50 protein-coding genes, 1 tRNA gene and 1 pseudogene are annotated in these 56,953 nt (G+C 64.2%); 28 read left to right on the top strand and 24 right to left on the bottom strand.

The window, feature by feature from the left end:
- Window positions 1-79: 79 nt before the first annotated feature.
- The 9 genes from serA to ACFFDA_RS17385 all read left to right on the top strand — a co-directional run bounded on the left by serA (window position 80) and on the right by ACFFDA_RS17385 (window position 10,501).
- Window positions 80-1,663: a phosphoglycerate dehydrogenase gene (gene serA / locus ACFFDA_RS17425; protein WP_404482051.1), complete on the top strand. Its 1,584-nt coding sequence runs from the start codon at window positions 80-82 to the stop codon at window positions 1,661-1,663.
- A gap of 155 nt (window positions 1,664-1,818) precedes the next feature.
- Window positions 1,819-2,943, top strand: a complete 1,125-nt coding sequence (locus ACFFDA_RS17420) for an ATP phosphoribosyltransferase regulatory subunit (RefSeq protein WP_404482050.1) — start codon at window positions 1,819-1,821, stop codon at window positions 2,941-2,943.
- 312 nt (window positions 2,944-3,255) lie between these two features.
- The gene (locus ACFFDA_RS17415; RefSeq protein WP_404482049.1) at window positions 3,256-4,545 is read left to right on the top strand and encodes an adenylosuccinate synthase; all 1,290 of its coding nucleotides are present in this window, start codon (window positions 3,256-3,258) and stop codon (window positions 4,543-4,545) included.
- Window positions 4,546-4,549: 4 nt separating this feature from the next.
- Window positions 4,550-5,050, top strand: coding sequence for a murein L,D-transpeptidase family protein (locus ACFFDA_RS17410; protein WP_404482048.1), 501 nt, complete (start codon window positions 4,550-4,552; stop codon window positions 5,048-5,050).
- A 355-nt stretch (window positions 5,051-5,405) separates the two neighbouring features.
- Window positions 5,406-5,858: a MarR family winged helix-turn-helix transcriptional regulator gene (locus ACFFDA_RS17405; protein WP_404482047.1), complete on the top strand. Its 453-nt coding sequence runs from the start codon at window positions 5,406-5,408 to the stop codon at window positions 5,856-5,858.
- Entirely contained in the window at window positions 5,855-7,909 is a 2,055-nt protein-coding gene (locus ACFFDA_RS17400) for an FUSC family protein (RefSeq protein ID WP_404482046.1), read from the top strand. The genes ACFFDA_RS17405 and ACFFDA_RS17400 overlap by 4 nt, the downstream gene beginning before the upstream one ends.
- On the top strand, window positions 7,906-8,121 hold the full coding sequence (locus ACFFDA_RS17395; protein ID WP_404482045.1) for a DUF1656 domain-containing protein: 216 nt from the start codon (window positions 7,906-7,908) through the stop codon (window positions 8,119-8,121). Before ACFFDA_RS17400 ends, ACFFDA_RS17395 begins: the two co-directional genes overlap by 4 nt.
- A complete protein-coding gene (locus ACFFDA_RS17390; protein WP_404482044.1) occupies window positions 8,118-9,062 on the top strand; it encodes an efflux RND transporter periplasmic adaptor subunit in 945 nt (314 codons plus the stop codon). Before ACFFDA_RS17395 ends, ACFFDA_RS17390 begins: the two co-directional genes overlap by 4 nt.
- Complete coding sequence (locus tag ACFFDA_RS17385) at window positions 9,062-10,501, top strand: efflux transporter outer membrane subunit (protein WP_404482043.1); 1,440 nt, start codon at window positions 9,062-9,064, stop codon at window positions 10,499-10,501. Before ACFFDA_RS17390 ends, ACFFDA_RS17385 begins: the two co-directional genes overlap by 1 nt.
- A gap of 51 nt (window positions 10,502-10,552) precedes the next feature.
- Here the strand turns inward: ACFFDA_RS17385 and ACFFDA_RS17380 are convergent, their stop codons facing one another.
- Window positions 10,553-10,723: a DUF1674 domain-containing protein gene (locus ACFFDA_RS17380; protein WP_404482777.1), complete on the bottom strand. Its 171-nt coding sequence runs from the start codon at window positions 10,721-10,723 to the stop codon at window positions 10,553-10,555.
- A gap of 54 nt (window positions 10,724-10,777) precedes the next feature.
- On the opposite strand from ACFFDA_RS17380, the gene ACFFDA_RS17375 reads away from it, so the two are divergent.
- Window positions 10,778-12,010 (top strand): RsmB/NOP family class I SAM-dependent RNA methyltransferase, encoded by a 1,233-nt coding sequence (locus tag ACFFDA_RS17375; RefSeq protein ID WP_404482042.1) that lies wholly within the window; start codon window positions 10,778-10,780, stop codon window positions 12,008-12,010.
- Between the two features lie 49 nt (window positions 12,011-12,059).
- On the opposite strand, the gene ACFFDA_RS17370 is transcribed toward ACFFDA_RS17375, so the two are convergent.
- Together ACFFDA_RS17370 and msrA are read right to left on the bottom strand one after the other, a co-directional pair.
- Window positions 12,060-13,142 carry a choice-of-anchor A family protein gene (locus ACFFDA_RS17370; protein ID WP_404482041.1) on the bottom strand — a complete coding sequence of 361 codons (1,083 nt, stop codon included), beginning with the start codon at window positions 13,140-13,142 and terminating at the stop codon, window positions 12,060-12,062.
- A 196-nt stretch (window positions 13,143-13,338) separates the two neighbouring features.
- Window positions 13,339-13,869 (bottom strand): peptide-methionine (S)-S-oxide reductase MsrA, encoded by a 531-nt coding sequence (msrA, locus tag ACFFDA_RS17365; protein ID WP_404482040.1) that lies wholly within the window; start codon window positions 13,867-13,869, stop codon window positions 13,339-13,341.
- Between the two features lie 129 nt (window positions 13,870-13,998).
- Here msrA and ACFFDA_RS17360 point away from each other — a divergent pair, with 129 nt between their 5' ends.
- The 8 genes and pseudogenes from ACFFDA_RS17360 to ACFFDA_RS17325 all read left to right on the top strand — a co-directional run bounded on the left by ACFFDA_RS17360 (window position 13,999) and on the right by ACFFDA_RS17325 (window position 20,672).
- A complete protein-coding gene (locus ACFFDA_RS17360) occupies window positions 13,999-14,859 on the top strand; it encodes a class I SAM-dependent methyltransferase (RefSeq protein WP_404482039.1) in 861 nt (286 codons plus the stop codon).
- A 205-nt stretch (window positions 14,860-15,064) separates the two neighbouring features.
- The gene (gene aguB, locus ACFFDA_RS17355) at window positions 15,065-15,928 is read left to right on the top strand and encodes an N-carbamoylputrescine amidase (RefSeq protein ID WP_404482038.1); all 864 of its coding nucleotides are present in this window, start codon (window positions 15,065-15,067) and stop codon (window positions 15,926-15,928) included.
- A gap of 2 nt (window positions 15,929-15,930) precedes the next feature.
- A complete protein-coding gene (folK, locus tag ACFFDA_RS17350; RefSeq protein WP_404482037.1) occupies window positions 15,931-16,440 on the top strand; it encodes a 2-amino-4-hydroxy-6-hydroxymethyldihydropteridine diphosphokinase in 510 nt (169 codons plus the stop codon).
- Window positions 16,441-16,468: 28 nt separating this feature from the next.
- Window positions 16,469-16,544, top strand: a tRNA-Lys gene (locus ACFFDA_RS17345).
- Window positions 16,544-16,888 (top strand): annotated as a pseudogene (locus ACFFDA_RS17340) (DUF6538 domain-containing protein); the annotation flags it as partial. The gene ACFFDA_RS17345 and the pseudogene ACFFDA_RS17340, both read left to right, overlap by 1 nt.
- 15 nt (window positions 16,889-16,903) lie before the next feature.
- Window positions 16,904-18,124, top strand: a complete 1,221-nt coding sequence (locus ACFFDA_RS17335) for a site-specific integrase (protein ID WP_404482036.1) — start codon at window positions 16,904-16,906, stop codon at window positions 18,122-18,124.
- 425 nt (window positions 18,125-18,549) lie between these two features.
- Entirely contained in the window at window positions 18,550-19,590 is a 1,041-nt protein-coding gene (locus ACFFDA_RS17330; RefSeq protein ID WP_404482035.1) for a DUF4917 family protein, read from the top strand.
- Window positions 19,591-20,408: 818 nt separating this feature from the next.
- Window positions 20,409-20,672, top strand: coding sequence for a hypothetical protein (locus tag ACFFDA_RS17325; RefSeq protein ID WP_404482034.1), 264 nt, complete (start codon window positions 20,409-20,411; stop codon window positions 20,670-20,672).
- A 3-nt stretch (window positions 20,673-20,675) separates the two neighbouring features.
- Here ACFFDA_RS17325 and ACFFDA_RS17320 read toward each other — a convergent pair whose 3' ends face one another.
- Complete coding sequence (locus ACFFDA_RS17320) at window positions 20,676-20,945, bottom strand: hypothetical protein (protein WP_404482033.1); 270 nt, start codon at window positions 20,943-20,945, stop codon at window positions 20,676-20,678.
- 32 nt (window positions 20,946-20,977) lie between these two features.
- Window positions 20,978-21,520, bottom strand: a complete 543-nt coding sequence (locus ACFFDA_RS17315; RefSeq protein ID WP_404482032.1) for a recombinase family protein — start codon at window positions 21,518-21,520, stop codon at window positions 20,978-20,980.
- 789 nt (window positions 21,521-22,309) lie between these two features.
- On the opposite strand from ACFFDA_RS17315, the gene ACFFDA_RS17310 reads away from it, so the two are divergent.
- Window positions 22,310-25,048 (top strand): hypothetical protein, encoded by a 2,739-nt coding sequence (locus ACFFDA_RS17310; RefSeq protein WP_404482031.1) that lies wholly within the window; start codon window positions 22,310-22,312, stop codon window positions 25,046-25,048.
- Window positions 25,049-25,904: 856 nt separating this feature from the next.
- The gene (locus ACFFDA_RS17305; RefSeq protein WP_404482030.1) at window positions 25,905-26,744 is read left to right on the top strand and encodes a hypothetical protein; all 840 of its coding nucleotides are present in this window, start codon (window positions 25,905-25,907) and stop codon (window positions 26,742-26,744) included.
- Window positions 26,745-26,878: 134 nt separating this feature from the next.
- Here the strand turns inward: ACFFDA_RS17305 and ACFFDA_RS17300 are convergent, their stop codons facing one another.
- From ACFFDA_RS17300 to ACFFDA_RS17280, 5 genes are all read right to left on the bottom strand, one after another.
- Window positions 26,879-28,072: a GIY-YIG nuclease family protein gene (locus tag ACFFDA_RS17300; protein ID WP_404482029.1), complete on the bottom strand. Its 1,194-nt coding sequence runs from the start codon at window positions 28,070-28,072 to the stop codon at window positions 26,879-26,881.
- The gene (locus tag ACFFDA_RS17295; RefSeq protein ID WP_404482027.1) at window positions 28,065-30,137 is read right to left on the bottom strand and encodes a pseudomurein-binding repeat-containing protein; all 2,073 of its coding nucleotides are present in this window, start codon (window positions 30,135-30,137) and stop codon (window positions 28,065-28,067) included. The genes ACFFDA_RS17300 and ACFFDA_RS17295 overlap by 8 nt, the downstream gene beginning before the upstream one ends.
- Window positions 30,134-31,315, bottom strand: a complete 1,182-nt coding sequence (locus ACFFDA_RS17290) for a hypothetical protein (RefSeq protein WP_404482026.1) — start codon at window positions 31,313-31,315, stop codon at window positions 30,134-30,136. The genes ACFFDA_RS17295 and ACFFDA_RS17290 overlap by 4 nt, the downstream gene beginning before the upstream one ends.
- Window positions 31,316-31,524: 209 nt before the next feature.
- Window positions 31,525-33,015, bottom strand: a complete 1,491-nt coding sequence (locus tag ACFFDA_RS17285; RefSeq protein WP_404482025.1) for an ATP-binding protein — start codon at window positions 33,013-33,015, stop codon at window positions 31,525-31,527.
- Window positions 33,012-35,741: a class I SAM-dependent DNA methyltransferase gene (locus ACFFDA_RS17280; protein WP_404482776.1), complete on the bottom strand. Its 2,730-nt coding sequence runs from the start codon at window positions 35,739-35,741 to the stop codon at window positions 33,012-33,014. Before ACFFDA_RS17280 ends, ACFFDA_RS17285 begins: the two co-directional genes overlap by 4 nt.
- A gap of 107 nt (window positions 35,742-35,848) precedes the next feature.
- Here ACFFDA_RS17280 and ACFFDA_RS17275 point away from each other — a divergent pair, with 107 nt between their 5' ends.
- Window positions 35,849-37,630: an AAA domain-containing protein gene (locus ACFFDA_RS17275; RefSeq protein ID WP_404482024.1), complete on the top strand. Its 1,782-nt coding sequence runs from the start codon at window positions 35,849-35,851 to the stop codon at window positions 37,628-37,630.
- A 286-nt stretch (window positions 37,631-37,916) separates the two neighbouring features.
- Window positions 37,917-38,789, top strand: a complete 873-nt coding sequence (locus ACFFDA_RS17270; protein ID WP_404482023.1) for an HNH endonuclease — start codon at window positions 37,917-37,919, stop codon at window positions 38,787-38,789.
- On the opposite strand, the gene ACFFDA_RS17265 is transcribed toward ACFFDA_RS17270, so the two are convergent.
- Window positions 38,727-39,098 (bottom strand): hypothetical protein, encoded by a 372-nt coding sequence (locus ACFFDA_RS17265; RefSeq protein WP_404482022.1) that lies wholly within the window; start codon window positions 39,096-39,098, stop codon window positions 38,727-38,729. The two genes, ACFFDA_RS17270 and ACFFDA_RS17265, sit on opposite strands and share 63 nt — an antisense overlap.
- 789 nt (window positions 39,099-39,887) lie before the next feature.
- On the opposite strand from ACFFDA_RS17265, the gene ACFFDA_RS17260 reads away from it, so the two are divergent.
- Window positions 39,888-40,430 (top strand): recombinase family protein, encoded by a 543-nt coding sequence (locus ACFFDA_RS17260; RefSeq protein ID WP_404482021.1) that lies wholly within the window; start codon window positions 39,888-39,890, stop codon window positions 40,428-40,430.
- A 33-nt stretch (window positions 40,431-40,463) separates the two neighbouring features.
- On the top strand, window positions 40,464-40,736 hold the full coding sequence (locus ACFFDA_RS17255; protein ID WP_404482020.1) for a hypothetical protein: 273 nt from the start codon (window positions 40,464-40,466) through the stop codon (window positions 40,734-40,736).
- A 3-nt stretch (window positions 40,737-40,739) separates the two neighbouring features.
- Here ACFFDA_RS17255 and ACFFDA_RS17250 read toward each other — a convergent pair whose 3' ends face one another.
- Window positions 40,740-41,003, bottom strand: coding sequence for a hypothetical protein (locus tag ACFFDA_RS17250; protein ID WP_404482019.1), 264 nt, complete (start codon window positions 41,001-41,003; stop codon window positions 40,740-40,742).
- Between the two features lie 116 nt (window positions 41,004-41,119).
- On the opposite strand from ACFFDA_RS17250, the gene ACFFDA_RS17245 reads away from it, so the two are divergent.
- Window positions 41,120-41,398, top strand: coding sequence for a hypothetical protein (locus ACFFDA_RS17245; RefSeq protein WP_404482018.1), 279 nt, complete (start codon window positions 41,120-41,122; stop codon window positions 41,396-41,398).
- A 70-nt stretch (window positions 41,399-41,468) separates the two neighbouring features.
- Here the strand turns inward: ACFFDA_RS17245 and ACFFDA_RS17240 are convergent, their stop codons facing one another.
- The 4 genes from ACFFDA_RS17240 to ACFFDA_RS17225 form a co-directional block, all read right to left on the bottom strand.
- A complete protein-coding gene (locus ACFFDA_RS17240) occupies window positions 41,469-41,648 on the bottom strand; it encodes a hypothetical protein (RefSeq protein ID WP_404482017.1) in 180 nt (59 codons plus the stop codon).
- A 418-nt stretch (window positions 41,649-42,066) separates the two neighbouring features.
- A complete protein-coding gene (locus ACFFDA_RS17235) occupies window positions 42,067-42,228 on the bottom strand; it encodes a hypothetical protein (protein WP_404482016.1) in 162 nt (53 codons plus the stop codon).
- 144 nt (window positions 42,229-42,372) lie between these two features.
- Complete coding sequence (locus ACFFDA_RS17230) at window positions 42,373-43,806, bottom strand: SRPBCC family protein (RefSeq protein ID WP_404482015.1); 1,434 nt, start codon at window positions 43,804-43,806, stop codon at window positions 42,373-42,375.
- A gap of 172 nt (window positions 43,807-43,978) precedes the next feature.
- Window positions 43,979-46,279, bottom strand: coding sequence for an ATP-dependent helicase (locus ACFFDA_RS17225; protein ID WP_404482014.1), 2,301 nt, complete (start codon window positions 46,277-46,279; stop codon window positions 43,979-43,981).
- A gap of 117 nt (window positions 46,280-46,396) precedes the next feature.
- Here ACFFDA_RS17225 and ACFFDA_RS17220 point away from each other — a divergent pair, with 117 nt between their 5' ends.
- Window positions 46,397-47,026 (top strand): hypothetical protein, encoded by a 630-nt coding sequence (locus ACFFDA_RS17220; RefSeq protein WP_404482013.1) that lies wholly within the window; start codon window positions 46,397-46,399, stop codon window positions 47,024-47,026.
- Between the two features lie 106 nt (window positions 47,027-47,132).
- Here the strand turns inward: ACFFDA_RS17220 and rsmD are convergent, their stop codons facing one another.
- Both rsmD and ACFFDA_RS17210 read right to left on the bottom strand, forming a co-directional pair.
- Window positions 47,133-47,693 (bottom strand): 16S rRNA (guanine(966)-N(2))-methyltransferase RsmD, encoded by a 561-nt coding sequence (rsmD, locus tag ACFFDA_RS17215; RefSeq protein WP_404482012.1) that lies wholly within the window; start codon window positions 47,691-47,693, stop codon window positions 47,133-47,135.
- A complete protein-coding gene (locus ACFFDA_RS17210; RefSeq protein WP_404482011.1) occupies window positions 47,690-49,279 on the bottom strand; it encodes a pseudouridine synthase in 1,590 nt (529 codons plus the stop codon). The genes rsmD and ACFFDA_RS17210 overlap by 4 nt, the downstream gene beginning before the upstream one ends.
- 127 nt (window positions 49,280-49,406) lie before the next feature.
- On the opposite strand from ACFFDA_RS17210, the gene ACFFDA_RS17205 reads away from it, so the two are divergent.
- The gene (locus ACFFDA_RS17205; protein WP_404482010.1) at window positions 49,407-50,744 is read left to right on the top strand and encodes an AmpG family muropeptide MFS transporter; all 1,338 of its coding nucleotides are present in this window, start codon (window positions 49,407-49,409) and stop codon (window positions 50,742-50,744) included.
- A gap of 3 nt (window positions 50,745-50,747) precedes the next feature.
- On the opposite strand, the gene ACFFDA_RS17200 is transcribed toward ACFFDA_RS17205, so the two are convergent.
- The 4 genes from ACFFDA_RS17200 to trpB form a co-directional block, all read right to left on the bottom strand.
- Window positions 50,748-52,064, bottom strand: a complete 1,317-nt coding sequence (locus ACFFDA_RS17200; RefSeq protein ID WP_404482009.1) for a bifunctional folylpolyglutamate synthase/dihydrofolate synthase — start codon at window positions 52,062-52,064, stop codon at window positions 50,748-50,750.
- 136 nt (window positions 52,065-52,200) lie between these two features.
- Complete coding sequence (gene trpA / locus ACFFDA_RS17195) at window positions 52,201-52,986, bottom strand: tryptophan synthase subunit alpha (RefSeq protein ID WP_404482008.1); 786 nt, start codon at window positions 52,984-52,986, stop codon at window positions 52,201-52,203.
- Entirely contained in the window at window positions 52,986-53,237 is a 252-nt protein-coding gene (locus ACFFDA_RS17190) for a hypothetical protein (RefSeq protein WP_404482007.1), read from the bottom strand. The genes trpA and ACFFDA_RS17190 overlap by 1 nt, the downstream gene beginning before the upstream one ends.
- Window positions 53,234-54,475 (bottom strand): tryptophan synthase subunit beta, encoded by a 1,242-nt coding sequence (gene trpB / locus ACFFDA_RS17185; RefSeq protein WP_404482006.1) that lies wholly within the window; start codon window positions 54,473-54,475, stop codon window positions 53,234-53,236. Before trpB ends, ACFFDA_RS17190 begins: the two co-directional genes overlap by 4 nt.
- Window positions 54,476-54,743: 268 nt before the next feature.
- On the opposite strand from trpB, the gene ACFFDA_RS17180 reads away from it, so the two are divergent.
- The gene (locus ACFFDA_RS17180) at window positions 54,744-55,211 is read left to right on the top strand and encodes an outer membrane beta-barrel protein (RefSeq protein WP_404482005.1); all 468 of its coding nucleotides are present in this window, start codon (window positions 54,744-54,746) and stop codon (window positions 55,209-55,211) included.
- Window positions 55,212-55,351: 140 nt separating this feature from the next.
- On the opposite strand, the gene ACFFDA_RS17175 is transcribed toward ACFFDA_RS17180, so the two are convergent.
- Window positions 55,352-55,996 carry a phosphoribosylanthranilate isomerase gene (locus ACFFDA_RS17175; protein ID WP_404482004.1) on the bottom strand — a complete coding sequence of 215 codons (645 nt, stop codon included), beginning with the start codon at window positions 55,994-55,996 and terminating at the stop codon, window positions 55,352-55,354.
- Between the two features lie 127 nt (window positions 55,997-56,123).
- Entirely contained in the window at window positions 56,124-56,876 is a 753-nt protein-coding gene (locus tag ACFFDA_RS17170; protein WP_404482003.1) for an SIMPL domain-containing protein, read from the bottom strand.
- Window positions 56,877-56,953 lie beyond the last annotated feature (77 nt).

Here is a 56,953-nt window from a genome sequence, read left to right as displayed (position 1 = left end):
ACGCCTCGCCGAACAGCCCGCGCCTGAAGACTGCCCACGGTCCCGGATCGAGTCCGGGACGACGTGAAGGAACATTCCCATGACCAAGCCCAAAGTCCTCATTTCCGACAAGATGGACCCCAATGCCGCCCGTATCTTCGCCGAAATGGGCTGCGACGTCGACGTCATCACCGGCGAGACGCCGGAGCAACTGATCGCCCGCATCGGTGAATACGATGGCCTCGCCATCCGCTCGTCGACCAAGGTGACCAAGGAAATCCTCGCCGCCGCACCGAACCTCAAGGTCGTCGGCCGCGCCGGCATCGGCGTCGACAACGTCGACATCCCGGCGGCCTCGGCCCAGGGCGTCGTCGTGATGAACACGCCGTTCGGCAACTCGATCACCACTGCCGAGCACGCCATCGCGCTGATCTTCGCGCTCGCCCGCCAGCTTCCGGAAGCCAACGCGCAGACCCAGCAGGGCCTGTGGCCGAAGAACGGCTTCATGGGCGTTGAAGTCACCGGCAAGACGCTGGGCCTGATCGGCGCCGGCAACATCGGCTCGATCGTCGCCAGCCGCGCGCTGGGCCTGCGCATGAAGGTCGTCGCCTTCGACCCGTTCCTGACGCCTGAACGTGCCGTGGAAATGGGCGTCGAGAAGGCGGACCTGGAAACCCTGCTCGCCCGTGCCGACTTCATCACCCTGCACACGCCGCTCACCGACCAGACCCGCAACATCCTCTCGGCCGAGAACCTGGCCAAGACCAAGAAGGGCGTGCGCATCGTCAACTGCGCGCGCGGCGGCCTGATCGACGAGGCGGCGCTGAAGGCCGGTCTCGACTCCGGCCACATCGCCGGCGCCGCGCTCGACGTGTTCCAGACCGAGCCTGCCAAGGATTCGCCGCTGTTCGGCACGCCGAACTTCATCTGCACCCCGCACCTGGGCGCATCGACCACCGAAGCGCAAGTCAACGTCGCGCTCCAGGTCGCCGAGCAGATGGCCGACTTCCTGGTCAACGGCGGCGTCACCAACGCGCTCAACATGCCTTCGCTGAGCGCCGAGGAAGCCCCCAAGCTCAAGCCCTACATGAAGCTCGCGGAAATGCTGGGCTCGATGGTCGGCCAGCTGACCGTCGATTCGGTGCCGCGCATCTCGATCCACGTCGAGGGCGCCGCCGCCGAACTCAACCAGAAGCCGATCACCGCGGCGGTTCTCGCCGGATTCATGCGCGTCCAGTCGGACACCGTGAACATGGTCAACGCTCCCTATCTCGCCAAGGAGCGCGGCCTGGAAGTGCGCGAAGTGAAGACCGAGCGCGAGGGTGATTACCACACGCTGGTGCGCGTCTCGGTGAAGACCGATGCGGGCGAGCGTTCGGTGGCGGGCACGCTGTTCAACAACGTCGAGCCGCGCCTGGTCGAGATGTTCGGCATCAAGGTCGAGGCCGAGTTGGAAGGCCCGATGATGTACATCGTCAACGAGGACGCCCCCGGATTCATCGGGCGTATCGGTACCCTGCTGGGCGAGAAGGGCATCAACATCGGCACCTTCAACCTCGGCCGCCGCGCGGCCGGCGGCGAGGCGGTGCTGCTGCTCTCGGTCGACAGCCCGGTTGCCGGCGACGTGCTGGAACAGGCCCGCGCGCTGCCCGGCGTGAAGACGGTCAAGGCGCTTTCGTTCTGACCTGACCTGATTACGGTCTCCCAACGGAAGAGGGGTCGGTGCGCAAGCGCCGGCCCCTTTTTCGTGCAGATGGTCCTCTCCGCGTGCCGGGGAGGATGGCGGCCCCAATCCCCCACTCGCCAAACCCCGCCCGTCCCGCTAAGGGCGCGCACACTATGCACGAAAACGACCGCGATCTTCTGCCCGAGGGACTGGGCGACCGTCTGCCGCAACAGGCATGGGCTTCCCAGACCGTGCGCCGCGCCGCGCACGACGTCCTGGCGAGCCACGGCTACGCGCGCGTCGAGACCCCCGTGCTCGAATTCGAGAAGGCGCTGGCCAGCCGCATGGCAGGCGTGCGCGTGCGGCGCATGTTCCGGTTCATGGACCCGGCCTCGCTGCGGCTGCTGGCGCTGCGTTCGGACATCACCGCCCAGGTCGCGCGCATCGCCGCCACCGGCCTCGCACAGGAGCCGCGCCCGCTGCGGCTGTCCTATTCGGGCCAGGTGGTGACGGTGAAGGGCGATGGTCTCGATCCGGCACGCGAGCGGCTGCAGGTCGGGGCCGAACTGGTCGGTGCCGATTCGACCGAGGCAGTGGCCGAGATCGTCGAACTGGCGATCGAGACCCTGCGCGCCGCCGGCGCCACCGGCGTCTCGGTGGACTTCACGCTGCCCGACCTCGTCGACACGCTGAGCGCCGGCGCGCTGCCGCTGCCGGCCTCGGGCATCGAGGCGGTGCGCCGGATGCTCGATTCCAAGGACGCGGGCGGACTGGTCGACGCGGGCGGCGCGGCCTACCTGCCACTGCTCTATGCGGTCGGCCCGTTCGACGATGCGATCGAGCGGCTGGCGGCCTTCGACGTCGGCGGCGTACTTGCCAGCCGGATCGGCGCCTTGCGGGCGATCGCCGCGCGGGTCGGCGGCAAGGCCCGGCTGACGCTCGATCCCTCGGAGCGGCACGGGTTCGAGTACCAGTCGTGGTTCGGCTTCACCATCTATGCCGACGGCATTCCCGGCAGCATGGGGCGCGGCGGTACTTATGCGATTCTCGGCCAGACCGGGCGCAACCCGGAAGCGGCGACCGGCTTCTCGCTCTATCCCGATCCGCTGATCGACGTGCTCGCTGCCGGCACTGCCGAGGAACGCCGCCTGTTCCTCCCCCTCGGCCACGACCGCGAGATCGCCGCGCGGCAGCGGGCGATCGGCTGGATCACCGTCGCGGCACTGGGCGAGGCGGACGACGCCCTCGCGCTCGGCTGCTCGCACCGGCTGGAAGGCGACGAGGCGGTGGCGGTCTGATTTGGCGAGGATTGGACCACGCGGAGGCCCGCAGGGGCGGATGATTTAAGGGAAGGGTTCGCGCAAAGGCGCGAAGGTGTGGCGCTTGCGGCGAAGGCACTTTGCCGATCGACGTTGCGACCCGCGCGATGGTTCGGCGAAGAACGCGCCTGCGGCTGGAACCCGCCCCTTTGCGCCTTTGCGCCGCCGCGTGAGCCTACCTTCCATCCCCCCGTAACCAAACCGCCACATATCGCCCCACGGCGCTTGCCCTTCGCCGCCGCTTCCCCTAGGGCGCGGCGGTATTTCAAACAGCAGTGAAAGCGTGAAACGTTGGCCAACGTAACCGTGATCGGCGCCCAGTGGGGCGATGAGGGCAAGGGCAAGATCGTCGACTGGCTGGCAAGCCGGGCGGATGCCGTGGTGCGCTTCCAGGGCGGCCACAATGCCGGCCATACGCTCGTGGTGGGTGAGCAGGTCTACAAGCTCAGCCTGCTGCCTTCGGGCATCGTCACCGGCACGCTGTCGATCATCGGCAACGGCGTGGTCCTCGATCCTTGGGCGCTCAAGGCCGAAGTCGAGAAGCTGACCGGGCAGGGCGTCGAGATCAATCCCGGCAACTTCGCGATCGCCGACAACTGCCCGCTGATCCTGCCGGTCCACCGCGAGCTGGACGGGTTGCGCGAAGCGGCAGCCGGTGCCGGCAAGATCGGCACCACCGGCCGTGGCATCGGCCCGGCCTACGAGGACAAGGTCGGCCGCCGCGCGATCCGCGTGTGCGATCTTGCCCACCTCGATGCGCTGGAGCCGCAGCTCGATCGCCTCTGCGCCCACCACGACGCGCTGCGCGCCGGCTTCGGCCAGCCGCCGATCGACCGCGAGGCGCTGCTGAACGAACTGCGCGAGATCGCGCCATACGTGCTGCAGTTCGCCGAGCCGGTGTGGCGCCGCCTCAACAAGGTCAAGAAGGCCGGCGCGCGCATCCTGTTCGAAGGCGCGCAGGGCGTGCTGCTCGACGTCGACCACGGGACGTATCCCTTCGTCACCAGCTCGAACACGGTTTCGGGCACGGCGGCGAGCGGTTCGGGCCTCGGCCCTTCGGCGACCGGCTTCGTGCTGGGCATCGTCAAGGCCTACACCACCCGCGTCGGCTCGGGTCCGTTCCCGACCGAGCTGGAAGACGAGACCGGCCAGAAGCTGGGCGAGCGCGGCCACGAATTCGGCACCGTCACCGGCCGCAAGCGCCGCTGCGGCTGGTTCGACGCAGTGCTCGTCCGCCAGTCCTGCGCGATCTCGGGCGTCACCGGCATCGCGCTCACCAAGCTCGACGTGCTCGACGGGTTCGAGAAGGTGAAGATCTGCACCGGCTACCGCCTGAACGGAAAGGTGCTGGACTATTTCCCCAGCCATGCCGCGGACCAGGCCGGCGTCGAGCCGATCTACGAGGAAATGGACGGCTGGGAAGGCACCACCGCCGGCGCCCGTTCCTGGGCGGACCTGCCCGCTCAGGCGATCAAGTACATCCAGCGCGTGCAGGAACTGATCGAAACGCCGGTCGCGCTGGTCTCCACCAGCCCCGAGCGCGAGGACACCATCCTCGTGCGCGATCCCTTCGCGGACTGAGGCCATGCGGGGCGTTCTCCGGTTCGCCCCGCTGCTGCTGCTCCTCGGCGTCGAAACCGCGTCCGCCGAGGCGCCGCTCGTCCTCCCCGAAATCGACCTGATCCGCGTGCGCAAGGTGCAGCGGATCATGGAACTCTACTCCGGCGACCGCCTCGTCCACGTCATCCAGCACATCCAGCTCGGCGACGAGCCGGTCGGCCCCAAGCGCTTCGCGGGCGACGAGCGGACCCCCGAGGGCCGCTACGCGATCGACTGGGGCAACCCGAACAGCGCCTACCACCTCTCGCTCCACATCTCCTATCCCGATGCCGCCGACCGCGCCTTCGCTGCCCGACAGGGCCGCTCGGCGGGCGGCATGATCATGATTCACGGCCAGCCCAACGGATGGCCGGCAGGCCGCGTCCCCGGCGACTGGACCGACGGCTGCATCGCCGTCTCCGACCAGGAGATCGAGGCCTTGTGGGAAGCGGTGCCCGACGGGACCGCGATCGAGATCGTGCCCTGAGGCGTCGTTGGCGGGGAAGGGCAGGCAGGCTCGGCAGCTCGCAGCGTAGATGCGCAAGGTGATCGTTCTGGTTTGTATCCTCGGCGTTCCCGCGCCAGCCGCGGTCGAATGGCGGTGAGGGGTTTCTTCACCCCCAGCTCCGCAGGGCGCCGCCGCAATCGCTCCCGGTTGCTTCGCTAAGCTCGCGACGACCGGGTTGGTGAATAAGCGTGCAGTCACCCGCAGCCCCATCCTGGAGAGATCTGCGCCCCCGTCTCCACCTTGCGCGAATTGCAATTTACGGCATTGCTGTATCGTGAAACGCAAACTGCCGCAGGTTGCCGATGAATAGTTAGGAGCCTAACTAACCGTTCTCATGACCGACCGAATCGCCCTGGCCCATCAACTCGCCACGCAGCTGAGCCCCGTCTCGCGCGCGTGGTGGCAGCTTGCCGACCGCATCCTCGGCTCGCTGGCGATCTCCAACTCCGCCGGCTGGGCGCTGGTCCATCTCGAACGGCTGGGCAAGGGAGCCCGACAGGGCGATCTCGCCCGCGCCATCGGCATCACCGAGGCCTCGCTGGTGCGCACCGTGCAACAGTTGGAGCGCGCCGGCCTCGTCATGCGCCAGGCCGACGAGGAGGACCGCCGCGCCAACCGCCTCCACCTCACCACCGAGGGCAGGGCGCTCGCGCGCAAGGCCGACCAGCGCCTGATCGACTTGCGTATCGAGCTGCTGGAAGGAGTGTCCGACGCCGACCTCGAAGTGGCCGTCCGGCTACTCGATCTCGTCGCCGCCCGCGCTGCCGACATGCGGGGGCGGACGTGAACAGCCCGGCACTGGCGCGCTGGGGCGTCCCGGCGGCACTGTTTTCGCTCAAGGCCCTCGCGGCGGCCCTGCTGGCGACCTACATCTCGTTCTCGATCGGGCTGGAGCGGCCGTACTGGGCCTTCCTCACCTCCTATATCATTGCCGCGCCGCTGGCCGGCGCAGTGGTGTCCAAGGCGCTGTTCCGCGTGATCGGCACGTTCATCGGCGCGACGGCGGCGGTGGTCATGGTGCCGCCGCTTTCGCACAGTCCCGAACTGCTGACGCTGGCGATCGCCTCGTGGCTGGCGCTGTGCGTCTTCGTCTCGCTGCTGGAGCGCACGCCGCGCGGCTATGCCTTCGTGCTGGCGGGCTATACCGCCGTGCTGATCGTGCTGCCCGCCGTCAACACTCCCGGCGAGATCTTCACCGACGCCTCGCTGCGGGTGCAGGAGATCACCATCGGCATCCTGTGCTCCAGCCTCGTGCACGGCGTGGTGTTCCCCAATTCGGTGTCCACTTTCCTCCTCGGCCGCGTCGCTATGATGCTGCGCGACGCCGAGCGCTGGAGCCGCGACTCGCTCGAACTGGAACCCGACGCCGCCGTCGAGGCGGAGCGCCGCCGCCTCGCCCAGGACGTGACCGAGCTGCACAACCTGTCGATCCACCTGCCCTACGAGACCAGCCGCGCCGCGCCGCGCGTGCGCACCGTGCGCGCCCTGCAGGACCAGCTTTCGCTGCTGATGCCGCTGGGCGCCGCCGTCGCCGACCGCGTCGCGGCGCTGCGCGAGCGCGATGCGCTGGGCGAGCCGGCGGCACGGCTTCTTGCCGACACGCGCGAGTGGCTCGACGCCATCGAGGGCCCGCGCGAGGAACGCGAGCGCAGGGCCGCCGACCTGATGGCACGCTGCCTTGCGCTCGAACCCGAAGTCGGTCCCGGGGCGGGGTGGGACGACCTGCTGCACCTCAGCCTCGGCTCGCGGCTTTCCAGCCTGATCGAGGCGCACCTCGATTGCCGCGACCTGGCCGAACAGCTTGGAACCCACGATCGCAAGCCGGTCTCGTCGCGCATCCCCCGCCTGCTCGAGGGCCGTCGCAACCGCGAACTGCACCGCGACGTCGCGGGCGCCCTGCGCGGCGCGGCGGGCGCGGCGGTGACGATCATCCTGGGCACCGTGCTGTGGATCGGCAGCGGCTGGAACGACGGGGCCACCGCCGTCATGCTCGCCGGCGTGTTCCTGGCGCTGTTCTCGGCGATGGACAACCCGCTGCTGCCGTTGCGCCTGTTCTTCTGGGGGACCCTGATCGCGACGGTCATCGGCTTCATCTACGCCTTCGCGGTCCTGCCACGGGTCGACGGGTTCGCCGAACTGGCGCTGGCGCTCTCGCCGCCCCTGCTGGTGTTGGGCTCGCTCATGTATTCGCCGCGTTTCGCCGGCATCGCGCTCCCGGCACTGCTGGGCATGGGCAGCCCGTTCATCATCGCCGTCAAGTACAACGACAATTTCGTGACCTTCACCAACGGGGCGCTGGCCCAGCTTGCCGGCACCCTTTTCGCCATAGTCATGGCGCGCCTGTTGCAGACGGCCGGGCTCGAAAGCGCGATCCGCCGGACCTTGCGCGCCGGCTGGCGCGACATCGCCGAGCGCAGCAACGTGATGGGTCCGCCCGACGTGCGCGGCTGGATCAACCGCATGCTCGACCGTATCGCGGTGCTCTCGCCGCGCCTCGCGCTCAGCGGCAAGCAGCCGGGCGAGCCGCTCTACGACGTGCTGCGCGACTTGCGCACCGGCGTGGCGATCGGCGAGTTGCGGCAACTGCGCCTCGATCTGCCGCCCGAGCGCACCGGACCGCTGACCAGCGTGCTCGCCGAAGTCGGCGCCTACTACCGTCGCATGGAGCCCGAGGAGCGGGCCCCTGCCGACCCGGAACTGCTGGGCGACATCGACAAGGCGCTCCACCTCTTTGCGGTCGACGAGGATCGCTCGGTGCGCCGTCAGGCCGCCCTCGCGCTGGTCAGCCTGCGCCGCAACCTGTTCCCCGACGCCGCCGCGCTGAAAGGCCTGCCATGAACGGCGAAATTTCGATCCTGGGCGTGTTCATGCCCACCATTCTCCTGCTGGCGGTGATCGCCTCGGTGCTGACGATGCTGCTATTGCGCTTCGTCAACGTCTCGGGGCTCTATCGCTTCGTCGCCTATCGCGCCCTCGTGGACCTGTGCCTCTACGTCATGGTCCTGGGCGCCTTGTCCTTCCTCGCCCCCCACATCGGTTTCCATCCATGAAGAACCTGCTTCCCGCGATCGGCCGCAGCGCCGCCACCATCGTCATCGTCGTGCTCGCCGCGTGCATAGCCTACTGGATGTGGCATCATTACGAGCGCAGTCCCTGGACCCGCGACGGCCGCGTGCGTGCCGACGTGGTGCGGGTGACGCCCGACATCGGCGGCCTCGTCACTTCGGTGGCGGTGCGCGACAACCAGACGGTCAAGGCCGGCGACCTGCTGTTCGTGATCGACCGCCCGCGCTATTCGCTCGCCGTCGAGCAGGCGCAGGCTTCGGTCGCGAGCGCACGGGCGACGCTGGGACAGGCGCAGCGCGAATCCTCGCGCGACCTGGCGCTGGGCGATCTCGTCGCCACCGAGACGCACGAGCAGAACGTCGCCCGTGTCGCCACCGCCCGCGCCGCGCTGGCCGAAGCCGAAAGCGCGCTCGACGGGGCGAAGCTGAACCTGAGCCGCACCCAGGTTCACGCCTCGGTCAACGGCACCGTCACCAACCTCGACCTGCACCCCGGCGACTACCTCGGCGCGGGCAGCCAGGCGATGGCGTTGGTGGACGACGATTCGATCCGCGTCGAAGGCTACTTCGAGGAAACCAAGCTGCCGATGATCCACCTCGGCGCGCCGGTCACCGTGCACCTGATGGGCGAGGGGCAGGCCCTCCACGGCCGCGTCGAGAGCATCGCTGCGGGCATCAACGACGACAGCCGCAGCGATTCGGGCAACCTCCTGCCCAACGTCGCCGCCACCTTCTCGTGGGTCCGCCTCGCCCAGCGCATCCCGGTACGCGTGAAGCTGACCCATGTGCCCAAGGACGTTCGCCTGATCCTGGGGCGCACCGCCACCGTCACGGTCGAGCACCCGGCCGCTGCCCGGCCGGCCGCGCGCCCCGCGCACCCTGCAAACCCTGCGCAACCCGCACCGGCGGCCACGGGAGCCCGGTGATGGCCCTTCATCGCCACTTCTGCGCCGCGGCCATGGCGCTGGCGCTCTCCGCCTGCGCCACTGCCGGTCCGGACTATCGCCCGCCCGAGCAGGCCGTCGCCAACGCGCCTGCCGCGCAAGGCGATTTCGTCTCCGGCAAGGACCCCGCCTTCGCGCAGGCGCCGTTGCCCGACCGCTGGTGGAGCCTCTACGACGATCCCCGCCTCGACGCGCTGGTCGAGCAGGCACTGGCCGCCAACGCCGACTTGCGCGCGGCCGAGGCCAACTTGCGCAAGGCCGACGCGGTGCTGCGCGAAACCGTCGGCGCGCGGGCGCTGAACACCTCGATCACCTCGGATGCCGACCTCGAACGGGACTATTCCACGCAGTCGGCCGGCGCCAACATTCCCGGCGTCGCGACGTACGACCTGGGCCTGTCGCTGAGCTACCCGCTCGACCTCAACGGCAAGCTGCGCCGTGCGATCGAGGGCAGCGAGGCCGACCGCGAGGCGGTCGCCGCCGCGCGCGACGCGGTGCGCATCAGCGTCGCCGCGTCGACCGCCAGGGCCTATGCGGGGGTCTGCGCCGCGAACTACCAGATGGCGACGGTGCGCCGGGTCATCGCCCTGCAGCGCCAGACCCTCGACGCCACCACGCGGCTGGCCAGGGGCGGGCGCGGCACCGCCTTCGACGTCAGCCGCGCGCGCACCGCGGTCGAGACCAGCGAAGCGAGCCTTCCGGCCTTCGTCGCCAAGCGGCAGGGTGCGCTCTACCTGCTGGCGGCGCTGCTGGGCCGGGCGCCTGCGGAATACCCGCAGGACGTGGCCACGTGCGCGAGCCTGCCCCGGCTCACGCGGGCCATGCCGGTGGGCGACGGCGCCGCGCTGATCCGCCGCCGTCCCGACATTCGCCAGGCCGAACGCGCCATCGCCGGCGACACCGCGCGCATCGGCGTCGCCACGGCCGACCTCTATCCCACCGTCAGCATCGGCGCCGGCGTCGCCACCAGCGGCCGGCTGGAGAATCTGGGCACCTCCGACAGCTTCGGCTTCAGCCTCGGCCCGCTCTTGAGCTGGAGCTTCCCCAACCGCCCGATCGTCAAGGCCCGGATCGAAGCCGCGAAGGCCCAGGTCGACGTCGATCTCGCCAAGTTCGATGCGACCGTGCTGGACGCCCTGCGCGGCACCGAGACCGCGCTCGAAACCTACGCCCGCGACCGGGACAAGGCCGCTGCCCTTGGCCGGGCGAGCGACAGCGCGGGGATTTCCGCGACCCAGGCGAACAAGCTGTTCCGCTTCGGCCGCGGCGATTTCCTGAACCTGCTGAGCGCGCAAGGCAGCCTGGCTTCGGCCCAGGTCAGCCACGCGGCGGCGGAAGCGGCGCTGGTCGACGACCAGATCGCGGTGTTCCTCGCGCTCGGCGGCGGCTGGCAGCAGGACGGGCAGGAGACTACGAAGTAACCTCATCCCGAATCACGTCCGGGACGACGCTGAACTCAGAAGACGCTGAACTCAGAAGTCGATCGCGATGCCCTTTTGCACCCAGTCGCCGTAGCGCGTGGGCGACAGGCCATCGGGGTCCTCGTCGTCCTTGGACTGGGGCGCCGGCTGCGGCGCGGGCTCGTTCGTCCAGTGAGCGGGCTTGGTGAAGCCCTCGGGACGTTGGGTGGCGCGCTTGATCATGGACTGCATGTGGCGACGCTGGCGGAAAAACGCAATCCGGTATAGGGGCCCGCGATGGACATTCCCGGCCTTCCGGCGCGCCGCGCCGCGCTCAACCTCATCGATGCCGTACTGCGCAGGGGCGAGACTCTCGACCAGGCCGCCGGCGGGGCTCTCGCTCGCGTCAAGGGCGATGCCGACCGGGCGCTCGCCCGCGCCATCGCCGGCGAGGCACTGCGCTGGAAGCAGGACCTCGACGAACTGATCGATTCGGCGACCAGGCAGCGCCTCCCCGACGACGCCAAGCCGCGCGCGGTGCTGCAACTGATGCTGGCGCAAGTGCTGCGGCTGGATACGCCGCCGCACGCCATCATCGCCACTGGCCTGCCGCTGCTGATGGGTGGCCCGAGGCGGCTCGCCCACGGCGTCTTCTCGACGCTGATGAAGATCGAGGCGAAGCTCCCCGAGGTGCCGACCCTGCCCGACGGGCCGATGATGCGCTGGGGCGAGCGGGCCGAGGCCATCGCCGCCGGGCTCGTCGAACCGCCGCTGCTCGACCTCGCGCTGCGCGACCCCGCTGCCACCGCCGAATGGGCCGAGCGGATGGGCGGCGTCTCGCTGATGCCCGGCCACTTGCGCCTGCCGCGCGGCTCGGCGATCGATCTGCTTCCCGGCTTCCGCGACGGCGCCTGGTGGGTGCAGGACCTCGCCGCCAGTCTGCCCGCGCGCCTGCTGGGGGCAGGGGAGGGGCGCCGCGTGCTCGACTTGTGCGCCGCGCCCGGCGGCAAGACCATGCAGCTCGCCGCGCAGGGGTGGAAGGTCACCGCGCTCGACAACGCCAAGCGCCGTCTCGAACGCCTGCGCGAGAACCTCGCGCGCACCGCGCTGGAGGCCGACGTGGTCCTCGCCGACGCGCTGGCCTGGGAGCCAGAGGAGCCGTTCGACGCGATCCTCCTCGACGCGCCCTGCACCGCCACCGGCACCGCGCGCCGCCACCCCGACGTCCTCCACCGCATCGGTCCGCGCCAGATCGCCGACATGGCGGACCTGCAGGCGAAGCTGCTCGAACGCGCCGCCGGCTGGCTCAGGCCGGGCGGGCGGCTGATCTACGCGGTGTGCTCGCTGGAGACGGCCGAGGGCGAGGCGCAGCCGGCGCCGGCCGGGCTGACCCTGTTGCCGGTCGAGGCGGCGGAATTGCCGGAAGGCCTGGCGCCGACCGCCGAAGGCACCTTGCGCACCGATCCGGGGATGCTGGCGGAAGCCGGCGGCCTCGACGGGTTTTTCGTGGCACGCTGGACCAAGGACTGACTGCCGCGTCGTCCCGCTCGATCCGGGACGACGTGTCAACCGGTCCCTGTCAGGCTGCGGCCACCCGGCGGCGGCGCCAGAACAGCAGGCCGCCCAGCGCCAGCGCGAACATGCCGACCATGCCCGGCTCCGGAACCGCGGTCCCGCCCGACGAGGACGAGGTGCTTCCGCCCGAGCTGGTCGAGGTGCCCGGATCGCTCGGCGCCTGGTAGCTGCCGGTGTAGGTGCCGATGTGCATCTCGCCGTTCTGGACGAGGCTGCCGAACACTGCCGAGCCCTGGATGTAGTTCGCGGTCGTGGCGGCGGCCTTGGGGGCCAGCACCGAGCCGCCCCAGGCGGTGCTCAGCGACAGGCTGGTCGCATCGGGGAAGTTCCAGATGACGTGCTCGCCCAGGTTCTGGGTGCCGCCCAGGAAATTGTCGTCCAGCGTGACCGAAGCACCGGTGACGTTGACGATGGCGGTGTCGGCGCCATTGAGGTTGAACTTGATCTCGCCGATCGAATCGAGGTCGGCGGCGGAGATGTTGAACACCGCTACGCCGCTGGAATCCGGCTGGGCGTCGAACGTCCCGGTGTTCCCGCTGATGGTGAGCTGGCTGTTCGAGGCCTGGGTGCCCATCGTGCTGCTGAGGCCCGTCATCGAGGTCTCGATGAGGCTCTTCTGCTGCGTCAGGTTCTGCGCGAAGGCCGGGTCGCTGGCCGACAGGCCCGAGGTCACGGTGTTCTGGTTGACGTTGGTGTTGGCGATCGAACCACCCACCAGCACCGTCTGCGCCGCGCCGTTGAGATTGAGCCCGCTGTTGACGTTGCCGCCGACCACTGCGCCCGAACCGTTGTTGAGATTCTTGGCGCCGCCGTTGACGTCGCCCACCACGGTCAGGCCGGGCGTCCCGGTGCTGGACGCGGCGATCGGCTGGATCTGGTAGTTCGACGAATTGCCGTTGAGATCGCCGCCGACGAATGTCCGTCCCTCGACCTCGGAAGAGGAGGTGAGGTCGCCGAGCACCACCAGGTTCCAGGTGCGCAGCACGTCGGTGCCGGCGATCATGCCGGCATCCGCGAGCACGGGGCTGGCGACGAGGGCGGCGGCCATGGCGGCCAGCGACAGCGAAACGGTACGGAAAGCGGCCATGGACGGATCTCGATCGGCGGAAGTGCCGAGCGCCCTAGTATCGTTACTTAGCCGCTAAGGAAGCGCGACTTTGGCGGTGTCCCTTGCCGGAACAGGTGCCAAGTCGAGGACAAGAGCATTTACGGTTTGTGAAGGAATATCGGCTCGCCCACTGCGATATTCGTCGTCCCGGGTCGAGCCCGGGACGACGATGCGTTCAGCCTTTCACTTTGTCCTGGAAGCTCTTGCGCAGCTTCATCAGCTTGGGCGGGATCACCGCGAGGCAGTAGGGATTGCGCTGGCCTTCGCCGTCCCAGTATTCCTGGTGGTAGTCCTCGGCCGGATACCACGGGGCCGGGCCCTCGATGGTGGTCACGGCCTTCTCGCCGGGATGTTCGCTGTCCCAGCGGGCGATCGCTGCGGAGGCCTCCTCGCGCTGGGCGTCGTCGAGCGGGAAGATCGCCGAGCGGTACTGCGTGCCCACGTCGTTGCCCTGGCGGTTGAGCTGCGAGGGATCGTGCGTGCCCATGAACACGTCGAGCACGTCGGCATAGGAGATCACCGCAGGGTCGTAACGCACCTCGATCGCCTCGGCATGGCCGGTCGATCCCGAGCACACCGCCTTGTAGGTGGGGTTCTCCACGGTGCCGCCGATATAGCCGCTCTGCACCGCGTCCACACCGACCACGTCGCGGAACACCGCCTCGGTGCACCAGAAGCACCCGCCAGCCAAGATTGCCGTTTCCATCTTTTCCATGTCCTCAAGTCGTAGGAGTTGGGCGGTAGATAGGTATGGGCGACGCGCTTGTCATTGGCCCGCTTGTCATTGAGCGGCGGGCAGCTAGTCTCGCGCTCTTCCGACCTCGAGGAGAACTCCATGCGCCGCGCCCTGCTGACCCTGTCCTCGCTCCTCGGCCTCGTCGCCGCGCCGCTCGCCGCCCAGGCCCCGAGCAAAAATGCCGCCGTCGAGGCCTGCAAGGGCTGCACGGCGCTGCTCGAGAAAGTCGCCGCCAGCCCGCTGCGCAAGGACGACCGCGCCCGCGACGCCGCCCGCCACCCGGTCGAAAGCCTGAGCTTCTTCCAGGTCGGCCCCGAGGCGAAAGTGGGCGAATATGCGCCGGGCGGGGAATGGTACTCGCGCTTCCTCGGCCTCTACCTCGGTCCGAAGGGTCATCTCGTCGGACTGTTCTTCGATCCCGCCAGCGGCGCCTTCAAGCCCGAGACACAGGAACGCATCCGCAAGAGCGCGACCGGCTATCCGGCGGACGTCGCCAAGTTCACCGGCATCGACGCCTCGCACTTCGCCGCCTACACGCTCGATGCCGTGCCCGAGGGCGAGAAGGGGACCTTCGACGTCATCCTGATCCCGCGCATGCTGCACAACCTGCTGAACTGGAACATCGCCGACAGCGAGATCAAGACGATGCGCGCGCTTCTCAAGCCGGCTGGCCTCGTCGGCATCGAGCAGCACCGCGCCAAGGCCGACGCGCCATATTCCTACACCGACGGATCGAAGGGCTACTTGCGCGAGGCGGACGTGATCCGCTTCATGGAAGTGAACGGCTTCGATCTCGTCGCCCGGTCCGAGATCAACGCCAACCCAAAGGACAGCGCCAACTGGCCCGATGGCGTGTGGACCCTGCCGCCCACTTACGCGCTCAAGGAGCAGGACAAGGCGAAGTACCAGGCGATCGGCGAGAGCGACCGCATGACCCTGCTGTTCCGCAAGCGCGACTGATCGTCATCGTCGTCGTCCCGGGCGCAACCCGGGACTGCGGCGTACCCTCGAGGCGATGGCGCGCCATGGGCCACCGCGGCGCAGCGGCCGGACGCGAGGTCGCCGCGGCCTTTCCCACGGTCCCGGGGCGAGGCCGGGACGATGCACTCCATGACGACCACCCCCGGCACTGGACTTCGCAGCCCCCAATCCATAACTGGACGCCATGACCCAGATCACCGTCGCCGCGCTGCAACTCGCCCTCAACTCCGCCGACGAAGGCGAAAACATCGCCGCCGTCTCCGCGCTGGTGGAAGACGCGGCGGGGCAGGGCGCGCAGATCGTGCTGCCGCCCGAGCTGTTCTCCGGCCCCTACTTCTGCAAGGTCGAGGACGAGGCGCTGTTCGCGCTCGCCCGCCCGACTGCGCAGCATCCCTCGGTGATCGCGATGCAGGCCCTGGCGGCGAAACTGAAGGTCGCGATCCCGACCAGCTTCTTCGAGCGCGACGGCCACCACTACTACAACACCCTCGCGATGATCGACGCCGACGGCCAGATCCTGGGCACCTACCGCAAGAGCCACATCCCCGATGGCCCCGGCTACGAGGAAAAGTACTACTTCCGCCCCGGCAACGACGGGTTCAAGGTGTGGGACTTGTTCGGCACCCGCATCGGCGTCGGCGTGTGCTGGGACCAGTGGTATCCCGAATGCGCGCGCGTCATGGCGCTGATGGGGGCGGAACTGCTGTTCTATCCCACCGCGATCGGCTCGGAACCCTACGACGCCACGCTCGACACCAGCCGCATGTGGCGCCGCGCCATGGTCGGCCACGCGGTCTCGAACTGCATGCCGGTGATCGCCGCCAATCGCATCGGTGCCGAGATCGAGTGCGACACCGAACAGGCGTTCTACGGCCACTCGTTCATCACCGACGAATGGGGCGACTACGTCGCCGAGTTCGGCGCCGAGGAGACCGGCGTGCTGGTCGCCACGCTCGATCTGGCGCGCGCCGCGACGCACCGCGCCGGCATGGGCTTCTTCCGCGACCGCCGCCCGCAGCTCTACACCCGCATCGCGCAGGACATCTGAACTTGGGCGCGCACCGCTACCTCGTGGCGCTGGGCTCCAACGTGCGGCACCCGCGCCACGGCTCCCCGCGCCGCGTGCTGGCCGCCGCGCTCGAAGCGCTCGACCACGGAAAGCTGCACCTCCTCGCCGCCTCGCGGGTGATCGAGACGGCTCCGCTGGGCCCTTCGCGCCGCCGCTACGCCAACGCCGTGGCGCTGGTGCGTTCGAAGCGCGATCCGGACGAACTGCTGCACAAGCTCCACAAGATCGAACATCGCTTTGGCCGCCGCCGCCGGGGCGGTGCCTGGGGCGCCCGGGTGCTCGACCTCGACATCGTGCTGTGGAGCGGCGGCGCCTATGCCGGCGCACAGGCAAGCGGGAGCCTCGTGATCCCGCATCCCGCGTTCCGCGAACGCCGCTTCGTGCTCGACCCGGCGGCCACCGTCGCCGGCCGCTGGCGCGATCCCCTGACCGGCTTGAGCATCCACCATCTACGCGCCCGCTTGACCAAGCCGCGCGCGGCCCCTAGGTGACCCCCACCTGACCGCGACGCGGCAACGGGGGCCCTTAGCTCAGTCGGTAGAGCAACTGACTTTTAATCAGTAGGTCGCTGGTTCGAACCCAGCAGGGCTCACCATCACAAAAGATGGCGTTGAAATCGTTGGAAAACCGGCAGAAGATCGGTCCCGACAGTCGCCAGTCTACGAAACCCGTCTACAGAATCACGACGTCCATCGTGGTACAACCCAAAGAAATCGTTCAGGAAATCGGCGGGATCGCGTCTACAAAAAGGGTCTACAAAAGCGTCGAAGTTTTCTCGTAGAAAAGCGGGGAGTGTTTCATGTACGAAGATGTGTCCCACCCACTCTCCGGGCAGCGCTCGGGAAGACCGAGATTTGGCGTTCACTCGGCACGGATAGCCTGCGGATAGCAGCACGTCGGTCGCATGTTGTGCTATGTGAAATCGAAGCCCTGCTCGAATCCGCGCGGCAGGATTTGGGGCAGGCCGTCGATCTCAGCTTACTTGCACCGTTTGAAGGTGAAGCTCGGAAACCATTGCTGCCCATTCCAATCCGTAGCGAAACCGGTGCCGTCGGTGCTGTGGCGAATGCTCAGTACCTTACGTTAGGTGAGATTTACGAGCGTTTTATGGATGATCCGACCCGAGGATGGTCAGCCCGAACTCGATTGGCCTATGAAACGGCACGCAGGCTTGCCCTCTCGATAATTGGCGCTGATACCTACGTGGATCGCCTTAGCCGGGCTACTTGCCGGGACTTCATGGAAACGCTGCGATTCATTCCGAAGAATGCTTCGAAGCGATATCCGCAGCTATCGCCTCGGGAAGTCGCAGTGCGCGCGAGGGCGGAAGGGTGGCCCGATCTCATCAGCCCTGCCAATGTCAATTTGTACTTGAACAAAGTGTGCGTCGTCTTGAACTGGGCAGTTCAGGAGGAATTCCTCGGAAAAAACCACATGCGGGGCCTGCGGCTGGCTGACCCAGTGGCGAAGCATGAGAAGCGGCACCCCTTCTCCGATGAGCAGTTGTGCCGTATTTTCACCGCGCCTCTGTACACTGGCTGTAAGGATGACGGAAGCGGTTATGCAATTTCGGGAGGTGCGCGCCCGAGAGGAACGCGCTTCTGGATACCACTGATAGGGCTGTATAGCGGACTCCGGCTCAACGAAATCTGCCAACTCGACATCGCCGATGTCCGGACGGTCGACGACGTCTGCTGTTTCGCAATTACCGAAAAATCCTTGGTTGGAAGCACTGACAAGAGTTTGAAGACCCGGTCCAGCGAACGGCTTGTCCCGGTCCATCCGAAATTGATTGACGTTGGCTTTTCAGCGTTCGTCGTTGAGCGAGCTTGCCGAGGGCAAGTGAAGCTGTTCGAAGATATCTGTCCGGGTCGAAATGGATTCCGTTCGACGGCCTTCTCAAAGTGGTTCTCGCTGTTCCTCACTCATGCAGGTGCATCACGTGAACGGACGAGCTTCCATTCATTTCGTCACGGATTCCGGGATGCGTTGCGCGACGCTCGGGTCGGCCGGGAAATTTCAATGGCACTGGGAGGTTGGGGAAGCGGGAGGAGTGGGGCAGATGTTTCGGACAATTACGGGCGCGGCTACCGCGTTGACGTCCTATTGCAAGAAATCTCGAAGGTACGCTTTCCGGTAGTCGATGTCGCCATTGAGACTTCGAGGAAGCCCTGAGAGCAATTTCAGCCGATGGCGTGAGCCTCGCCCCTCTCGGGGGGCAAGGCGTTCAGTGCTTTCTCTGGCAGGTCGATCAGCGCCTTCACGTAATCAAAGACAGATCGAGGGTGATTTTCTCGCCGACGCTGCGGATTGATAAGCGAGTTTACCGGATGGTCTACCTCGCGAGCGGGCAAGAGCGTATTTGCCGGCACGTAAGTACGCACGCTGATGTCGCGCCGCAGGGGGTGGATCGCAGTCAACTTGCTAGGGGACGATGCAGCATCCTTCGACGTTCGTTCGAACTCCGCACCCAGCGGATGAAATTCCGCTTCAACGCAATAGTTGATTGTCGCCGTTCGGCAGTTACCTCTTTAGGGCTGGACACCTAGCAACTGCTACTTAGATACCTATTTTGAGTGGGGCATTTTTAGGGGGCTGAAATGACTGAGGTTTTGGACTTTGCTGAGGCTCTTTCAGTTTCTGCGGAGCACACGAGGAGGCATCTCCTGCTCGGGAACGGCTTCAGCATAGCCCTGAAGCCTGATATTTTTAGCTATGGCTCCTTGTTTGATAATGCTGATTTTGATGCCGCGCCTGATGTACCGGAGCTTTTTCGAGAGTTGGGGACGAATGACTTCGAGGTAGTCATTCGTCATCTACAAGATACGGCTACTGTCGTGAAGGTATATAGACCCCGCCTTCAAAAATTGATCGCGAAGCTTTTATCCGATGCAGAAGCGATTAAAGACGCTTTGGTTAGTGCGGTAGCTCGACGTCATCCAAGTAGACCTTATGATGTAACAGGTGAACAGTATTCTGCATGCCGCACGTTCCTGCACAATTTTAATCATATTTTTACACTGAACTATGACGTTTTGCTGTACTGGGCGCTGATGCACACAGATGTCGATGATTTGAACTTCGGCGCTGATGATGGCTTTCGGCATCCAGAAGACGATCCGAACCAACCTTGGGTCACATGGCAGCAAGGTAGCTCGGCGACAGTTAACTACCTTCACGGGGCATTGCACCTTTTTGATACTGGTTCGGAAATCAGAAAATATACATGGTCGAAGACCGATGTACCAATAGTCGACCAAATCCGGCAGGCATTGGATCGTAATTCATTTCCTATATTTGTAGCAGAGGGCAGTTCAGATATTAAACTTAGTCGGATAATGCACAGTGCTTATCTACACAAAGCAACAAGAAGTCTGGAAAGTTGCTGCAAAGGGAAAAACGCCATTTTCATATATGGTCACTCTCTAGCTGATAATGATGATCATATACTTAGGTATATTGCTTCCGGCACTGCGCCTGACTTGTTTGTAAGTCTCTATGGGGACCCCAACTCCGATAGCAACCAAATGATCATAGGCCGAGCAAATGGCCTCGCCGAGCGTAGAGCGGTGCTGACGGAGGGCAGGAAGTCTCTGACAATCCGATTTTTCGATGCAGCTTCGGCTCAAGTTTGGGGCTAATCGTGGAGCGATCCCGCCGATTTCCTGAACGATTTCTTTGGGTTGTACCACGATGGACGTCGTGATTCTGTAGACGGGTTTCGTAGACTGGCGACTGTCGGGACCGATCTTCTGCCGGTTTTCCAACGATTTCAACGCCATCTTTTGTGATGGTGAGCCCTGCTGGGTTCCGACGGGGCGGATTTTCGACGTCGGCAACATCGGCGGCAGGCGCATCGATTTCGTACTCAGCCTGCGGCGTTTCAGGGCGTGCGGTCATGCTGGAACTCCATGGTTGGGTTGAAGGTCGGACGGGATCGTTGAGGTGATCATGGCCGGGTAGGATGTCGGGCATCATGCCATTGATCGCTGGGCAGAAGGCTGGGATGATGATGCCGGTCTGACGATCTGGAGGATTGCTTGGGGTTCGATGATCTTGACGTGTCGCTGGTAGAAGCGGCTATCGACAGAGGCTGTGATCGTTGCGGTGCGCGTTTCCACGGCGGGCGCGTGACAGTCCGGGGTGACGAGTTGATCGGTGTGGAGTGCCGGTCCTGCGTCGATGGAGATGAGCAGGCGATGTCGGGGACCGTGCATTGATCCCTGTCGATCATGATGCCGTTCCCTGTTCCTGCCCGCTTTGCGTCGATGATGTCCCTGAGGAGATCGTCGCGAGGATCATGGAATCGGCAGCCACGCAGGGTACGTCGATGTCGAAGGAAGACTTCCTTGCATGGCTCGACGGGGTCGGCAGGGAAGGACCGCAAGCCCGCTGATGTCAGGCTGGCGGCGGTTTCACCAATGGGAGGTACTGAGTGCCAATCACCGATAAATAGGTGATGATGACACCCTTCCTCCGGGCCCTGAACGAGCGTCTGTCGCGCCACAGCCATAAAGTCGTGATCGTCGATGAAGTCTCGATCCGGATGGAAGAGGGTGATTGCCCTGACTATATCGGCGATGAACTCGCCCTGTGGTGCCATCATAAGGGCCTGCGCGCGTGGCGGATGCAGCGATCTCGGCGAGACATCGTGCGGTTCGGTTTTGAAGACGCGGACGCAGCCTTGCAGTACCGGGCGCTGTGCGGCCTGTTGGCGCGATAATCCTCAGTGGATCGTGGTCCAGCCCGAGGTGTCATCGTCGAGGAACGTGTCCATGCCCTCGGTCTCGACCGCGCGTAGGAATGCGTTGAAGGCGGCTGTGTCGGTTTCAAACGGCTCTTCCCACACGGTCGATGTCCCCTCCGCGTTGACCACCTCCAACGTCCAGCCCGCATCCCCGTCGATTTTAAAAATCGCGACCTGTACGGTGATGCCGTCTTGGCTGACGGTTTTCGACATCGGCGATTCGATGATAGGCGGATCGTTGTCGACCATGGCAGTCTCCGGGATGACGACGACGTTATAGATCAGGCCGCGAGCGCGCGGTAGACAGAGGCTCGTGCGATCTGGAGTTCCCGCGCGATGGCTGCCGGTCCCATGCCATTCTGGCGAAGCTCCTTGACCCGGTCCGGGTTGATGGTGGGCTTGCGTCCCCGGTACTTGCCCGCCAGCTTGGCCTTCTCGATGCCTTCGCGTTGACGTTCAAGGCGCAGGTCGTTTTCAAACATCGCCACCGCACCGAGAACCGAGAGCATGAGCCGCCCGGAGGAGCTATCGGTGTTGACCCCCTGTTGCGCGAGGCAGCGGAACTCCACGCCCTTCGCGGTCAAGGTCTCGATGATGCGGTGGAGATCGCCGACGCTGCGGGCCAGACGGTCGAGGCGCGTGACGACGAGGGTGTCGCCTTCACGGACGAAGTCGATGGCCATGGCGAATTGCTCGCGGTCGATGGTGGAGCGGCCCGACATCTTCTCGGTGAAGACCTTCTCGCACCCCGCCGCCGCGAGCGCATCGTTCTGGATGTCGAGGCTCTGTCCCTGCGAGCTTACCCTGCCATATCCTACCAGCATGCTGCCTCCTGTCGCATTGGGCTCTTAGACGTTGGCTCGAAGGCGTCCCGGATTTTAAAAATCATGTCATTGCGACGTGATCTCGTGGGGGCCTGCTACGTCCAGTGGTCCTTTACCCTGATGGGACACGATTCTCATGAGTACGCGGTGGAAACAAGTGTTTGATTTTGTTTCCTGAATCTGATCGCCAGCACTTCGCGTCGCTGTTCTGGACGGGCACCGCTATGGTAGTGCTCATAGGAAGCGGTTGGCTTCGTCAGGCACAATGGGTTCATGCTGCGAAGAGCGGCGTGTGTAGCGAGGACCCGGCCACGCAAGCAGGGCTTGCATGTCGTGTCGCTCGGAAAGGCAGCCGGTGCCCAGCCATCGCGACGAGCGCGATGTCTGTCACCCGCCGCCTTTCTATGCCCTTCGGGCCGGTTGCCGAGTGCGATAGGGACAACCTTCCCCCGCTTCGCTCCACGCAGTGAACTGCGTTCCCCCTCTGCCCGTTGGGCATCTCCCCCACCCAGTCGGGCGGTGGAGACCTCAAAGGGGGGCTTAGCGCATATTCCTTATAATAAAGGAGTGGGGTGCGCTAAGCACCCCCTTGGTCAGGGCGATGATTTTAAAATCACGAAGCGAATGATGGCGACGCCTCCTCGAAGCGCAAGCGGAGAGGACGGAAGCCATCATGGACGACCGCAGCATGCGGGCGGACAAAACCACGTGAGAAATTAATTGAATCAGCGATTCGCGATTCGGTATCTCTGTTTCCTCCAGCCCACGCTTACCTATGGAAGGAAATAGATGAAGTTGAAGAAGCACGACTGCGACCTGTTGGCTGCTGTCGAATCCACAGACAAGAAGCTCGTCCACCTGTTCCGCCGCGCGGCTCGGCGCGGAACGTCGAAGCTCGAAACCCTGCTCGCCGCCGATGCGGTCTCGCGCGATGATGGGCAGGTGACGTATCACTGCATGGCTCGGGACCAGTTCATCCACGGCCAAAATCATCTCGAAGCCGAACGGGTCGCTGCCGGGGACGCTCGACCTCGCGATTACCAGTTCTTCGGGAATCCGCTCATCGTAGACCCCAAGGGTTCGGGCAAGGAATGGGCGTCACCGTCATCACGCGCCACGCTGGGTCGTCACCTCATCTACACCTTCGAGTTCGACCATAACGATCCAGCCTTCCTGCTGGAGCAATGCCGGTGGGCCATGCCGCTGAAGGAATGGTGGAAGTCACAGTTCGGGAAGCTGTTCCGCGACCTCAAGCAATTCGGCGACTTCCGGCTGATGAATGTCACGTATTCGGGCGGGAAATCCTTGCACATCCATCTCGTGTTCGAGACCGCGCTCATGATGGATCGAGCGAAGACCGAGGTCTCACCTGCTGCGGTTCGAGCCGGATACCGTGCGCATTGGCTGAGGCTCCACGATGCCGTGATGGAACATCTCAGGCCTTCCGGGGGAATCACGCCAGATGATACCCTCGCAACTTCTACGGCGCTCCGTCGAACCCCTAACGGCCATCGGATCGTTGGCGACGAGCATCCGCTCGGCCTCACATCTGGAACGAAAGTGCGGCAGGTGGTGCTGTGGGAACAAGGCGTCGAGCGGAACGCTGCCGAACCGGTATTCCATTCGCCCAGCCTGTTCACGGCGAAGCCCATGCAGGCCAAGCGCGGGGGCGGGAGCACGCGCCGCACGTTGTTGACCGACGCGCAACTCACTTACGCTGAGAGTTGGCTTCAGGATTTCTACAACGGCACAGGGGTGCTTCTCGCTGGCATCGAACTGACGAATAATGGGTACGTGGCGCGCTTTCACAACTCCGCAGCCGATGGGCACCCTGCATCGATGTTGACGGAAGCGTTCGTCACGCCAGTTTTGCGCGGCCGGGGTGCGGCGAGCGTAGGGCCTATCCGACCATTGCCGCTCACCTTCGGCCAGATGCTCGATCACCTCGTCTCCGAGTTGGATGAGGCGAAGGGCTTTGACCCGGCTGCGCTTGACATCGTCCGCCACCGTCTCGCATCCTTCGTGCCGTATTGGATCGTGGGCAATGGCATGTCACTGATCCACGCTGGGGAAGGCGTGGGGAAGAGCACTTCGATCATGCGGCACATCGACCTTTCACTCGCCACCGGGCGTCGCGGACAACCGTCCATGTTCGCGTTTTCCACCTACACCGATGCCGCGCTAAAGGCTCAGGAATTCAATTCTGGCAGGGCATCCGCTTCCGATGGACCAAGCGATACCGAGTTCGTCGGCGTCGAGTGGCGATCCTTCTCACGTCTTTACTCCGACATGGCCAAGGGCGCAGAACTGCTCACCGTTGACGATGCCGACGAAGCGGATGTTACGCTTTGGTCGCTGATTCAGATGCGACAGCCTGATGTCGCTCGCGCGATGCGGGAGGAATTGGGGCAAATCTGGAGGAAGATCGAGGGGCGAACCGCTGTTCTGTTCACGGTTCATGACGTTGCGCACCAGTGGGCCGACAACACGTTCACACGACGGATGCTGTGCCCGGATTTCCTCGACGATGGCTTTGACGCCGCCGCGTCTCGGGCGCGAACAGAGCTAAATTGGCTCGTCCACGATGAAGTTTCGATATCGACATTTCTTGATCGTTTCAACGAAGGGCAGATGAAGTGGCTTCAGGGGCTCAACGCGTCGGGCGCGAGCGTCTGGTCATCTGGCGGGAGCAAGCGACAGCGGGCGGTCTACGAGAAATTCGCTGACAAAAACTATGGCGATCATGCTGTTGAGCGCGGTAATGCCCAGCGTGCGCTTCGGGCCGGACTAGAAGCCTTCGAACATGTCGTGATTTCCGATGCAGCGGAATATGGTTTTAAAAACCACACCACGACGCCCTTCGCGTGCGAGAGGCAGAGCTACTTTGTCCGCCCCCGAGACTGGTGGATGGAGGGTGAAAGGCCGGTCGCGAGCCGGATCGTGTTCCTGACGACCGAAATCGTGCCATCCCTCATTGCGCAAAATGCCGTTCGCAGCTTGGTGTACCTAAGGCCGACCACGAATATTGGCCGGGATGTGATCGATGGATATGCCGCCCGAGGGATCAATGCCGAAAACGGGCCGGACATCGCGCAGAAGTATGCTGGCACCTCTACGTGGGTGATCGCCAACAAGCTCGAAGGCGCTAAGAACACGGTCAGTCCGTTCGCGGTGAGGGGCCGAAACGATCTTGCGGACGCCGACATCGTTCAGATCGTAACGACGTTTCATCCCCATCACTACCGAGAGCTTCAGGCGCTTGGGACATGGCTCGGGCGAGATGATCTCGCTCTGCTAGCCCACGTGGATCAGATCAACCAAAGTTCGGGCCGGAACCGTGGCGCGAGGAACAACGGGGCGAGCCATAGGGTGTACATTAACCTGACGCTTTTTCGTGCGATCATGAACACCCCAGCCGTGCGCGATGAGCTTCGATACATCTGGCGGCTCGAAATGGACGAATTCCAGCGGAAGAACGCGCGCTTACGAGACGACAGGGCCGAGGACGACGACTGGAGGATCGCGTAGTCGAATGAGGTCAGTCTGATGTTGGTTTTTAAAACAGTAACATGGTTTTAAAAACCAACATCAAGAAAAATGAAAAACGCGCAGAAGTTAATTGAACGTGATGCAGACGATAACCTACCTAGTGATCTCCAAATCACTAGGAATGAAAATGAACTCTAAATTTCTCCACCTGTCCCTCGCATTTCGGAAGCTGGATAACCCAGAGGGACAGGGGCTCTGTTTCCATCACTCTGCCGCACTGGTTCTCGATCTTCCCGGTAGCGACCTTGTTATAGGAAATGTACATGGCGGTGGCGAGCGGATGATGCACGCATGGGTGGAGCATATCGGAATGGTCTACGCGCCTAGTTTGGCCCGTATTCTTGGCCGTGCTGGGCCGATTGTCCCCACCCATTACTACGAGGCAAACGACGCACGTGACGTCAGCCGCCTTCCGCATAGCGAGGTCGCTACGCTGATGAGGTCCATCGGATACCAAGCCTTCCTGCGTGCGGACCTTCCAATGAGGGGCAGGCCGCTTCCTGCTGTCATTCTTGACGCTGCGGGCTGCCAATGGGAAGACGATAGCTGCGGTGGCATTATCCCTAGTTCGGGCGTACCCATCGGGAAGGCGCGAGGGTAACTTTCGGGCGGACAGCAGCTTCGCTTATCAAGCAATGTTTGGATGCTCGACGGCCGCTCACGTAACCTGTCGGGCAACCAAAACGTCGTCGTCGAACCACGGCATGCGCACGCCCAATGAACAGCATGACCTTGCCTTCATCGGACCAGTTCGTTTAGTCGGCCCGCGATGACTAATTCGTTTAGTGAAAAGAGGGAGTACCGTCCCGGCGTCTTTGCAAGTCGAGCGCGTCGGATGGCCGATGCCCATGAACGATCACTCCCGATCCAGCGCGTGATCGAAACGATGGGGGGAGCGACCATCTCGGAGATTGTCCAGCGCCTCAAGGAAGATGGACACCGAGCAGCGAGGGGCGGTCCGGTCACCTACAACACAGTTCTGCGCGCGCTGGCTAGACTGGGCTGCGAGCCGCCGCCAGTCGTGCGCTCGCGCCAAATCCGAGCGGAATCCAAGGACATTCGCGGTCGGTCTGAACGCTACGAGGCATTTCGAACTCCAACGTATTCATATACCCCACTGCTGGACTATCGGCCAGAATGGTTCGTGGGGTCGGGATTTGATCCCAGCGCCGGTGATGGTCGAATGCTTCGCGAAATCGTTCAGCGCGGCAATCCCGGTCCACACCACGCCAATGACATCCGGGGCGAGGAACTACCGGGCCTGCTCGACATCGGTTCGGCGACGGCGCTAGATTATCTGGAAATGCGCTTCCCGCCCGCATGTGATTTCTTGATCACAAACCCCCCATTTACACGGGCGGTCGAGTTCGTGAAAAAGGCTCGGACCCACGTACGTGGGCCAATTTGCATTCTTCAATCGATTGCTTGGCAGGGCACCCGAAAACGCAGCGAATGGCTTCGTACGGCTGGGCTGGCATTTGTTCTAAATCTTCCTCGTCGCCCGAAATGGGAAGTCGATACCGGCGACAAGATCGGCAAGAACATCTGGGATTTCGCGTGGTTCGTGTTCCTACCCGGACACTCCGGAGGAACGACCATGGATTGGCTTGTCGAAACGGTGGCTTCGAAAACCGAAGAGCGCTCAAATAGCACAATCACGCCAACCGCCTCCTAGCGAACCAACGGACCTGCGGGGTCGGACCTTCCAATGCGGTGTCGACGAAGCGATTACCGCAGTGAATGAAGAGAGTACCCGCACTGCCTTCGCTCGGCTCATACTAGCGGCCGAAGGCAGGTCTGGTAACATCATCATGCAGACACCAGCGCCGCCCGCTTCGGGTCATAAATGTAGCCGGTGATCGAGCCATCACGAATGCGGTCCACCGCCTCGTTGATCACCGGCAAGGGCACGAGAAACCACTCGCGCGGCTTGACCGGGCTTCCAAGCTGGACGATCAGATCGACCTGCGCCGCCGCAAATACTCGATGGATCAGTGCTTCGAGCTTTACCCGGTTGATGTTGAAGAGGGTATAGCTCGCCACGACCTCGACGCCTGCGAAAAGGTAGGTTGCCTCCTTCGCCGCGTTCGCGATCCGGGCCTCAATGGACCCGCCCGTTACGCCGATCTTGTGGATGAGATCACGATGTTCAGCTATGGTTGGGTGATCAGATTTGCTGCGCAGGACATAGATGGTGCCACTTTCGAGATCGCCATCTTCAGCCTGCCCTGCGAATAGCGGGCCTGCGTCCGGCTCGGTGATCCGTCGTCCAGCTTCGTCCTTGTAGAGCGCCCGTTGCAGAGATCGGAGCAGCAGATTGCTCTCTGTCGCGTTCGAATAGACTACTCGCAGACGCGCGTCGGTTTCGCCGTTAGGTGCGCGAATAGGGTCTCCGATCTCCGCGACATAAGCGACCTGCCCCCCAAGGATGAAGAACTGCCCCTTGGTAATGTCGGCCTTGAGGAACCCGGCGTCCTTCACGAACGGGCGCGTCACGCGCGCGCCGGTCTCAAGATCGCGCTCAACCTGCTCGAATAGCGGCTTGAAGGCGGCGAAGTTCTCACACTTCTCGCGGTTTGCGATTTCCTCAGCCGCACGGCGCTCGTCGGCGGATGGCACATGCCGCAACACGCGAATGTCATCAGCGGCAGGATCAACCGCGATCCCTAGCTCAGCGAGGAGGGCGTCGTCGTCGATGTTCTCGACGGGCGTCGCCGCTTCCGCCTCAGCCATGCTCAACAGGCCATGGGTATCAAGCTGCGTGAGAAGCTCGCGACATTCGTCGAGTTCCCGCAGGCGGTCGAGGCGAACGGCATAGAGCCGCTCGAAGATGTCGCGATCCTCACCGTGCTGCGGCGCGCGCCCGTGCTCGTCGTGGAAACGCACGACATCCTCAAACCCCGCGATGATCCGCTCCTCACGCGGGGTGTAGGTCCGGGCCTTGGGTTGCTCAATCGCTACGCCAAGTTCGGCAAGGAGTTCGTCGTCAGATAGGTCAGCCATTCGCAGCGGCCTTTGCACGGTAGCGGGCGAAGGCGGCAACCCCCTCCGCAAGCCGCTTCTCCCATGCATCCTGCGCGTTGATGTCGGGCAGGCGTCCGCGCTCCTTCTTGAACCGCAGCGCGCGCTCGGCGAGGTCACGAGCTTCCTCGGGTGAGATTTTCACCTTTCGCGCCGAGATGACCGCCTGCACCTGCTTGAGGATGTTGGCGTCCATAGATCGGGCCAGCACCGAATATGCCGCTTCAAATGGGTTGATGCTGTCGATCAGGTCGATGTCCAGATCGCGGACATCCATCGCGAACTTGCGCACGCCGTCGATCAGCGCGGTGTTCAGCTTGGGCTCGCCATCCTCGGCTTCACCGCCCCCGGCGAGCTTCTTCGCGCGCTGGGTCAGGTTGAGCGCGGCGATGGCGTGCTGGCGAACAGCCTCCTGATCCTCGGCACTCAATTCGGGATAGCGGTCGCGCACGATCGCGCCCATGCGAAGCTGGGTGAGTTCCTCGGGCACCACTTCCTCATCGAACATGCCGCGCTCAAGGGCGGTCTTGTCCTGCACGAACTGGGTGATGACCTCGTTCAGGTCTTCCTGACAGATGCGAACGGCCTCTTCGCTTTTGGGTTCGACAAGGCCGTTGATCTCGAAGTGGAACTGGCCGCGCTCCTCATTGAAGCCGACATTGGTCTGTCCCGGCTGATAGCCACCGGGGCCATAGTCGAAGTCATCGATCGGGCCGCGATCCTTGGGGGTGAAGGTGAACCTCGGCGCGAGCACCTGCTCCATCAGCAAGCTGGCGGCGATGGCTTTGAGGGTGTCGTTGATCGCGCCGACCACTGCCGCCTCGGAAGCGTCGGGTTCGGCGATCAGGTTGGTAAAGGTGGCGGTTTCCTTCCCCGGCGCATCGCGGGTGGCGCGACCGATGATCTGGATGATCTCGGTCAGGCTCGACCGATAGCCGACCGTCAGCGCGTGCTCGCACCAAATCCAGTCGAACCCTTCCTTCGCCATGCCGAGGGCGATGATGATATCGACATGATCCCGGTCGTTGCGGTGCGTGGGGTCTTTCAGCGCTGCGAGCACCTTGGCCCGCTTCGCCGGGTCGCTGTCATCGACCAGATCGGCGATTTTGATGATCCGGCCATCTGGCAGCTTCACATGATGGAAGCCGGTCTGGGGGTCGGCACCCTGCCATTCCCCCAGATACTCCATGATCTCCTCGACCTCCTTGATCTTGTCCTTCGTGCTTTCGCGCGAATTGACCGAGGGAATGTGGACGATCGTTTTCTTTGCCGGATCAAGGACGGCTTCGATCGCGCTCAGATACCGGTTTGAGTAGAAAAAATAGCCGATGTTGAGGGCCTTGAGATGCTCATAGCCGTTCAACTGCTCATAATAGGTATAGGTGACCGGCTCGAACCGGGCCTCGTCCTCGGGCATGAGAACCGGCACCGCATCGCCCCGAAAATAGCTCCCCGTCATCGCGACGATGTGCACATTGTCGCGGCGGATGAAGTCGGCAAGCTGGCTGCCGAGCCGATTATCGGCGCTGGCTGAAACATGGTGGAACTCATCCACCGCGATCAGCCTGTCATCGAACGCCTCGACGCCAAGCTGCTCGACCGCGAAGCGGAAGCTCGCATGGGTGCAAACCAGCACGCGGTCATCGCTCGCGAGAAACTGGCCGACCGCCCGGACTTTGGAGGGATCGACGCGCTCCTCATCCGGCCCCGGCGCGTTGCACAGATTCCACTGCGGCTTCACCGTCCAGTCGGCCCAGAAACCGAATTTGGAGAGCGGCTCATCCGAGAAGCTGCCGCCTATCGACTTCTCAGGCACGACGATGATCGCCTGCTTCAGCCCCTGATTGTGGAGCTTGTCGAGCGCGATGAACATCAGCGCGCGCGACTTCCCCGAGGCGGGAGGCGACTTGATCAGCAGATACTGCTCACCCCGCTTGTTGTAGGCGCGCTCCTGCATCTCGCGCATGCCCATCGCGTTGGGCTTGGCGGAGATGCCGGTGCGGGCGGTCTGAAACGAAACGGCGGGTATGGGCTTGGCAGTGGTCATGATTTCCAGTTCTCGGCTGCAACGATCGCAGCCTTCCATGCGCGATCAACTAGTTTTGTGTCGGCGAGGAAGAATTCCCCGCCGAGCGATTTGCCCTCGTTAGCGAGCAGCTTCTTCATTTCACCTTCCCCAGCCAGCGCGTGGCGCGACGAGGGAAACGGAGATCGCTGCTCCGCATAAGTGGATTTCTCGATCTTCCATTCGAAGGCACAAGCCGGGAGTGCGCCATTATGGGCATCGCACCGGGTCTGTGGGCTTACCGAAAAGCCGACCTTTATGATCGAATGACCGGATGCCTCATAACCGAGAAACTTGTCGGCGTCCCCGTGCAGGCGGAGGATGTAAAGATGGTTCGGTCCCTCGGCCTCACGGACCATATAGCCTGATTGAGAAACTGGCCCCGGTCGGCTTGGGAGCAGCACCTGCATTGCTGGTCCGGGAAGCTGTGGTTCGACGGGGGCACCGCCGTAGACGGGAATCTCAACGAGGTTGAGGTCCAACACGCGCCGTGCTTCGGAGGGCGTCAGCCGCAAGCACATCGAGCCGATGGCCCTCGCGTTCTTGGCATTATAGGTTTCGGGTGCGAAGTCCTCGATCGATGGGCGACATTCGGGCGCGACCCGCCACCCGCGCATCAGCTTCAGCGCATGCAGCCATTTGGCTGCGCGATCGGGATCGGCGCGCTCCCCATCTACGCGCTCAGGCGCGAGGAAGTCCCACTTTGTCCCGGTGCGATGCGAAACCTGCTGGACGCCCAAAACCTTCCCGCGCAGATCGGTTGACGCTCGACCAGCGGCATAGACGACGACAAGTGCCCCATACTTGCTCTTGTTCAGGAAGGCCGTTCTCATCCTGACATCGGTGAAGCCGAGGAGGCCCCAGCTTTCAGTCGTGAAGCCATACAGGCTGATCAGCCAGACTTCTGGCGGATCACCCTCGATAGCGGTCATCGGGTTGAGCATCGGATTGTGATCCACGCCATCCGCATGCGCGCGCTCGAACGCCTCGACGCTGCCATAGGTTTGGACGACCTTGGTCGGAGCGATCTGGCTGATGACGCGACCTTCCGTGGCCCAGCCGTGAGCCTCGAACATCGGGCCAAGCCCACCATAGAAAACACTGGCGATCTGATTGATCGCCCGCTTGTCCCACCCCGGCTGGCGGTTCGGTGCGCTCACGCCATTGGCCGCCATATACTATGAGGATGTGAGGCGAGAGGCACCGTCAAGGACCGAGATCCAGACCTAAAGCCGTCGAGGATCAAAACCCGATCAAGGCCAAACAGGGAACAGGTGTGCAGGAATATCCCTGTTTTCCCAGTGTTTTCCCCGTTTATCCACCCCATTCTCACCCCTCCAATCAAAACCCGATCAAAACTTTTGTAGCGTCATGCCCAGTAAGGAACATACCCGGCGCGCGGATGCTCAGGGTCTCCGGCGCGAATCAGGTTGGCGTCCAGTGCCAATCGGATCACAGCGGAGGCTTGCGAGGCATTGCGTTCCGCGATCCCAAGCCGCTCGCGCAGGCTCGCGTTGGTCATCCGATCGCCACTGACATATCTTAACGAGGCATGCTGATAGGAAGCGCGAACCCGTTCATCCTGCGTCATCTCGGCAAAGCTACGGGGCGCGAACAGGGCCGCTCGAACCGAATGATCTTCCTCGCGGAAGTCGGGCGGCGGAAGCTGGTGGAGTTCGGCTGAGGCCAGCACTTTGTCGATCCCGGTGCCCTGTTCCTCGCAAAGCCGCATCCGGCGCATCAACGATGCCAACGCCTCATTCCGCGAACGCGGCGGAGAATCGAGAAAGCGATCCGGCTTCATCAGCGGCTGTCCCGGATTGGTGATCTCCAACCGATCCTTGAACAACTCAACCAGTGGCCCCGTACCGGTGATCGTCATATCCTGATGGATCAGCGCATTGGCAACCAGTTCGCGGATCGCGATCGACGGATAGAGCGGTTCCTCCTCGCGGAAGGCTTTGCCGATATGCTCGTTGCTCGGCAGCAAGCCGTCGATGTAGTCGGTAAGGCCCTTGAACCCGCTGGCATATCCCCGCTGCCCGTCGCGACGGTGCGTCACCGTTGTCGCGCGGTTGGTCCCCTCATAAGCGACGAACCGAACGCCCTTGCGCGCGATCGAGGGTGAGAAGTCATTGAGGTTTTTGGCGAACAGCATCGCGCCGAGGTTGGTGATGTTCCACTGGCCTCCGACATCGGCCTCGATCAGCCGATCCGCGCGGAGCTTGTCGAATATCCCGGCCCGGTTATCCGGCAGCGGTTGGGCGGTGAGGTCGAAGTAGCTGCTGTAATCGAGCCGAGCGAGAACCTCATCGCCAGTGAGAAATTGAGCGGCGACGCCGGTTTCCCACGCATAGGGCTGAATCTTCGCCCAAAGCAGCTTCTGCCGCTCGGGATGGTCCGAGAGCCGGGGTGTGGCGCTGCCGATCCGAACATAGGCCGTCCGCTCAAATTCGACCGGGCTGGTCGCCGCAGCCGGAATTTCCAGCAGCACGAGCCGCTGCCCCTGATAGTCCATGCTCTTGAAACAGAAGGCGATCGCCGGTTGCAGGCACTGGCTCAGCCAGAAGTCGAGGGGCTGGTTCTTATGCTTGGTTGCCGAGGGTTCGAACGATGTGCCAACGACTGCGTGATCGCCATCGCGGACTCCCCAAACAACATACGCAAAATGCTGATCTGCAAGCCGCGCCGCGTTGGAGAGCGCCGAGATCAGCTTGCCGATCAACTCCGGGTCCGAATTATTCTCCTTGAACTCGACCCACGCCGCCTCCGCAGGCAAAGCCCGCAGATCGTCGATCAGCGCGTGCGTCCGCGCCTGCTCGCGCTGATGCGCATCCAAGGTTACCGTGCCATCGCTCACGCCGCCGCCTTCTTGGCAGTCATCTTTGCATAGAGATCGAACAACTTTTCGAGGCGCTCGGTGTCGTTACGGAAGCGGCGACCAATATAGATGCGTTCGAGCACCTCGTCGTTTTCCTCATGCGCGCGGCGAAGATCGTTGGGCATCTTATCGGGATCATAAAGTTCGGCAATCGTAGCTGGGAAATGGGCTTCGCGCATAAGAATAATGGCCTCGGCGCAGCGAGTAAGGTCATCCTTATTTTTCTCGGTAAGTTTGGGAAGCGGAAAGGTGTTCCACGAAAGCGTATTGGAATAGTTGATCCGAGTTTCCAATTTTCCACTTGATGATTCGACCCAAAGCCAATGCATTCGTGAGGAGAGCAATGAGAAAAGATGAAACGAAGGGGAGTAAATTCCGAAGCAGCGGTTCGTTATGATACTTTTTTCGGATAAGATTACCGGGGTCAGATATTCACGGCTTTCCGAAGCCACGCACGGAATAGCAAGAAAATCTCCATCTTCTCGCCTAATTTCTGTAAAGCGATGTGGCCGGTCCGCCCAATCCTGCGTGGCCTTTTTTGTGCTTTCAAGCCGTGAATTTCGAACTATCTGCAAGCGATCCTGAATAAATTCATGTTTCATTGCGCAGTCAACGGACTCGTTTTCGACCCATATGCAGTAGCGGACTGCCCCGCTGGCAATCTCATCTGCGCCTACAAGATTACGGATAAAATGATGTTGAACTTCACTGTCGAGGACAGAATACTCACTCGACGAAAGAATCAGCCCGCCGCCACAGGTCGGCTGATTACCTTTCAGCATCACGGGAAGCGAGTTTATGGGATTTGTCGCCTTTTTAATCCACACATTCTCCATAGGAAGCAAGTATGGAGAAATATTGCTGGTCTCGCGGCAACCATCACCATCATAGAGAAAAGCGCGAGAGCCCGACTCTGTCGTCAAACCAATAATCACACAGGTTACGCCCGCATTACGGCTTGCCAGATTGGCCCACTTGAATGCTGTATGGGCGAAGAAAATGCGCACATTCTGTTCAAAAATGGATTTCCATAGCGGGTCTACCTGACTTCCCTGCGTAATGGAATTAGTCGTCACAAAAGCTGCCGACGATTGCACATTCTTCGCATAATTTAAAAATTGTAACAGCCAACCTGCCACATAATCCAAGATACGAGAATTGCTTCCGTAGGGTTGTTGCAATCGCAACAGGTCCGATTTTTGATCGGCACTTTGATCGTTGCTCCAGATGTATGGAGGATTTCCGCAGAGGTAAGTCTCTCCGCCAGCGTTTTCGAAGTCTATTTCCGATTGATTGAGGGGTGTCTCGAAGAGGTCATCTCCTCGAACCCTCACTCCTGTCCCAGTTGGCGGACAGATGTTCAGCCAATCCAGCCGAAGCGCATCACCACAAGTGATCCAATTTTCCGAGTTGAGGGGTAGGAACTCGGCCAATGCCTCCTGTTGCCCACGATGCAGCACATCGCACTGAAACTCTGCGATTATGAGGGCGAGGCGAGCTATCTCAGCAGCGAAGTCACGAAGTTCGATCCCCCGAAAGTTCGTCAGCGGTATTTCGCTGCGCCGGTCGGGTTCGCCTCGTCGCCGGTTAATCTCAGCCTCGATCTCGCGCATCTGCTTGTAGGAGATGACGAGGAAATTGCCGGAGCCGCATGCAGGATCGAACACCCTGATCCGCGCCATGCGGTTGCGCAGGTTGAGCAGTTTGCGTCCATTGTCGCCCGCCTCTTCCAGCTTCCCGCGCAGATCGTCGAGGAACAGCGGGTTCAGCACCTTCAGGATGTTCGGCACGCTCGTGTAGTGCATGCCGAGCGCGCCGCGCTCCTCGTCGTCGGCCACGGCTTGGATCATCGACCCGAAAATGTCCGGGTTGATTTTCTTCCAGTTCAGGTTGCCGATGTGGTTAAGGTAGGAGCGAGCTATCTTGGTGAAGCGCGGCACCTCAGTGCTGCCGCTGAAAAGCTGGCCATTCACATAGGGAAATTGATTGGCGTAGCGCGCGATCCCCACTGACTGGCGATCCGCGATCTTCGTGTCCATCGAACGGAAAATCTCGCTAATGACCGTATGCGTGTCCGACGAATCCCGCGCGCTCATCTGCTCCACCGTCTTGGTGAACAGCCCCTCGCCGACGAAGATGTCCGTATCCTCCGCGAAGAAACAGAAGATCAGCCGCGCCATGAAGTGGTTCATGTCCGGGCGGCGCTCGGCATTCGCCCAGTCCGGGTTATCCTTCAGAAGCTCGACATAGAGCTTGTTGAGACGGCCCGTCGCACGGATGTCGAACGAGCTTTCCCGGATTTGCTCGACAGTGGTGATGCCCGCCAGCGGCAGGAAGAAACCGAAGTGATCCGGGAAATCGGCATAGTCGCACGCGACCGTCTCACCGCTCGTCCGATCCTCGGCCTGAAAAGAATCGCCGTCCGTCGCGAGGATGAACTTGGACTTGGCCGTAGCCGTCTTCGGGCTATCGCGCAGCAGACCCAGCGTGGCCTCGACCTCACCGGCATTGCAGGTTGCGATGTGGATGTTGCTGCGCTGGAGCACGCCTCCGACATCCGACTGGTTGGTCAAGCCTGTCCGTAGCCGCTTGATGGTCGTCTCAGGGTTGCCGAAGGCGCGCAGGAACGAAAAGGGAAACTCCCCCCGGTCAAAGGGTTCAAGCGCAAGCTGCGAAACGGCTTCTTCGATCTCAACAGGATTCATCCCGACAGCATAATGACGAGGGCGGGATGCCGCCAGCAAAACGCATTCCTCGTTGCAAATTCATACCTTTCCAACCACTCTCTCAGCCAAGACATCGGGGGAACGCCGTGGGGCTTACGCGCGAGAGGATCATTGAGGCGCTGACCAGCGAGCGGGCGCTGACCCTTCAGGGTGCGCCGTTCACGGTGCTGGGTGCCGAATGGGCGGACGAGTTTATCATTCTGTCGATGAAGCCGGGAGCCGCGCGGAAGAAGGTGGCGCTGGACGAGGGGCTGGAAGGCGGGCGCATCCGCTCGGGCCGCGAGCTTGAATTCGGCGGGATCATCAAGTTTGTCGATGTCGATAACGACCGGGTGGTGGTGCAGCCGCTGGAAGGAGCCGCACCGAAGGAGGGTGACACGGCATGGGTCTTCCTCAACGACTTCCTCGGGCCGCTGATCGAGATGTGGCAAGGGCCGATGGCGGATCGAGCCGCCAAAGCGCTCAAGCAGTCGAAGGTGGATGTCGATCCTATTCAGGAGATGAGGCCCCTCCCGCCTGACTTCGCAGACCTTCGAAAACGGCAGGTCGAAGCCGTGCAGAACACCGCCTATCGATGCTCCATCGTGATCGGCCCTCCCGGCACCGGCAAGAGCTATACGATCGGTGCTATCGCCGCCTATCTGCTGCGCCGCTTCCCCAAGGCCCGTATCCTCGTCGTCGGGCCGACCAATGTCGCCGTGGATACCGCCATCCTGTCGATCGACGACTGGCTACAGCGGATCGGCAGGCGCGATCTGGCCGCGCAGGTGAAGAGGATCGGCGCGCATTTCGATCCGCGCAAATATGTCGATCGACCACATCTGCTGGCACCGGGGATCGCCGAGAAGGTCAATGAGTATCTGGTGCTCGAAGCTTCCGAACCGCCCAAGGCGAAGATCGCCGACTATGTGAAGTGGAAGGGGCGGATGGACGCCGCCCGCCAGAATCTCAGTGCTGACATCGAGACCACCGCCGCCTCCGCGCGCGTCGTCGGCGTCACCGTCGCGACGGCGGTGCGCTGGCATCACTGCCTGCAAAACCCGCGCTTTCCTTTCGTACTGTGCGATGAAGCCTCACAGGTGCTCGGCCCCGCCGCGATGATGATGGCTGCGCTGGGCGCGCAGACCATCTTTGCGGGCGATCCCCAGCAGCTTTCCCCCATCGCCAGATCAGACAGCGCGGCGGTTCGCGGGGCTCTCACCCGTACCGCCTTCGATGTGTTCGCCCATGTAAGAACCGCGCGGCTGAACGAGCAATCGCGTATGGCGCAGGCCATCTGCCACATCGTCGGCACGACATTCTATGGCGGTGACCTGCTCGTCTGTAAGAAGGCCAACCGCGACGAGAGATGGCGGGCGAGCCGTTCGCCCTTCTTCGTTAACGGTCGCGAAGTGCCGAGGGTCTGTTTTGATCCAGTGAGGGAGGAAGCGACCTTCTCGGCCAAATATGGTGGTTTCATCCGCTTCGAATCCGCTAAGCTAGTGCTTGCAGCGCTGGATGAACTGGCGGGTTCCTATGTGGACCTAAAGGACATCGTGGTCCTCACACCTTACCGGGCGCAGGTGGCCCTGTTGCGTTCAATGCTCCGCCGCGATCACGGACGAGTGAGTGTAAGCACGGTGCATCGCGCGCAGGGCAGCGAGCGGACATTGGTCATTTTCGACCCGGTCGATGCGTCGAGTACTTTCTTCAAGGGCGCTGAGGGCGACCGCCTCATCAATGTCGCGATCTCGCGCGCGAAGGCGCACGTTGTAATCCCTTATCATGTCAAAGATCTCCGTAAGCCTGCGATGAAGCAGATGTACGAGGTAGCGACAAAACTATGGCAAACTGCCGGAGCCTACGCTTCGCCTTTCAGCTTCAGGTGATCTCTTTTAGTACGTACCGCATATTGACCTGACCAATTAGCCCCGCAATCTGCGCTTTCAGCGAGATCATCAACGATCCGCGTCTGGAGCAGAATTGATGGCGATTACCGAGGATCACGTAAGGGCAGCCTTCGTTTACGTGAGGCAGAATAGCTTCGACCCTGCGCGGGAATCCACCAGATACGACGTGATCGATCCCCTGACTGGCGAACGCTTCCCTCCTAAGGTCATCCGCGAGCGAGCAGAGACCATAGCTAGGTTGCCACACGAGCCAAGGAGCGGCGGGATGGCTACCAACCGCATCTTGAATGATCTCGGCTTCTGCACTGTGTTCAAGGACGGCGCATACGGCTTGAGCGGGGACCACCATGTCGCGCGACCGGAGATGTTCGCGGTCCGCTGGCGGTCCGGTCGATCGCAAGGTTGGTCGAGCCTCTATCCAGCAAGTTGGTTTGAGAACGAGGGCCATTGGTTAAGGCGTGAACACCGCACGAACGGCCCAAAGGGCGGATCGTACGCCTCATGGTGCTCAGTCGAAGTTTGTGAGGGTCATGCCGATCTCAGCTACGGCGGAGATCACGAGAAGCACAATGAAGGGCACCTCTTTATCGGCACTGTCCGTTTAGTCTTCGCCGACGATCAGCGGATGGCAGTTGAGGAAGTATGGTGGCAATCTGATGAGCCGGGTGCCGAGTTCGTTCTTGAAGACGTGGACATCTTTCCGCTTGCGGATCGGTCTGACGATCTTGCGACATTCGATCCAACCAACATCGAGGATGGCCGTCGAAAGATCGAGCGTTTGGTCACCCTCCGGCAGGGACAACGAGCATTCAGGCAAGCGCTGCTATCCGCGTATCAAGGCCGATGTGCGATCTCGGGGTGTGATGTGGAGGAGGTCCTAGAGGCTGCGCACATCATGCCATACATGGGAGAGCACACGAATGCCGTGACCAATGGCTTGCTGCTGCGGGCTGACCTCCACACTCTTTTTGATCTCGGGCTTATAATGATCGACGCGGATTACCGCATTTCCGCGAGTGAGAAGATTGGAGGGGCGTTTTCGCTCCCTTCTCATATTACAAATTTGCCAACCAGCTTAGCGCTTCGCCCAAGTTCGGCTGCTTTGGAAGAGAAGCTTAAGCTGTACCCTGAACGGTGACGCCCATTCCTTGCCCGAACCCTTGGGGTCTACGATGAGCGGATTCCCGAAGAACTGGTAATCGCGAGGTCGAGCGTCCCCGGCAGCGACCCGTTCGGCTTCGAGATGATTTTGGCCGTGGATGAACTGGTCCCGAGCCATGCAGTGATACGTCACCTGCCCATCATCGCGCGAGACCGCATCGGCGGCGAGCAGGGTTTCGAGCTTCGACGTTCCGCGCCGAGCCGCGCGGCGGAACAGGTGGACGAGCTTCTTGTCTGTGGATTCGACAGCAGCCAACAGGTCGCAGTCGTGCTTCTTCAACTTCATCTATTTCCTTCCATAGGTAAGCGTGGGCTGGAGGAAACAGAGATACCGAATCGCGAATCGCTGATTCAATTAATTTCTCACGTGGTTTTGTCCGCCCGCATGCTGCGGTCGTCCATGATGGCTTCCGTCCTCTCCGCTTGCGCTTCGAGGAGGCGTCGCCATCATTCGCTTCGTGATTTTAAAATCATCGCCCTGACCAAGGGGGTGCTTAGCGCACCCCACTCCTTTATTATAAGGAATATGCGCTAAGCCCCCCTTTGAGGTCTCCACCGCCCGACTGGGTGGGGGAGATGCCCAACGGGCAGAGGGGGAACGCAGTTCACTGCGTGGAGCGAAGCGGGGGAAGGTTGTCCCTATCGCACTCGGCAACCGGCCCGAAGGGCATAGAAAGGCGGCGGGTGACAGACATCGCGCTCGTCGCGATGGCTGGGCACCGGCTGCCTTTCCGAGCGACACGACATGCAAGCCCTGCTTGCGTGGCCGGGTCCTCGCTACACACGCCGCTCTTCGCAGCATGAACCCATTGTGCCTGACGAAGCCAACCGCTTCCTATGAGCACTACCATAGCGGTGCCCGTCCAGAACAGCGACGCGAAGTGCTGGCGATCAGATTCAGGAAACAAAATCAAACACTTGTTTCCACCGCGTACTCATGAGAATCGTGTCCCATCAGGGTAAAGGACCACTGGACGTCACAGGCCCCCACGAGATCACGTCTCAATGACGTGATTTTTAAAATCCGGGACGCCTTCGAGCCAACGTCTAAGAGCCCAATGCGACAGGAGGCAGCATGTTGGTAGGATATGGCAGGGTAAGTTCGCAGGGCCAGAGCCTCGACCTTCAGAACGAGGCGCTCGCGGCGGCGGGGTGCGACAAGGTGTTCACCGAGAAGATGTCGGGCCGGTCCACCATCGACCGCGAGCAACTCGCCATGGCTATCGACTTCGTCCGTGAAGGCGACACCCTCGTCGTTACTCGCCTCGACCGTCTGGCCCGCAGCGTCGGCGATCTCCACCGCATCATCGAGACGCTGACCGCGAAGGGCGTAGAGTTCCGCTGCCTCGCCCAGCAGGGAGTGAACACCGATAGCTCCTCCGGGCGGCTCATGCTCTCGGTCCTCGGTGCTGTGGCGATGTTCGAGAACGATCTGCGCCTCGAACGCCAGCGCGAAGGCATCGAGAAGGCCAAGCTCGCGGGCAAGTACCGGGGCCGCAAGCCCACCATCGACCCGGATCGGGTCAAGGAGCTTCGCCAGAATGGCATGGGACCGGCAGCCATCGCGCGGGAACTCCAGATCGCACGAGCTTCGGTCTACCGCGCGCTCGCGGCCTGACGTACCGTACCCATCGTCATCCCGGAGACCGCCATGACCGACAACAACGATCCGCCCATCATCGAATCTCCGCTCTCTCAAACCTTCAGCCGCGACGGCATCACCGTGCAGGTCGCGGTTTTTAAAATCGACGGCGATGCGGGCTGGACGTTGGAGGTCGTCAATGCGGAAGGGACATCGACCGTGTGGGAAGAGCCGTTTGAAACCGACACAGCCGCCTTCGACGCATTCCTACGCGCGGTCGAGACCGAGGGCATGGACACGTTCCTCGACGATGACACGTCGGGCTGGACCACGATCCACTGAGGATCATCTCGCCAAAAGGCCGCACAGCGCCCGGTACTGCAAGGCTGCGTCCGCGTTTTCAAAACCGAAGCGCACGGTGTCACGCCGAGATCGCTCCATCCGCCATGCACGCAGGCCCGTATGATGGCACCACAGGGCGAGTTCATCGCCGATATAATCAGGGCAATCACCCTCTTCCATCTGGATCGAGACTTCATCGACGATCACGACGGTATGGCTATGGCGGGACAAGCGCTCGTTCAGGGCTCGGAGAAAGAGTGTCATCATCACCTATTTATGGGTATCGGCACCCGAAAACTGCCGCTGCACGAGTTCATTTAATTAATGCATTCCCCTTCCGCCCTTTGGTAAAGATCAACTCACGTTATCAAAAGGAATACAGAATGCATTACCTCTACGCAGACTTCCGCGAGTTTGAAAAGTTTTCAAAACCAGATTCGAAGATCATGGAAATCTCCATCGCGGGTGTTCAGACGATAGTTTTTAAGCGCCTAGACAGCGCCATAAATTACAGGAAGGAGAATGAGGGTAACTTCACTTTCTTCGAAGGGGATCATCCCAGCGTACTCAATTATTGGGCCTACATCGAGAGAAGCGAGAAAGAGATCGAGATGCAAGCGGCCATGTATCGCAAGCAGCGCGATGCCGAGTGCGAATGGTAGGCTACTGATTCAATGCATCCGCGCCTGTTCGACCTTCATAGCGATATGTCAGGCAGGCGCGGTTCGCCTCTCACGGCGACGGATCAGCCGCCGGATCGCATGCAGACAACCATAGGAGGAACTCTTCCTTCGACATCGACGTACCTTGCGAGGCTGCCGAGGCCATGATCTTCGCGACGATCTCCTCAGGGACATCATCGACGCAAAGCGGGCAGGAACAAGGAGCGGCATCATGATCGACAAGGATCAATGCACGGTCCCCGACATCGGCGGCACATCTCCATCGACGCAGGACCGGCACTCCACACCGAGCAACTCGTCACCCCGGACTGTCACGCGCCCGTCAAGATCATTGAACCCCAAGCAATCCTCCAGATCGTCAGACCGGCATCATCATCCCAGCCTTCCGCGCAACGATCAATGGAATGATGCCCGACATCCTACCCGGCCATGACCACCCCGACGATCCCGTCCGACCTTCGACCCAACCATGGAGTTCCAGCATGACAGCACGCCCTGAAACGCCGCAGGCCGGGTATCAAATCGATGCCACAGACGCCGACCTCCCCAGCGCCGAAATCCCGCCTCGGCTGAACCCAGCAGGGCTCACCATGGTTTCCGGGGTATGCACCGGGACATTACCCCACGGAAGGGCCGGTCTACCGGGCTCAGGTGAACATCCAGCAGCCGGCGATGATAAGCCCCCACAGGGCGGTGTTGATCGACAGGATCCACGGCAGGCCGTTGGTCTTGGGTTCGGCCATCGCCGGGTGCGACATCCGGTCGTGGGGGTCGGAGGGTGCGGACGTGATCTTGGGAGCAAGGATCATGGGGCGGATCTCTCCAAGCGGGCGTGTTCCATGGAACATGACACACAAGCGCCGCCGGAGTTTCGCGGAGAAAGGTTCGCGGCCGCAAATTCGCCGCCGTTTCGGTGGTTTTGCGCCAATGGCGGGAGGCGTCGCCGCCGATGGTCAGAGGCCGAGGTCCTCGATTCCTCCGTCGAAGTTGCCGCCCAGCTTGGTGGTCGCCGCCGCCAGCTTCTCCGCGGGCTTGCCGGCGAGGTAGCCGTCGATGATGCGCTGGTAGTTGCTGATCATCCCCTCGACCTGGCTGGACAGGCGCATGAACTCGAAGCCGGTGGCGTGCAGGCCCTTCTGCTGGATCGGGATGTTCGAATAGTCCTGGCGCGGGATCGGCGGGAAGTCCGGGCTGTCGTAGGGGAGCACGGTGGCTTCCATGATCGGCTCGGGCTCCTCTCCCTCCGGGAAGAAGGTCAGCGACCAGATCTCGAAGAAGCAGCTTTCCGGGCCCAGCGGGCGGATACGGTAGGCCGACATCGAGCTGAAGTAGGGCAGCAGGAAGTAGTGCGGGAACAGGAATTCGACGGCGTTGATCGGGTGTGACTGCGTCACCGCGCACAAGTCCGGGATGGGCTCGCCCTTGGCTTTCAGCCGCTCGGAAATCTGGTGCATGACCATGCCCAGCCACATGAACATGGCCTGGTTGCGGTCCTCGGGCAGGCCTTCCTCGATGCCGATCATGCTGCGCGCAATCTCGACTTCCTTCTCGTGGATCATGCCGGCCATGCCTTCGCCGAGCAGGGCCATCGACTTGACCTGGAGTTCCTGGTTCTCGGTGTGCGAGAGGTCGTCCATCGCCATCTGGGGGAAGGGGCCGCGCGGCACAGCGTACATGCTGTCGTACATCATCGGCGCGGCGTGCTGGAGCTGCGGGTGCGTCTGCTGGACGTGGTAGCCTTCCATGAAGGCCTCCATCGCGATCTTCCAGTTGGCCGGAAGGACCGCGCCGTAGCACCATTCGGCGCGCAGCTTGTCGATGTTGTGGGCGTCGAGCCGGTCGGCAAGCGGCCCGATCGACTGGCGCACGGGCAGGGCGTCGTCGTCGTGGTTGATCCACACGCAGCCGATGAACGACTCGGCACGGCAGGGAATCAGGTTAAGTTCGGCATCCTGCATCTGGCGTTCGGAGAACAGGTGCTTGCCGTAGATCCGGGTGCTCTCGCCGTCCATGTTCCAGCGCCAGCCGTGGAACGGACAGACGAAGCCGCTCCTCGCGCAGTTGCCGTGCGCGGTGGTGTGCGAGGAACCCAGGGGCGAACCGCCGGCGAACGGCACGCCGCGGTGGCGGCAGGCGTTGTGGAAGGCCTTCACCCCGGTCGCGGTGCGCACCACGATCACCGACTTGCCGACGTTCTCGTACTCGATCCAGTCGCCGACCTCGGGAATCTGCTCCTCGCGGCAAGCCATCTGCCAGACGTTGGGCCACAGGTGGTCGAGTTCCGCCTGGTAGAAGTCCGTATCGAAGTAGCGCTTCACGGGGATGCGTTCGGGATCGTCGATCGGGAACGGCACCGGCCGCAGGCCGCCGTCTGCTGATTTGAGCACTCCCATACCTCTCGCTTTGCATCTTGTTCCTGTTGAACGAATGTACAGTGTGGGGTGCGGGAGGCAATCGAAGAGGGCCGCGCGGAGATCGCGGTCACGGTAAATGCGGGGGGCTTGCTGCCCGGCACGGGGAGGGGGAGGGGGAGGGGGAGGGGGAGGGGGAGGGGGAGGGTCAGGCCGGCTTCACGAAGCTGTCGATCACGCGCTTGCGGCCGGAGTGCTCGAAATCGATCTCCAGCTTGTTGCCTTCCTGCGCGGCGACGGCGCCGTAGCCGAACTTCTCGTGGAAGACGCGCATACCCACGGCGATGTCGGCGCGGGGCTTGGCGGCGAAGCTGGCGGCGCTGCGGGCGCTTTCGGCGACGCGCTTGGGCTTGGTGTCGAACTCGGCCGCCGCCGCGCGCTGCCAGCCGGGGCCGCGGGTGACGGTGCGCGAGGGATGGGCGCGGGCGACGTCGGCGAAGGGATCGGCATGCTCCGACCACTGCGCCCGCCATAGCGAGGCACCGCCCGAGAGCGTGGTCTCTGCGTCGACGTGGTCTTCGGGCAGTTCCGCAATGAAGCGCGAGGGGATCGAGCTGGTCCACTGGCCGTAGATGCGCCTGTTGGCGGCATGCAGGATCGTGCACTTGCGCCGCGCGCGGGTGATGGCGACGTAGGCGAGCCGGCGCTCCTCCTCCAGGCTGGCGAGGCCGCCTTCGTCGAGCGCGCGCTGCGAGGGGAACACGCCTTCCTCCCAGCCGGGCAGGAACACGTTGTCGAATTCCAGCCCCTTGGCCGCGTGCATGGTCATGATCGTGACCTTCTCCTCGTTCGCGGCGTTCTCGTTGTCCATGACGAGGCTGACGTGTTCGAGGAAATCGCCGAGCGTCTCGTACTCCTCCATGGCGCGGGCGAGTTCGACGAGGTTTTCGAGGCGCCCGTTGGCTTCGGCAGTCTTTTCGGCCTGGAGCGCATCGGTGTAGCCACATTCGTCCATGACGGCGCGCAGCAGGTCCGAGGGCTTCTCGGTGGCCGACAGGTCGCGCCAGCGGGCGAAGTCGCGCATCAGGGCGAGGAAGGTGTTGCGCGGGCGTGCGGGCAGTTCGTCGCTGTCGGCGATCTCGATGGCGGCGAGGGCGAGCGGGATGTTGCGGCGCCGCGCCAGGACGTGCAGCGCTTCGAGCGCCTTGGCGCCCAGGCCCCGCTTGGGGGCGTTGTAGATGCGCTCGAAGGCGAGGTCGTCCTGCGGCTGGGCGATCACCCGCAGGTAGGCCAGGGCATCGCGGATCTCGGCCCGCTCGTAGAAGCGGAAGCCGCCGATGATGCGGTACTTGAGGCCGATCGAGATGAAACGGTCCTCGAACTCGCGCGTCTGGTACTGGGCGCGCACGAGGATCGCCATCTGGTCGAGCGGGGCGCCCTCGCGCTCCAGCCGCTCGATCTCGTCACCCACGCGGCGTGCTTCCTCGGGACCGTCCCAGACGCCGACGACGCGCACTTTCTCGCCGGCATGGCGCTCGGTCCACAAGGTCTTGCCGAGGCGCTGGCTGTTCTCGCTGATGAGGCCCGATGCGGCGCCCAGGATTTCCGGGGTGGAACGGTAGTTCTGTTCCAGCCGGATCACCTTGGCGCCGGGGAAGTCCTTTTCGAAGCGCAGGATGTTGGCGACTTCGGCGCCGCGCCAGGAGTAGATCGACTGGTCGTCGTCGCCCACCACGCAGATGTTCTGGCGGCCTTGCGCGATCAGGCGCAGCCACAGGTACTGGACCTGGTTGGTGTCCTGGTACTCGTCGACCATGACGTACTTGAAGCGCTGCTGGTACTGTTCCAGCACCTCGCGCCGGGTGCGCAGGATGTTGAGCATGTGGAGCAGCAGGTCGCCGAAATCGCAGGCGTTCAGCGCCTTCAGCCGCTCCTGGTAGAGTTGGTAGAACTTCTGGCCCTTGCCGTTGGCATAGGCCTCGCTCTCGCCCGCGTCGATGTCGGAGGGATTGAGGCCGCGGTTCTTCCAGCGGTCGATGCACCCGGCGAGCTGGCGGGCGGGGAAGCGCTTCTCGTCCACGCCCTCGGCGACGATCAATTGCTTGAGCAGGCGCAACTGGTCGTCGGTGTCGATGATCGTGTAGTTGGACTGCAGGCCCACCAACTCGGCATGGCGGCGCAGCATCTTGGCGGCGACCGAGTGGAACGTGCCCAGCCACGGCATCCCTTCCACCGCCGGGCCGATCATGTGGCCCACGCGCTCGCGCATCTCGCGCGCGGCCCTGTTGGTGAAAGTGACGCACAGGATCTCGCTCGGCCAGGCGAGGCGATTGCGGATCAGGTGGGCGAGCCGGGTGGTGAGCGCGGCGGTCTTGCCGGTGCCGGCGCCGGCCAGCATCAGCACCGGGCCTTCGGTGGTCAGCACGGCATCGCGCTGCGGCTCGTTCAGGCCCTCGATCAGGACTTCGGGCGTACCCGGGGCAGAGGGAGGGGCTTGCAGATTGTTCACCGTGAACAACTAGGGAACGGCGTGGCCCGGTGCAAGCCCGCTTCGTCGCAGGCACGGAACATTCCCCGGCCCGGATCGTCGTTCCTGCAGCGATAAAAATATCTGGAGAGTGAGAAAATGCGCAAGTTGCTGTTCGCGGGGTCCGCCATGCTGGCCCTGCTCGCCGTCCCTGCCGCCATCCAGGCGCAGGACGCCCCGCCGGCTCCCGAAATGCCCGCCGCGCCGTCCGCAGCCCAGATGCCGCCACCCGCCGCGGCGCCGTCCGCCGCGACCGCGCCGATGCTGACGCCCGAGCAGAAGGCGAAGTATGACACCTGGCCGGCCGCGCAGAAGGCCGACTACGATGCCTGGCCCAACGACTACAAGGTCTACTACTGGACGCTCAACGCCGACCAGCAGAAGGGCTATTGGGCGCTGACCGCCGACCAGCGCGGGCAGATCTACAAGATGACTCCCGAACAGCGGCAGATGGCGTGGAACTCGGTGGTCCAGCAGATGAGCGGCGAGACGCCGAGCACGCCTGCGGGTCAGGCCAACCCTCCGGGCGAAGGCATGCCGACCGCGGGGGTGCCCGATCCCCAGGCCGCCGCCCAGGCCGCCCGCCCGGCGATGCCCGCCGACGAGAACTACCAGGGCGGGCCGTACAAGGGCGCGCTGACCCCGCCGCCCGCGACCGCGATGGACAAGAAGTACCCCAAGTGCAGCAAGACGGTGACCGACAGCTGCATCAATCCGCGAGGGAAGTAAGCCACGTCGTCCCGGGCTCGACCCGGGACGATGGCCCCGTGCGGGCTATCGCTTCCAGGATGTCCCGCGGTCCCGGATCAGATCCGGGATATGCCCTTGTGCCCGATCAGCTTGCGATCCGCCGCAGCAGGTGCAGCCGCGCCTTGCCGACGTCGCGTTCGGTTTCGACCTCGAAGCCCTTGATGGCGACGGGCTCGCCCTTGGCGGTTTCGAGGCTGACCCAGGTGGTCTCGCCGATCCAGCCCAGCCGCGCCAGCTTGTCGACCGCCACGGCGCCCGCGCCGGTATCGTAGGGCGGGTCGAGCAGGACGAGGTCGAGCGGTTCCTTGGCCGGGCCCAGCGACAGCACCGATCCGGCCCGCACGTCGCTGCGCCCTTGCGCTCGCAAGTTGGCGATGTTGGTCCGGATCGCGCGGACCGCCGCAGCATCCTGGTCGACGAAGAGGCAATGCGCCGCCCCGCGCGAAAGCGCCTCCAGTCCGAGTGCGCCCGACCCCGCGAAGAGATCCGCGACCTTGAGGCCCTCGAACGTGCCCAGCCGGCTGACCAGCATCGAGAACAGCGTCTCGCGGGTGCGGTCGGCGGTGGGGCGAGTCGTGTCGCCCTGCGGTGCGGCGAGCTTGCGGCCGCGCCATTCGCCTGCGATGATCCGGAGGCCGCCGCTCAAGCTTCGCTCTCCCCGGCCTCGGTGTCTCCGGCGGTGCCGGACGCTGTGCTGGCGTCGCGTGCCGCAGTGGCCTCCCGCGCCGCATTGGCTTCCCGCGCCTTGCTTTCCTTCAGGCTGCGACGGAAGTTCTCGAGGTCCTTCTGCGACACTTCGCCGGCTGCGCCCTTGGGCAGGTCGCCCAGCAGGAACGGGCCGTAGGAGACGCGCAGCAGGCGGCTGACCTGCAGGTCGAGCGCTTCGAGCACGCGGCGCACTTCGCGGTTCTTGCCTTCGGTGAGCGTCATCTCGATCCACTGGTTGCGCCCGGTGCGGCGCTCCATGTTGGCGTTGATCTTGCCGTAGATCACGCCGTCGACCTCGATGCCCTCCATCAGTTCTTCCAGGCGGGCCTGGGTGATGTCGCCGAAGGTGCGCGCGCGGTAGGTGCGCGGCACGCCGGTGGCGGGCAATTCGAGCTGGCGCTTGAACTCGCCGTCGTTGGTCAGCAGCAGCAGGCCCTCAGTATTGAGATCGAGGCGGCCGATCGGCATGACGCGGCCGGTTCCCGGCGGCAGGGCGTTGCGCAAGGCGTTGTAGATCGTCGGTCGCCCGGCGGGATCGCGCTCGGCGGTGATGAGGCCCGCGGGCTTGTGGAACAGGAACAGGCGGGTGCCTTCCGGCTCGGCGATCGGATTGTCGTCGACGGTGACGCCGGCGAGGCTGGTCAGCACGGTCGAGGGGGTCTCGATGACCACGTCGCCCAGCTTCACGCGGCCCTCGATGATGAGCCGCTCCACTTCGCGGCGGCTGGCGACGCCGGCACGGGCGAGCAGCTTGGCGATCCGCTCGCCTTCGCGCGGGGGGAGTGCCGGGTTCTTGGGCGTGGGCGCCGCTGCGCGCGGGGCCGGGCCGGGATTGCCGATCGGGCGCGCGGCGCGCGGGGCGTCGCTGCGGCCGTAGCGGGCGTCACGCCGGTCGTCTCCGGAGCGATCGGCGCGAGGCCCTCCGCGCGAGTACGTTGCGCGCGAACCGCTTTCGCGCGGGAAGCTGTCGCGGGCGTAGGTGCCCCGCGGCGTGCTTTCCCGGGGGGCGCGGCGCGCGTCGGCGTCGCGGGGGGCGGCATCGCGGCGCTTGTCGTCACGGCGGGGAGGACGCGGCGCGGCGCCGTCGCGTGGGAAGCCGTCGCGCGGGAAGCCTTCACGTGAGGAGCCGCGCGGTGCGTCGCGCCGGGCGGATTCGTCGCGTCCCAGCTTGCCGCGGGGGGCGCCGTCGCGGGAGTAGCCGCCCTGAGAGCCATCGCGCGAACCATCGCGCGAACGACCACGCGAGCCGCCGCGTGCAGCCTCGTCACGACCCGCCCCACCGCGCGAACCGCCGGAATTGTAACGGGAATCTCCGCCGCGAGGGGCGTCGTCCCGCGCACCGCCGCGGGCTGCGCCGTCGCGTGGCGAGCCCTGGCGCGGGCCTCCGCCACGCGATTCCCCGCGCGAGGAACCGCCGTAAGAGGAGCCTCCGAACGAGGACTTATCGCGCGAGCCGCCGCCGGAAGATCCGAAGGGCGGACGACCGCGGCCGGAGCCGCCGGACTTGCTGGGAGGTTTGGACATGCGAGCGCCCATACCTGTTGATCGCCGCTTCATCCAGCCTTCCCTTCGCGCGGAGGGCCGCTAAGTTGCGGAACGGTTCATGGCACGGGCATCGGCCGGGCGTCGAACGCACATCGAGGAGACAGGCGTGGACGCCGATAGCAGTGTTGAGCGTCGCGGTGTCTGGGGCTCGGTGAAGCCGTATTTCGAGCGGGAATCGCTCGCCGCGTTCATGCTCGGCCTGTCCTCGGGCTTTCCTTATGCGATGATCGGCGCGACGCTGACGACCCGGCTGGCGCAGGACGGCATCGACAAGAAGGTCGTCACCGCCTTCACGCTGGCGTTCCTGGTCTACAACCTCAAGGTCTTCTGGGCCTGGATCATCGACGGCGTGCGCCTGCCGGTGCTGCACCGCATGGGCCAGCGCGTCTCGTGGATGCTGGTCTGCGGGCTGGCGGTGATGGCCGCGGTGGTCAACCTCGCGCTCGTCGACCCGGCCGCGAACCTGCAGGCGACAGTGATCGCCGCGGTGCTGGTGGGCGTGGCCGGCGCCAGCTTCGACATCGTCATCGACGCCTACCGCATCGAGACGCTCAAGCCCTACCAGCTCGGCACCGGCTCGGGCATGAGCCAGTACGGCTGGCGGATCGGCTCGGCCGGCGCGGGCGCGCTGGCACTGGTGCTTTCGGCGCGATACGGGTGGAGCGTGGGCTACATGGCCTGCGCGATGTTCGCACTGCCCGCCATGCTTTCCGCGCTCGTCCTGGGCGAGCCGGAGCGCCGCAAGGTGGTGGTCGAGAAGAAGGGCGTGGCCGAGGTCTGGGCCTCGGTCGTCGGGCCCTTCGGCGAGTTCTTCCGGCGCAACGGGGCGTTCCTCGTGCTGCTGTTCATCCTCGTCCACAAGATCGGCGACACGCTGGCCAACCTCACCTTCCGCCTGCTGTTCGACGACCTCAAGTTCTCCAACGACGAGATCGCCATCTACGATATCGGCCTCGGGTTCTGGGCCTACATGATCGGGGTGTTCATCGGCGGAGTCGCCTATGCGCGGCTGGGGCTCAAGCGCTCGGTGATGATCTCGCTGGTCCTGATGGGCGTGTCCAACCTGAGCTTCGCGGCACTGGCGGCGGCCGGCCACAGCAACTGGGGCATGGCGGGCGCCATCGGGTTCGAGAACATCGCCTCGGGCTATGGCGGCGTGGTGGTGATCGCCTATTTCTCGGCCCTGTGCGACTTGCGCTACACCGCCTCGCAATATGCGCTGATCTCGGCGGCGGCGAGCGTGGTCGGGCGCCTGCTCACCGGCACCACGGCGGGCGCGCTGATCGAGGCGATGGGCTACGTGAACTTCTACCTGTTGACGACGCTGGCCTCGCTGCCGGGGATCGTGCTGTTCTGGTGGATGAGCCGTACCGGGCTGGTCGACCAGGCGATGGGATCGGCGGGTGAAGTCGATCCGGACCGCGAGGAAGACGTGTTCGCCTGACAGTCAGTCCGGCAATTCGCCGTTCTCGCGCAGCACCGTGCCGGCGAGGTAGAGCGATCCTGCGATCAGCACCGAGCGCGGATTGCGTCCTTCCAGTTCGCGCAGCGCCGTCGCGACGTCGGGCGCGCTCGTCGCTTCGGTCGACCACTGCGCGAAGGCTTCGGGTGGCAGGCAGTCGTGGCCCGGTACCGGAACCAGCGTGACGCTCTCCACCAGCCGGTGCAGCGGATCGAGCAGGGCGCCGGGGTCCTTGCCCGCGATCATGCCGATGACCAGGTGCGGCGCCAGTTCGCGCTCCTCGAGGAACCTTGCCAGCGCCAGGCCCGCGTCGCGATTGTGGCCGCCGTCGAGCCAGACCGTCGTGCCGGGGACCAGCCGGGTGAGCGGGCCGTCGCCCAGCAGTTGCATCCGTGCCGGCCACCGCGCCGCGAGGATGCCCTCGGCCATGGCGTGGGGATCGATCCGCAGCGCGTCCTGCCGGCGTAGCATGGCGACCGCGAGAGCGGCATTGTCGGCCTGGTGCGCGCCGGGGATATGCGGCAGCGGCAGGGTCAGCGATCCGGCGTTGTCCTCGAAGTACAGCGCGTCGCTGGTGGCGCGGGCCTTCCAGCAGTCGCCACGCCAATAGAGCGGCACGTCCTCGGCCGCGGCCAACGCCTGCAGCACGGCGATCACGTCGCTTGGATAGGCTTGCGTCACCAGGGGGACGTGGGGGCGGCGGATGCCGGCCTTCTCGAAGGCGATGCGGGCCAGCGGCTCGGTCGGCACGCCGTCTTCGGGGGCGAGGAGGAAGCGTTCGTGGTCGATGCCCAGCGTCGCGATCCCGCAGGCGAGCGGGGCGGGCAGGACGTTGGTGGCATCGAACCGGCCGCCGAGGCCCACCTCGATCACGCAGGCATCCGCCGGATGGCGCGAGAAGGCGAGGAAGCTGGCGGCGATGGTGACTTCGAAGAAGCTGACGTGCAGGCCTTCGGCGGCGTCCAGCACTTCGGCCAGCAGTGCTGCCAGCTCGTCGTCGGACACGAGTTCGCCGGCGATGCGGATGCGCTCGTTGTAGCGGACCAGGTGCGGGCTGGTGATCGCGTGGACGCGGTAGCCCTGCGCCTCCAGGATCGCGCGCAAATAGGCGCAGGTCGAACCCTTGCCGTTGGTGCCGGCGACGTGGAAGGCCGGCGCGATCCGAAGGTGCGGGTCGCCGAGGCGGGCCAGTAGGGCGCGGATGGCGTCGAGCCCGATCCGTCCCTGTGGCAGCGACAACGCCGCGAGCCGATCGAGCTGGGCCTGGACAGCCGGGGCATCGGACACCGCGAAGTCCTTCATTCCTCCCCCCATGGGCGGGCGGAACCATGCAAGGCATGGGGGAGGGGCACGCGCGCAGAACGAGGGGTCTCGCGCTTACGCGGGGTGGCGCTCCACCCCCGCTTCGCGGCGGTGCCCGTCCCCGTGCCGGGGAGGATCACGCTGGCTGGCGGGCCGTGTGGACGGCCCGCGCCAGCGTCGAGGTGAGGTCCTTGAGCGGACCCGCCGCCTTGTCGCCGTGCTGCTTGACGAGGTCCACCAGCGCCGAGCCGACGACCACGCCGTCGGCGACCCGGGCGATGGCGCCGGCCTGCTCGGGCGTGCGCACGCCGAAGCCGACCGCGACCGGGATCGCGGTCGCCGCCTTGAGCCGGCCGACCGCGTCCTCGATCGAGCTTTGCGCCGCCTGCTGCTGGCCGGTGATGCCCGCCACCGAGACGTAGTAGAGGAAGCCCGAGGACCCCTCCAGCACCGACGGAAGCCGCGCGGTGTCGGTGGTCGGCGTGGCGAGGCGGATCAGCGAAATGCCCTGCGCGCGCAGGGCCGGGCCCAGCTCGGCGTCTTCCTCGGGCGGGATGTCGACGCAGATGACGCCGTCGACGCCGGCCTTGGTGCACTCGGTCGCGAACCATTCCGGCCCGCGGATGGTCATCGGGTTGGCGTAGCCCATCAACACCAGCGGCACTTGCGGATGGCGGGCACGGAAGGCCGTGGCGATCGCGAAGATGTCGGCCGTTTTCGTCCCGGCGGCGAAGGAGCGCAAGTTGGCTTCCTGGATCGCCTGGCCGTCGGCCATGGGATCGGTGAAGGGCATTCCCAGCTCGATCACGTCGGCCCCGCCCGCGACCAGCGCGTCGAGGTTGGCGGCGGTGTCACCATCGCCCCCGGTGATGAAGCAGACGAGGGCGGGACCTTTGGCGAAGGCGGTTTCGAAGCGGGTCATCAGGAGAACAGCGTCTTTCCGGAAAAGCGGAGGATGGCGGCGGTCAGGCCGATGAAGACGGCGAGGTAGGCGAGGCTCATGGCGATGCTGCCCCAGTCGCCCCGGAACGCGAAAGCCCAGAAGTAGCCCGCTCCCGAGAGGTCGAAGGAGCGTGCCCGAACGAGGTCGGCAAGCACCCGGATGGCCGGGAACACCGCCATCCACAGGACGGTGGCGTCGATCAGCGACCGTTGCCACCCGCCCTTTTTCAAAGCTCGACCCCCAGCGCCTCGGCCACCGTGAAGATGTCCTTGTCGCCGCGCCCGGAGACGTTGACGACGAGAATCTTGTCCTCGTCCATCTCGGCGGTGAGCTGGGGCAGGGCGGCGAGGGCGTGAGCGCTTTCGAGCGCGGGGATGATCCCTTCGAGCGCGCAGCACAGCTTGAACGCCTCGAGCGCCTGGTCGTCGGTGATCGGCAGGTAGCGCACGCGGCCGCTCTCGTGCAGCCAGGAGTGCTCGGGCCCCAGGCCCGGATAGTCGAGGCCGGCGCTGATCGAGTGGGCCTCGGTGATCTGGCCGTCCTCGTCCTGCAGCAGGTAGGTCTTGTTGCCGTGGAGGATGCCGGGCTTGCCGCCGGTCAGCGAGGCGGCGTGCTTGCCGGTCTCGACGCCATGGCCGGCGGCCTCGATGCCGACCATCGCCACTTCGGGATCGTCGAGGAAGGGGTGGAACATGCCGATTGCGTTCGATCCGCCGCCCACCGCCGCTACCAGCATGTCGGGCAGGCGGCCTTCGGCTTCCAGCATCTGCTCGCGGGTCTCGGAGCCGATCACGCTCTGGAAGTCGCGGACCAGTTCGGGATAGGGGTGCGGGCCGGCGGCGGTGCCGATGATGTAGAACGTGTCGTGGACGTTGGCGACCCAGTCGCGCAGCGCCTCGTTCATCGCGTCCTTGAGCGTTTCCGCGCCGCTGGTCACGGGGTGCACCTCGGCGCCGAGCAGCTTCATGCGGAAGACGTTGGGCGCCTGGCGCTCGACGTCCTTGGCGCCCATGAAGATCACGCAGGGCAGGCCGAAACGCGCCGCCACGGTGGCGGTGGCCACGCCGTGCTGGCCGGCGCCGGTCTCGGCGATGATGCGGGTCTTGCCCATGCGGATCGCGAGCAGGATCTGGCCGACGCAGTTGTTGATCTTGTGCGCGCCGGTGTGGTTGAGGTCCTCGCGCTTGAAGTAGATCTTCGGGCCTTTTCCTTCCGGCGCCAGGGCGCGGTAGTGCTCGGTGATGCGCGGGGCGGGGTAGAGCGGGCTCGGGCGGCCGACGAACGTCTTGAGCAGGTCGTCGAACTCGGCCTGGAATGCCGGGTCCAGCTTGGCCGAGCGGTATTCCTTCTCGAGATCGAGAATCAGCGGCATCAGCGTTTCGGCGACGTAGCGCCCGCCGAACTGGCCGAAGTGGCCGGTCGCGTCGGGCAGGGAGCGCAAGCTGTTCACGGGCGGTTGGACTGTCATGCTACGCGCGTTGGCAGAGGGCCCGGCGCTTGTCCAGATGCCTTTGCATCGACGCCTGCGCTTCAATGGCGATGGGAACGCCCCGGCCTCGTTTCAATTGCAAAGTCTGCAACTGGGTTGCGCCAAAAGCATCATAATGTCTCAACGCTGCAGTTTTGTGACGTTTTGACCGCTCGAAGGAAATTTTCGTTCATCTGGCTGCAAGGGAGCGGGGAGCAGCGGCTGGCTTCCCGCTGAGGGGCGGGAGCAAAATACTGGAGTTTAGAATATGCGTATTGCACTTGTTTCGCTCGCCGCGGTTGCCGCCATGGCCGCCGCCACTCCCGCCCTGGCCAACGAAGCGCGCGTCGAAGCGCGCGGCGGCGTCATCTGGGACGGCAGCGACAGCGAGGCAACCGCCGGCGTCGCCGCTGGCTACGACTACGACCTTGGCGACAAGCTGTTCGTGGGCGTGCAGGGCTCGGCCGACAAGATCCTGACCGACAACACCCGCGTTTCGTGGGGTGCGGGCGGCCGCATCGGCGTCAAGGTCCTCCCGACCACCAAGGCCTATGCGCTGGCCGACTGGGAGTCGAAGAACACCCGCTACGGCAACAGCGCCGTGGGCGTGGGCGGCGGCATCCAGCAGGATGTCGGTTCGCGCTACTACGTCAAGGCCGAGTACCAGCACCTGCTGGTCGGCGACGATACCCCGGACGCCGACCGCGGCCTCGTGGGCGTCGGCGTGAAGTTCTGATCCCTCGCATCCCGGTTCCTGCCGCATGTCCCGAGTCGGCAGGAACAGGGGTGCGTTGGCGAGCGTGAGCCGGGAAGGGGCGGTCCGCAACGGGCCGCCCCTTTTCTCTGTCCGCTCGAGCGGCCGGTGCCGCTTGAACCCTACCCGACCGAGCGAACGGCGGCGCCGAATGCGGCGATGCGGCTCTCGTCCTTGACGCCGGGCGCGCTTTCCAGCCCCGAGGAGGCGTCGACCAGCGGCGTGCGGGTCTGGCGGATCGCATCGGCGACGTTGGACGGATCGAGCCCGCCGGCGAGGCCCCAGGCGACCGGGCCCTTCCAGTCGGCGACCAGGCTCCAGTCGAAGCTCAGGCCCATGCCGCCGGGCAGCGCGCCCTTGGGTGTCTTGGCGTCGAAGAGAACGAGGTCGACCGCCTGGGCGTAGGCCGCCGCGCGCTCCACGTCGCGGGCACTGGCGACGGGGAGGGCCTTCCACACGGGAATGCCGAAACGCGCCCGCAGTTGCGCCGCGCGTTCGGGCGTCTCCTCGCCGTGGAGTTGCAGCGCGTCCAGGCGTGCGGCCGCCACCGCGTCGCCGAGCGCGGTATCGTCGGCATCGACGAACAGCCCGACGCGGCCGATCCTGCCCTCGGCGCGCGCGGAAAGCTGCGCGGCCTCGGCGGGCGTGACCGCGCGCGGGCTCCGGGCGAAGAAGACGAGGCCGATGTGCGCGGCGCGGGCCTTCACGGCCGCCTCCAGTGCCTCGGGGGTGTTGATACCGCAGATCTTGATCGCCGCCGTGGGCATGGGTCCGGTCTCGCGTCCTGGGGAATTCCAGAAGCGCTATCTAGCGTCCCGCGCCAGACCTGCAATGGCGCGCACAGTCCCGCGTCGTCCCGGGCGCGCGCCCGGGACGACGAACCGTCGACGGCTGTCAGGGGGCCAGTTCGAACTGCACCGTAACGTTGACGTTCATTTCCAGCTCTCCGGCGGCGACCGGCGGGGCCGCGGCGACATCCATCGCCTGCTTGCGCACGTACATCACCGGCTGCGGGACGTAGCCGCCGCTCTCGCCGATCGAGACGATCCGCGCGACGCGCAGGCCCGAAGCCTTCGCATAAAGCTCGGCGCGCGCACGGGCGGTCTTGATCGCCTCGAGCCGCGCCTCGTCCTGCGCCGCCTCGGGCTTGTCGAGCATGAAGTTGGGGCCGTTGACCTGGTTCGCGCCCGCCGCCACGAGCGCGTCGATCACCTTGCCCATGTCGCCGAGCTTGCGCTGGCGCACGGCGACCGAGTTGTTGACCTGGTAGCCGACGATCTTCTGCGGGCCGTCCTCGAAATTGCCGTCGGGCAGCCGCTTGGGTTGGGCGTAGACCGGGGTCACGTTGAGATTGCTGGTCTGCACGTCGCGGTCGGCGATACCGGCCCGCTTGAGCGCCGCGATGACCTGGTTCATCTGCGCCGAGTTGGCGGCGAGCGCCTCGCTGGCGGTGGCCCCTTGGGTGGTCACGCCGGCGGTGTAGGTCGCCAGGTCCGGCGTGCGGGTGGACGAGCCTTGCGCGGTCACTGTCAACAGCGTGTGGCCGGCCTCGATCGCGGGGATCGGGCCATCCTGCTGGGCCATGGCGGCAGCGGGGATCATCGCTGCGCCAAGCGCGGTCGCGGCAAACAGGTTCAGGGCTTTCATTTCAGGTCGCACTCCATCCTCTTGGATCTGGAGCAACGATCTGGAGCCGGGCTGGTTGCGGCGCGCTGAACGGCGAG

The organism is Novosphingobium sp. BL-52-GroH, assembly GCF_044813085.1.
GTDB lineage: Bacteria > Pseudomonadota > Alphaproteobacteria > Sphingomonadales > Sphingomonadaceae > Novosphingobium.
This window is presented reverse-complemented; position numbering and strand designations above follow the sequence as displayed.

Coding starts and splice junctions, on each gene's coding strand:
- serA (WP_404482051.1), top strand. CDS start 80: ATGACCAAGCCCAAAGTCCTCATTTCCGACAAGATGGACCCCAATGCC.
- ACFFDA_RS17420 (WP_404482050.1), top strand. CDS start 1,819: ATGCACGAAAACGACCGCGATCTTCTGCCCGAGGGACTGGGCGACCGT.
- ACFFDA_RS17410 (WP_404482048.1), top strand. CDS start 4,550: ATGCGGGGCGTTCTCCGGTTCGCCCCGCTGCTGCTGCTCCTCGGCGTC.
- ACFFDA_RS17405 (WP_404482047.1), top strand. CDS start 5,406: ATGACCGACCGAATCGCCCTGGCCCATCAACTCGCCACGCAGCTGAGC.
- ACFFDA_RS17395 (WP_404482045.1), top strand. CDS start 7,906: ATGAACGGCGAAATTTCGATCCTGGGCGTGTTCATGCCCACCATTCTC.
- ACFFDA_RS17390 (WP_404482044.1), top strand. CDS start 8,118: ATGAAGAACCTGCTTCCCGCGATCGGCCGCAGCGCCGCCACCATCGTC.
- ACFFDA_RS17385 (WP_404482043.1), top strand. CDS start 9,062: ATGGCCCTTCATCGCCACTTCTGCGCCGCGGCCATGGCGCTGGCGCTC.
- ACFFDA_RS17380 (WP_404482777.1), bottom strand. CDS start 10,723: ATGATCAAGCGCGCCACCCAACGTCCCGAGGGCTTCACCAAGCCCGCT.
- ACFFDA_RS17375 (WP_404482042.1), top strand. CDS start 10,778: ATGGACATTCCCGGCCTTCCGGCGCGCCGCGCCGCGCTCAACCTCATC.
- ACFFDA_RS17370 (WP_404482041.1), bottom strand. CDS start 13,142: ATGGCCGCTTTCCGTACCGTTTCGCTGTCGCTGGCCGCCATGGCCGCC.
- msrA (WP_404482040.1), bottom strand. CDS start 13,869: ATGGAAACGGCAATCTTGGCTGGCGGGTGCTTCTGGTGCACCGAGGCG.
- ACFFDA_RS17360 (WP_404482039.1), top strand. CDS start 13,999: ATGCGCCGCGCCCTGCTGACCCTGTCCTCGCTCCTCGGCCTCGTCGCC.
- aguB (WP_404482038.1), top strand. CDS start 15,065: ATGACCCAGATCACCGTCGCCGCGCTGCAACTCGCCCTCAACTCCGCC.
- ACFFDA_RS17330 (WP_404482035.1), top strand. CDS start 18,550: ATGACTGAGGTTTTGGACTTTGCTGAGGCTCTTTCAGTTTCTGCGGAG.
- ACFFDA_RS17325 (WP_404482034.1), top strand. CDS start 20,409: ATGATGACACCCTTCCTCCGGGCCCTGAACGAGCGTCTGTCGCGCCAC.
- ACFFDA_RS17320 (WP_404482033.1), bottom strand. CDS start 20,945: ATGGTCGACAACGATCCGCCTATCATCGAATCGCCGATGTCGAAAACC.
- ACFFDA_RS17315 (WP_404482032.1), bottom strand. CDS start 21,520: ATGCTGGTAGGATATGGCAGGGTAAGCTCGCAGGGACAGAGCCTCGAC.
- ACFFDA_RS17310 (WP_404482031.1), top strand. CDS start 22,310: ATGAAGTTGAAGAAGCACGACTGCGACCTGTTGGCTGCTGTCGAATCC.
- ACFFDA_RS17305 (WP_404482030.1), top strand. CDS start 25,905: ATGGCCGATGCCCATGAACGATCACTCCCGATCCAGCGCGTGATCGAA.
- ACFFDA_RS17300 (WP_404482029.1), bottom strand. CDS start 28,072: ATGGCTGACCTATCTGACGACGAACTCCTTGCCGAACTTGGCGTAGCG.
- ACFFDA_RS17295 (WP_404482027.1), bottom strand. CDS start 30,137: ATGACCACTGCCAAGCCCATACCCGCCGTTTCGTTTCAGACCGCCCGC.
- ACFFDA_RS17280 (WP_404482776.1), bottom strand. CDS start 35,741: ATGAATCCTGTTGAGATCGAAGAAGCCGTTTCGCAGCTTGCGCTTGAA.
- ACFFDA_RS17270 (WP_404482023.1), top strand. CDS start 37,917: ATGGCTACCAACCGCATCTTGAATGATCTCGGCTTCTGCACTGTGTTC.
- ACFFDA_RS17265 (WP_404482022.1), bottom strand. CDS start 39,098: ATGAAGTTGAAGAAGCACGACTGCGACCTGTTGGCTGCTGTCGAATCC.
- ACFFDA_RS17260 (WP_404482021.1), top strand. CDS start 39,888: ATGTTGGTAGGATATGGCAGGGTAAGTTCGCAGGGCCAGAGCCTCGAC.
- ACFFDA_RS17255 (WP_404482020.1), top strand. CDS start 40,464: ATGACCGACAACAACGATCCGCCCATCATCGAATCTCCGCTCTCTCAA.
- ACFFDA_RS17250 (WP_404482019.1), bottom strand. CDS start 41,003: ATGATGACACTCTTTCTCCGAGCCCTGAACGAGCGCTTGTCCCGCCAT.
- ACFFDA_RS17245 (WP_404482018.1), top strand. CDS start 41,120: ATGCATTACCTCTACGCAGACTTCCGCGAGTTTGAAAAGTTTTCAAAA.
- ACFFDA_RS17235 (WP_404482016.1), bottom strand. CDS start 42,228: ATGATCCTTGCTCCCAAGATCACGTCCGCACCCTCCGACCCCCACGAC.
- ACFFDA_RS17220 (WP_404482013.1), top strand. CDS start 46,397: ATGCGCAAGTTGCTGTTCGCGGGGTCCGCCATGCTGGCCCTGCTCGCC.
- ACFFDA_RS17210 (WP_404482011.1), bottom strand. CDS start 49,279: ATGTCCAAACCTCCCAGCAAGTCCGGCGGCTCCGGCCGCGGTCGTCCG.
- ACFFDA_RS17200 (WP_404482009.1), bottom strand. CDS start 52,064: ATGAAGGACTTCGCGGTGTCCGATGCCCCGGCTGTCCAGGCCCAGCTC.
- trpA (WP_404482008.1), bottom strand. CDS start 52,986: ATGACCCGCTTCGAAACCGCCTTCGCCAAAGGTCCCGCCCTCGTCTGC.
- trpB (WP_404482006.1), bottom strand. CDS start 54,475: ATGACAGTCCAACCGCCCGTGAACAGCTTGCGCTCCCTGCCCGACGCG.
- ACFFDA_RS17180 (WP_404482005.1), top strand. CDS start 54,744: ATGCGTATTGCACTTGTTTCGCTCGCCGCGGTTGCCGCCATGGCCGCC.
- ACFFDA_RS17175 (WP_404482004.1), bottom strand. CDS start 55,996: ATGCCCACGGCGGCGATCAAGATCTGCGGTATCAACACCCCCGAGGCA.
- ACFFDA_RS17170 (WP_404482003.1), bottom strand. CDS start 56,876: ATGAAAGCCCTGAACCTGTTTGCCGCGACCGCGCTTGGCGCAGCGATG.